Origin of the sequence: Haloferula chungangensis (assembly GCF_042664875.1) — a bacterium.
Taxonomy (GTDB): domain Bacteria; phylum Verrucomicrobiota; class Verrucomicrobiia; order Verrucomicrobiales; family Akkermansiaceae; genus Haloferula; species Haloferula chungangensis.
The window spans coordinates 1-57,671 of sequence record NZ_JBHTBS010000003.1 but is presented as its reverse complement, the minus strand read 5'-3'; the positions used below and the strand labels follow the sequence as shown (position 1 = coordinate 57,671).

Here is a 57,671-nt window from a genome sequence, read left to right as displayed (position 1 = left end):
GCGCAGGCTCCCGAGCATGTGATCGAGAACCTCAAGGCCGAGGCAAAGGCGGCGGCGAAGGGAAAGAAGAGCAAGGCCATGAAGAAGAAGCCGCCGGAGAAAGGCTTCGTCAACTGGGATGAGAATACCTATCGGAAGTTGATCGACTCTCCTTCGGAGAAGCTGGTTTCGAGTTTCACGATGCGCCACGGGATGCTGCTCAATGTCCTGAGCCGCACCGATGTGGATGGCTGTGCGGAGCTGCGGCGGATCATTTCCAGCAGTCATGAGACCCCGGTGAAGAAGGCGGAACTGCGTCGACGGGCCTTCGCCTTGTTCAAAGGCTTGGTGCAGGGAAAAGTGCTGAGCATTTTGCCAAAGGATCAGCGCTGCGGACCGGCGAAGGTGGTGCTGAATGTGGAACTTCAGGATGACTTCACGATGAACCAGGCGCTCGGACTTTATTTGATCGATGCGATTCCGCAGCTTGATCGGGAGTCGCCGGACTACGTGGTGAATGTGATATCTCTGGTTGAGGCGATTTTGGAGGATCCGGCGGCGGTGCTTCGCAAGCAGGTCGACAAGTTGAAGTCGGAACTGGTGGCGAAGCTGAAGGACCAGGGCGTGGAGTACGACGACCGGATGGAACAACTCGATGAGGTCGAGCACCCGAAGCCGGGGAAGGAGTTCATCTACGCGAGCTACAACGAATTCGTGCTCGATAAGCCCTGGGCGAAGGAGGCATCGGTGCGGCCGAAGTCGATTGCCCGGGAGATGTTTGAAAACTGGCAGTCGTTTGAGGATTATGTGAAAAGCTATGGTTTGGAGCGCAGTGAGGCGGTGCTGCTGCGCCACCTGTCCGAAGTCTATAAGGTGTTGAATCAGACGGTGCCTCCTTCGGCGAAAACCGAGGATCTGGAGGAGGCGGAAGCCTTCTTTGGAGATCTGCTGCGCGGGGTGGATTCAAGTTTGATCGACGAATGGGAAAAGCTGAAAAATCCGGATTTCGTTGCGGATGAGAAGCCGAATGAGCCGAAGAAGGCGGTTCCGTTTTCCCGGCGAAAAGCCGAGTTCGAGCGCGCGGTGCGGCATGCGGTGTTCGACTTCGTGAAAGAGCTCTCACGAGGCAATCTCACCGAAGCGCTGGCCCTCGTCGAAGGAGAGATGACTTTGGACGAACTGCGTGCGGCGATGGAATCCCATTCGATCGAGCATGGATTCATCCGGCTGGATCCCGAGGCCCGCAGCAAGAAGCACTACCGCTGCGAGGCGATCGAAGGAAGCCGGAACTTGAGGGTCGAACAGGTGCTGGTTGATAGCGAGGAACTGAACGACTGGAGCGCCATTTTTGAAGTCGATGTGACAAAGTCGGATGAGTCGAACGCGGTAGCGCTCGAGCTGATTCAGATAGAGGCGATTTAGAGAATCATCCTGGATCTTAACCCGATGTCGTGTGGCGGCGGATTAGGCGGGTGAGCCGCAGACGGTTGTGACGTTGAAGGAGGATGCAAGGGGCGTTGGAGGCAAGGGCGTAGATCCAAATGATGAGAGCCCATGGCCATGGGGTCCAGAGAGTGAATGAAAGAACGGCGAGTAACTGAGCCCAGTGAGCGACTTCGCTGCGACAGGTTTCGGCTTCGAAACGTCTCAGGAAATCCAGATCCTGGCTCTGGAGCTTCCGTTTTCCAAATCCTCCGAACCATGGGGCGGCATCCGGAAGATAGTGCTTCCACCGGCCGATGAAAAAGGATCGTTTGTAGATGGTGGAAGTCTCTCCGGGCAGTTTACGGAAAGCAGGTTGGTCGGCCTTGAAAAGCGATATCGGCATCTTCGTAAAGGCCCATGAGGATGCGAGATGGATCATCGGAATACCGATGATGTTGATCAGGAGAACCCAGGGGTCTGGAAGGTTAAGCCACATGGCGTCCTTTCCATTGGACCGGGTTGCCACCTCGCTTGCGAATCAGCGAAAGGGCGAAGAGCCCTTGGTAGAAGAACAGGGAGACGGGGAAAAGCAATGCGTTCCAGAACGTGAAACTGCCAAGCTTTCGAAATAGAATGGCGAGCGCGACCGCGACCCAGAGGTAGCTTCCCAGGATGAAGAGGCGCGCGCTATCGGCGGCGAAGGGGAGGGCCAGAAGCGTGATGCTGGTGAGCATCAAGCCACTGATCCACGCCGCTGCGAGCGTCATGGCGAAGACGGGGGTGCGATCGGCTCCGGAGCTGAATCCTTTGCTCCAACTTGCGCAGAGTTGACCGATTCCTTCCGGAAACATGCGCATCCTGAGACTGCCCTTTCCAATGAAACAGTGGCGAGGGACTTCGGCCTTTTCGAGTAATCCGGCAAGGTGGAGGTTCTCGAGGACCGCTCCTCTAACAGATGCGTGGCCTCCAACCATGTGGTAGATGGATTTTGGAATCCACATCATCTGACCAAACAGTCCGATGCCCGTGGCGCGGCTCCCCCTCAGGGTGAAGGCACCGATTCCTCCCACCATCAGGAGATTGAAGAAAACGGAGAGTTGTTCGTAGAACTTCTCAGTCCGGTGCCAGGGGCAGACTGAAATCACCACGTCAGGGAACGTTTCTGCATGGGCGCTGATGCGCGCCAGCGTCCCGGGATCAAGTTCAAGATCGGCATCCAGAAAAAGGAGTTGCTCGCCTCGCGCGGCGTCCGCTCCTTGTTGGCAGGCCCAAGGCTTTCCTTTCCATCCCGGAGGCAGCTCGCCACTGCGGAACACCCGACAGCCGTGGGCCTCGGCGATGGCTGCTGTCGCATCGTCGGATTGATCGTCGACGACGATGAGTTCAAGGGGATCGAACGATTGGGCTTTGAGGGTCGGAAGAAGCTTCGCGAGGTTCTTCTCTTCGTTGCGTGCGGGAATGATGATCGAGACTTGCGACTTGTTGGAGGTTCTGGTGGGAAGTTTGCGAAGACGCATGAAGAGAAGAAGCATCGCGACGGACGCGATGCCACAGCCAAGGACGGAGAGGACGATGAAGGTGGTGTTCAAGGTGGTGGTCCGGCTTGGGCAACGAGACGGTCGCAAACTTTCTGACCGCACAACACGGCCATCGGCATGCCGCCGCCGGGATTAACACTGCCGCCCGTGAAGAAGAGATTCCTGTATTTCTTGCTTTGCTTGGGCGCCTTGAAGGCGCGATTGAGTTTCCAATCACTGACGACACCATAAATCGAGCCCCCGTTGGAAAGATACATGCTCTCGATATCGAGTGGCGTCAAAGTGTCCTGCACGATGATATGCTTGCGAAGGTCGGTGAGTCCCATGTCCTCAAGTTTTGTTAGAACGCGGTCGCCGAAAGCCTCGTAGTCTGCCGGCGTCAGTGGGTTCTCAGGATCGACCGGTGGGATGTGGGGGAGGATCTTGATGTTGTCGCATCCTTCCGGTGCCTTGCTCGGATCCGTTCGGGTGGGAGCGACAAGGTAGATGGTCGGATCATTCGGGAGCTGGCCTTTCCTGAAGACGGTGTCGAAATGCTGGGATTGGTTTTTGGAGTAGAAGAAGTTGTGGTGGGCAAGCTGCGGATAAACGCGGTTGGTACCGAGATGCATGACCAGTCCGGAGCATGCCGGCTTGAAGCGCCTAAGTTTCCGAAGGAAGCGGGGGGATTCCTTGAGGAGTTGTTTGTAGGCGGGAATGACTTCCATGTTGCACACCACGAAATCCGATTTCATCTGGTTCCCGTCTGGAAGTTCGACGCCGGTCACGCATCTGCCATTTCTGGTGATCGACTTGACCTGAGTGTTGAGACGAACCGGGATGTCCAGATCATCAAGTAGCCGGTGAAGTCCGCGTGCCAGATTATACATGCCGTCCTTCACATACCAGAGACCGTGATCGAACTGGATCAAGGACATCATGTTCATGTATCCCGGGGCGTCGTGGGCTGATGATCCCACGTATTTGATGAAGTATTCGAAGATTCGCCTCAGGTGGTCGCTACGAAAATGTCTGGCGACGGATTCCGACATGGAGTGCTGCCAATCCATTCCCCGGCTGAGCCCGAAAAGTCCATAGTGGCGGATCATTTCCCAAGTCGTGTCGAGGCCCTTGGCAAAGTAACCGCTCTCCACCATCTGATACTGGCCCCGCCCATATCGGAGGAAGCCCTGGAGATCTTGCCAATGATCTTCAGGATTGCCGTCGAGTTTCGACAACTCGGCCTTCATGAGCTGGTCATCCTGATAGAGGTCGATCACCCGGCCATCTTCAAAAACATTTCTCCAATGAGGGCTGACTGCCTGGAGTTGAAGGTAGTCTTCCATCCTCTTTCCGGCACGCTTGAAGAGGTCTTCGAAAATCGATGGCAGGGTGAAAATCGACGGGCCGAGATCGAAGGTGAAGCCCTCGATCTCGCGAACATTGAGTTTGCCTCCGATCTGCGCATTCTTTTCGAGAATCTCGACGTCGAAACCTTCGGCTCGTAGCGAGATGGCGGCGGAAAGTCCGCCGAGGCCACTGCCGATGACGATCACTTTTTCCTTTCTGCTGCTCATGACAATTCTGGGTTTCGGAGATGCGAAGTCGCCGTCATGTGCAAGAGTTAGCGCGTGTCTGAAGTTTGCAACCGGGGAGATCAGTCCGATGACGCTTTTTCCGAAGAATCGGTGAATCAACTTGTCGCGGCGATGAGATCGGAAAGCCGCGCGCCCGATCTTGAGGAGAGGCTTGCGAGCTTGAGGAGGATTTTGAATCTGATCGAGGAGCGGGAGGATCGGATTCTCGATGCTTTGAAGGCTGATCTCGGCAAACCGCCGATGGAGGCGTGGCTGTCCGAGGTGCTTTTCGTCAAAATGGAGCTCAAGCTGATCATCAAAAAGCTCAGGCGCTGGACGAAGCCCCGCCGGGTCGGTAGTCCGTTCTATTTCTTCCCGGCGAAAAGCGAGGTCCGACGTGAGCCTTTTGGCACGGTGCTGGTCATGGCGCCGTGGAACTATCCGTTTCAGCTCGCGGTGAGCCCGGCGATCGCAGCAGTTGCGGCGGGCAACCGGGTGGTGATCAAGCCATCCGAAGCGGCCCTTGCGACCGCATCGGTGATGGGCGAGTTGATTGGTGACGCGGTCGATCCCAGATTGGTGAAAGTCATCAAGGGCAATGCGGCGGTCGGTGAGTGTTTGCTGAAGCAGGATTTTGACGGCTTCTTCTTTACCGGAGGAGAAAAGGTCGGCCGATTGGTCGCTCAAGCAGCGGCTAAGCGGATGGTCCCGTGCGTGCTGGAGCTCGGCGGAAAGTGTCCCGTGGTGATTCACGAAAGTGCCGATATCGACATCGCTGTGGAGCGGATCGTCTTTGGAAAATTCTTCAACGCCGGTCAGACCTGCATGGCTCCGGATTTCGCATTGGTGCCTGAGAAAAAAGTGGAGGAGTTCATGAGGAGTTTCCGCCTGGCACTGGAGAGAACCTACGCTGCAGAGGGCGCTGAGATGGCCCGCTGTGTGCATGAGGAGCAGCGCGAGCGGGTGCTATCGCTGGTTCCGGAAGGTGCTTGCCAGATGGGAAATGACGGCCCCCATCCCCTGCGGCTTGCACCCCGCTGGGCAGTGGTCGATTGGGAGGACCCGTGCATGAGGGAGGAAATTTTCGGCCCGTTTCTGCCTATCGTCACTTATGCCAGCGAGTACGAGTGCGTCGAGCATCTCGCCGCAAGGCCATCGCCCCTGGCGCTCTACGTCTTTTCTAAGAATCAGGAATTCATCAGCATGTTGAGCCAACGGGTTCGATCGGGCTCGCTGGGGGTCAATGATGTGATGAAGCAAGCGACGAACCTGAACCTGCCCTTCGGTGGCGTGGGGGGCAGTGGATTCGGACGATATCGGGGGAAGAGCGGTTTTGATACCTTCACCTATGAGCGTGCGGTGACCAAGCGGTACTTTGTTCCTGATCTCTTCGCACTTCAGCAGCCCTACGGGAAGACCCTCGAACGCCTTCGGCGGTGGATCGGCTGAAGCCTGGGTGTTAGAGAAACGAGCTGGTGAGATCCACGCGACCGTGATCGAGTCCGTAGCGCTCGCAGAGCAAATTCGAGGATATACGACCACTCTCGTAGATCGTTGGCAGGCCGCTGCCAGGGTGGGTTCCGCCTCCGACCAGATACAGGTTGTCATATCCCTTCATCCGGTTGTGTGGCCGGAGGTAGAGCATTTGATCAAGCGAGTGGGCGAGGTTGAAGGTCGCTCCCATGAAGACGTCCAGATCATCACGCCAACCTTCGGGAGTGATGATGCGTTCTTCGACGATGTGCTCACGCAAATCCTTCATCCCGGTGCGTTGCTCGATGCGAGCAAGCACCTTGTCCCGGTATGCCTGCCGGTAATCAGCCCAGTTGAAACCATGCCGGCAATTGATGGTCGGAACCAGAATGTAGAGCCCGGATTTGCCCGCCGGCGCAACGTGGGGATCGGTGACGCAGGAGTTCCTGACATAAATCGACATGTCTTCGGAAACCTGGCTTTCTCCCTGAATGTCCGCGACATTCGCGCGATAGTCGTCGGCGAAAATGATATGGTGGTGGGGTTCGTCCTCGTAGATTTTATCGAGACCGAGATAGAGCATGAATGTGGAGCACGAGTACTTTTTCTTCGCGAGCTTCTCCGCTGGCAGCGACCTTCCATTCATCAGGCTGCACATGGCTTTGGCGTAGTCGGCATTGATGATGGCGTCGTCGCATTGCAGCACCTCACCACCCTCAAGCTCGACGGCGGTCACTCGAGCTCCGTCGAAGCGAAGTTCCTTCACGCTGGCACCGAGTCGCAGGGATCCTCCATGTTCCTTGAAAACATCGGCCATGGCGTCGGAGATTTTTGAGAGCCCTCCTTGCACATGATAGATCCCATACTGGTATTCGATATAGGATAGGATGCTGAACAGTGCCGGACAATTCCACGGCGACATGCCGAGATACTTGGCTTGAAAGGTGAAGGCCAACTTTAGTCGATCGTCCGGAAAGTAGTCTTCCAGCACATCAACCACCGACTTGGCGGTGGCGACATAAGGCACGGCTTTGATAAGGCTGGTGTGCAAGTACGAGCCGAGTTGGTGATAGGGACGCTGGAGGCAGGGGAAAATCGCTCTTAGTTTCTCGGCATGATCCTTCATGAAGCGACGGTAGCCATCGCTACTCCCGGGAAATGCTGACTCGATGTTGGAGACCATTTTATCCAGCTTGGAACTGGTCTCCATCGAAAGATCGCCCCAGGTCAGGCGGGTCATTGGATCGAGCTTGACGAAATCGAGATAATCCTCGGCGCGCCGTCCGGCTTCCTGAAAGACCTCATCCAGGGTGAACTTCTGATGCAGAAACGTCGGGCCCGTGTCGAAGACGTAGTCTCCGACACGCAGTTCGGCGTTGCGGCCTCCGACGCGGTTTTGCTTTTCGACGATGGTGACATCGAAACCCCGCTTGGAGAGAATCATCCCTGCGGTCAGGCCCCCGGGACCGGCTCCGACGATCACCACACGTTTTCCACTATTACTGCACACAGCACGATAGTTAGCGCGGGTCTTCGATGGCGCTACCAGGAAATCGACGGATGGCAAATTCTCTGATGGGGCTCCAATGGGAGCCAAGGCGGCAGCTAGAGCATGCGTGACCAGATGACCTTGAGATAGCGGGACTCGGGGTAGTTCGAGAGCGTCGGGTGGTCGGGGCCGGCGCCGGTGCGGTCGAAGATCTGGAGGCGCTTCTGCTCCTTGTGGACCGCGGTGGTGACGAGCTTTTCAAACTCGAACTCGTTGACGAGCCCGGAGCAGGAGCAGGTGACGAAGAGCCCGCCGGGATCGACCAATTGCGCGGCGAGACGGTTGAGGTCGTTGTACTTACCGCGGCCTTTTTCGTCGTCGCGGCCGGTGACGAATTTCGGCGGGTCGGCGAGGACGACGTCCCATTTCCGACCGTTTTCCACCATCGTGCGTGCCCAGCTGAAGGCATCGGCGTGGGTGAACTTGATTTTGGCGTCGTTGATGTTGGCGTTGCGCTTGGCCATGGCGATGGCCTTTTCATCGAGGTCGACGGCGGTGATTTCTTCAGCGCCGGCTTTCGCAGCATAGACGCTGAAAGCACCGGAGTAGCAGCAGAGGTCAAGGACGCTTTTGCCTTCGACGAGTGAGGCGAAGCGGCGGCGGTTGTCGCGCTGGTCGCAGAAGAAGCCGGTCTTGTGGCCTTCGGCGAAATCGATTTCGAAGGTGATGCCGTGCTCCCGGACCTTGATTTTTCGCAAGGACTCAGTGGAGAGCGGGTGCGGGTCGGTGGGAATCCGCTCGACTCGCGAGAGCGCGGGATCGACGCGGACATGAGCGCGCGTGGTGCCGAAGGCTTCGTGGAGGGCGGGGATCCAGGTGTCGAGGCGTCGCCACGCGGCGAGGGTGGTGATTTCCAGAGAAAGGAGGTCACCGAACTTATCGGCTACCAGGCCGGGGAGTTGGTCGGCGTCGCCGTGGATCGAACGGTAGGTGTCGGTATCGCGGTCGAGGTGAAAGAGCTCGCGGCGCAAGTCGGCAGCCTTGCGGATGGCTGTTAGAAAGAAGTCTTCGTCGATGGGCTCCTCGCCATGTTTGACCACCCGCAGTGGCATGTTGGAGCTCGGATTGAAGAAACCCCAGCCAAAGGTGTTGCCTTCCTTGTCGAGGACTTCGACGAGATCGCCGGCTTTCGCATCCTGCGAGTACTGCCCGATCATCTTTGGCCAGATGGAGGGGTGAAAGGAGAAGGTCTTAATCGAGACGGTGGGCATGGCGGGCGTGTTGGGGAGTGGACTTTTGAGTGGAGATCAGATCAGATGATGGGGTGAGCCTTGAGAATGATGGGAGGAATGGGAATGATGATTTTGAGAGGATCGTGCCTCCTCGAGGGGATTACCAGACGCTGAAGTCGTTCCAGAAGGCGGAGTTGGTGTATGATCTGACCTTTCGTTTTGCGAAGAAGTATTTGCAGCGGGGGGACCGGACGATGGATCAGATGATCCAGGCGGCCAGGTCGGGGAAGAAGAACATTTTGGAGGGGAGCAAGGCGGGAACGGCGTCGAAGAAGATGGAGATCAAGCTGACAAGTGTGGCGCGGGCAAGTCTGGAGGAGGTGCTGGATGACTTTCGGGATTATCTGCGGGTGAGGGATCTGAAGATTTCGGAGAAGGACTCCAGGGAGGCCTTGTATGTGAGAAAGCTCGGTCGGAAGGAGCCGTTGGTGTTTGAGGATATCCGGGAGATTTTTGAGACGAGGCCTCCTGAAGTCATCGCGAATATGGCGATCTGTCTGATCCACCAGACGAACTACCTGATTGATCGGCAACTGGAGCGATTGGAGAAGGATTTTGTGCAGGAAGGCGGTCTGAGTGAGCGAATGACCCGCGCCCGACTGGAGTACCGGCGAAAGCGCAAGGAATGAGTCATTCTTCCCATCATTCCCATTCTTCCCATGGCTGTTAAATGGGAGGAATGGGAAGAATCGGAATTATGGCTTCAAAGCCTCTAGTTCTTCCCAGCGGGCGTAGACTGCGGTGACGGCATCCTTGGCGGTCTCCAACTCGGCGACGAGCGCGGGAACTTCGTCGAAGTGATTGGTCTGGAATTCCGGGTCGTTGAGTTTGGCTTCGAGGGCGGCGGCCTTTTCCTCGGTCTCAAGGATGCGCTCCTCGATGGTTTCGAGTTCCTTTTTCTCGGCCATGGTGAGCTTCCGAGGCTTGTCGCTTGGAGCCGGGGCGGCCTTTTTCCGAGCGGCAGCTTCCTTGGCGGCGGCAGCGGCTTGGATACGCTGCGAGTTCTCGCGCTGCTTGCGTTTCTCGAGATAGTAGGAGTAGTTGCCCGGGGTGATATGGACGCCGTCGTCCTCGAAGGCGATGATGCGATCACAGATCCGGTCGAGGAAATAACGATCGTGGGAAACGACGATCACGGAGCCGCCGAAGGCGGCGAGGGCTTCCTCGAGCATCCGCAGACTGGGGAGGTCGAGGTCGTTGGTCGGTTCGTCGAGGACCAACAGGTTGCCGCCGGTCTTGAGAACCTTGGCGAGCATCAGACGGGCGCGTTCGCCTCCGGATAGAAGATCGACGCGTTCGTTGATCCGGTCGTCGGAGAAAAGGAAGCGACGTAGGTAGTTGCGGGCACCGAGCCACTCGTCACCGAACTGGACCTTCTCGTTTCCGTCGGCAACCTCATCTAACAGCGAGCCGGAGCCATCGAGCACCATGCGGCCCTGGTCGATGTAGTTCACCTTGACCCGTTTGCCGATGACGGCCTTGCCTTCACTGGGATCGAGCTTATCGAGGCAGATCTTGAGCAGGGTGGTTTTTCCGACGCCATTTCGTCCGACGATGCCGGTGCATTCGCCGGGGCGGATGACAAGATCGAGGTGCTTGAACAGCCAGCGGGGCGAGCTTTCGCTGCCGACGTTCATGCCGACGTCTTCGAGTTCGATGACGGTGTTGCCGAGGTCGGGCGGGGGCGGGATGAGGATGTCGAGTTCGCGCTCTTCCGGCGGCGCCTCCATGCCCTCGATTTCGTAGAACTTGTCGAGGCGGGTGCGTGACTTGGTGGTGCGGGCTTTGACGCCGGCGCGGACCCATTCGAGTTCTTCGCGGAGGAACCGTTGGCGGCGTCGCTCGGTCTGCGAGGCGATCTGCTGGCGAATGGCTTTCGATTCGAGGAAGGCGGTGTAGTTGCCCGGGTGGGAGTAAGCCTTGCCGTTGTCGATTTCGATGATCCGAGTGGCAATGACATCGAGGAAGTAGCGGTCGTGGGTCACGAAGATCACCGCACCGCTGTAAGTTTCCAGAAAGGCCTCGAGCCAGCGGATCGACTCGGCGTCGAGATGGTTGGTTGGCTCGTCCAACAGAAGGAGGTCCGGCTGTGAAGCAAGCGACCGACAGAGGGCGACGCGGCGCTTTTCTCCGCCGGAAAGCGGGCCGGTGATGGCATCGAGGGGCGGGGTGCCGAGGGCGTTCGATAGCGAGGTGATGCGGGCGTCGAGGTTCCAGCCGTCGGCGTGCTCGATGAGTTCGTAGCAGTTGTGGAGCTCGATGTCCGAGCCGTCGCCGCTCTCGTAGCGGTGGATCGCTTCGACAACGTCGGAAGCCCCGGCGGCGATGTTCTCGTGGACGGTGAGATCAGGATCGAGTTCGAATTCCTGAGGGAGGTAGCCGACGCGGAGTTCGCGACGACGGGAAATTTCTCCGGAGTCCGCTTGGTTGGCCCCGGCGAGGATTTTGAAAAGCGAGGTCTTGCCACAGCCATTGCGGCCCACGAGTCCGACTTTTTCGCCCGCTTTGACGGCGAGCGTGACCCCGTCGAGCAGGGTTTGGAGACCGTAGGCGAGACAGATTTCGTTTGCGGAGAGGAGCGCGGACATGGACGGGCGGATCAGGGGGTATGGATCCGCGAAAGGCAAGGGGAAGCGGTAAAGAAGAGCTCCTGGCTGAACGGTCGGGTCAGTAGCGCATCAGCTGGCGGTCCGGCTGATTCCTGAGTTGGGTCATTTCCTCAGGGTCGATCTTCTGCTCTTGAAGAAACTTGGCCACCCCAGCTGGGTCCTTGGCTTCCCAGAATCCTTGAGTCGTTTGCCAAAGGAGGAATTCGCGATCCTGCGAAGGGGGGAGATGGTTGAGTAGCCAATTGGCGACTTCCGGCTCCTCGCCCAATTGCCTCGTTTGAGAAATGGCTGGGGCGTAGCGGGAGATTTCCGTCTCGTCCAGATTCAGCTCGGCCAAGGACTCTTGAAACTCATTCCAAGGGGTTTCCGGGCCTTTTAGTTTGAAGAAAAGAGGACCGATCAATCCATTTGCAATGGCCGGGTCTGACGGCGGATTCGCGCGGAAGGCATTCAAGGTTTGGGTGGAGTGATCCTTGGTCTTCGCATTTTGGATGAGGGTGCGCCAGGATTCGGTTTGATGAGCCTCTGGCAGTTTACCGATGGTTTCAGCGGCCAGCGCAAGGTCGCTATCAGCGATGGTATTGATGATTTCGGAAATGTTCCCGCCCCCTTCGAGAACCTGCCAGTCGTTGTCTGCGATTTGGGCAAGCCTGGCTGCGGCCAGTTGGGGGTTTTCCTGAGAAATCCGGAGGAGGGAGTAGGAGGCCATCGCACTCGGGGCCATCCACTCGCCGTAGAACTTGCCAATCTTGGAGTCAGACTCGACCAGATAATCCAATGCCAGCTCGGGGTTTCGATCCGCCATGGCGCAGAGGCAGAGGTTGATGGCTTCACAACGGTAGAGATCACCACCGAACGCCTTGCTGTCTGATTCGGCGACGAGCTTGATGAATTCGTGCTGTCCGGCGAGGTCGAGTTTCAACACTTCCTCGAAGCCCGGCTTGTTGTCGATGGCGGCGTAGGCGCCACTTGTGATCTGGGTGGGGATATCCTCGCGATTGATGAAGTAGTGGAGGACTTCGGACGCCGATTTTCGCTCGGCGCTCTTGCGGCGCTCCGGCCTGATGAGGCTGCGGGATTCTGGCGAGGATTTTGCATGCTTTGCTGCCAGTGCCGCCTCGTTTGCGGCTACCAGGCGTTCGAGATCGGCGACGCGGGACTGACGGGCTAGTCCGATGATCAGGGCGATTAGACCGATGGCGAGACAGGTAAGAATGGTTCTCATCGGGATTGCTTGCTCGTGATTTGATCGACCAAATCCTGGACCGGCTTGGGGTCGTCGGCGGCAGATGGCAGGAGTTCGAGTTGTGCGGATATTTGGGCAGATCTTTCGCTAGCGATGTTTTCCAGAAATCCGATGAGTATTTCGTCGGAAAAATCGATGGACCTACGGTTCTGAAGGATGGGGTAAATGATCTCGCTGCCGGAACGGTATCGACTGAGCTTCAGAGCCATGGAGGCACCGACGAGATAATCAGGGTTTTCGATTTCGCGGCTTTCAAGCCACTGGCGGTAGTGCAGGATTTTTTCTTCCGCGCTTCGTTCTCCGGAGCTGCGGATAGCCGACAGACCTGCTTTCGTGAGAACGAAGTATCGCTCTGACTCGGAGAGTTCCTGGCGGTCGAGAAAGTTGTCATAGTCACGGTAGACCGTGAAGCCCTTGCCGTCGGTTAGAATGGAGGGAGCTGCCGCGTTGCCGATGACTGAGAGCGCTCGATCTGGAGGGAGGAATTCTCGCGCGATTTGCAGGACACCTTCAGGCTGTTTGCGGAGATCAGGGGCCTTTGAACGACAGAGTTGATCAAGGAAACCTTGAATTGCTCCAAGATTCACGGTTCTGAGAATCTCCACCGCGGTGTCTGGGGCGGTGAAGACGAAGCCCCAGGCGAGTGACAAGCGCACGGGGTTTTCGAGCGTGTCGTCGTTCATGTTGGGATGCTTTGGCAGTCGACGAATGGCCTCAAGATTCTCCTCAAACCAAGCGTAGGCCGCACTTGGATTGCTATCTGAGAAATTTCTGATCTGGTTGGTGAGAACGCCGTCGCAGTCATAGTTTCCCGCGAACATCGCTTTTGGAACCCGATGGAGTAAGGCGTCGAGAGCCAGTTCACGATTCCTTTCTCCCAAGGTGTGGATGGACATGCGCAGGATCGTTTGTTGGAGCTCGAGGCTCAGGTTGATCGAGTGCGCGTTCTGAGGCAGTAGGATGAGTTCCTCGTCGCTGAGGCTTTCGAGGTGATCCACGGCAGCAAGGTAGCGGCGGACGTTGCTGTCATTGCTGCTGAGATCCTTCGCGAGTCTTTCGAGTTGTGATTTCTCTCCAGCCTCATTGATCGGACGAACTCGAGGGGAGGCTTGCCGGGTGTCGTAGCCAATGCCGCCGAGTTGCGATTCGAGGCGGTTGATTGAGAGTTGCTGTTTTGCCAGCGGAATGCCGCAAAGGAGAATTGTGGCTCCGACGGCGGCGATGGTGGTCTTTTTCACGGCGAGGATTTGGGTGGTGGTGCTGAAGGTCTGGACGCTGCCGAGGCTGGTGATCAGCGTGAGCGGCGCGGCCTTGGCCATTTCCGATGTCATGCCGAGGGCGAGGAGTCCGACGGAGAGGGTGACTCCTCGTTTGCCGAGAAGGGATTGGAGGCGTTCGAGGGCGCGCCGGGATTGCTTTTGGACAGCGGCGGCGGATTTGTTGAGGCGGCGCGCGATTTCGGGGAAAGTCAGGCCGTCGACGTAGTGGAGGAGGACGACGCGGCGGTCGGTCTCGGGCAAGGTGTTGATGGCGGCGTCGAGATGGGGCAGGGCTTCCTGCCAGGAGGCATCGCTTTCCGGCGAAGAGTGGTCCGTGGGTTCGAGCATGAGTGCCTCCTTTTTTCGATGATGGCGGGCCTCGGAGCGACCGAGGGATTTGGCTTCGAGCATGGTGGCGCGATGGAGCCAGGCGGAGAGCGGGATGCCGTCGCGGAGGATGGTGCCGGCTTTCTTGGCGAGAGCTGCGAGGACTCGTTGGGAAACATCCTCGGCGAGCGTCCGGTTGTTAGAGACGCGCAGCGCGGTATGGTAGATCAAGCCGGAGTAGCGCTCGGCGAGTTGACGGAATGCGCGTTGGTCGCCGGACTTCAAGTAGCCGCGGAGGAGTTGCTGATCGGTGCGCGAGTTTTCCATTGCCACCCCTATACTGCCGGACCGCCTGGGGTGCGGACAAGAAATGTCATGAAATGGTTGGTTCTCGCCCCCGGTTAGAGCGATGGGCTGAGGCGGCTTCGAGGAAGTTAGTGAAGAATGAGGGCAGGATGCCCACGCTCCCCTATGGGATGTAGCTGCCGAGGAGGCGAAGGGCGGCGCGGACGGAGTCGAGCGAGGCGGTTTCGCTGGCGGTGTGGTAGCCTGTGGTGGGGATCTGGAGGGTGGTGCCGCTGATGGCTCCACCGGTGGCGGCGACGAGACGGCCGAGCTCGGTGCGTCCGAGTGGGACGGGTTTGGAGAGGTCGATGTGCCGGGCTTCGAGCCACTCGTCCTTGTAGCTGTAGGAAATGCCGAGTCGCTCACAGATCCGGGTGATTTCGGCGGTGAAGGCGGGATCAAAGGGGGCGGTGGCGTCCTTTTTCCGCAGGACAAGCTGCTGCTCGGCGGCGGCTTCGGGTGAGGGGTAGGGGCTGGTGTCGAGGACCAGCAGGCGGCGAGTGGTGATGGATTCTCGCTGAAACCAGGAGAGTGCGTAGCGCCAGCTGCGTCCGGCTTCCTCCTGAGCGGTTAGAAGGGCAGTGCCTTGGAAGCCATTGCGGAAAAGGTGGACGATGAGGGCGACGCTGAGGACATTGTCGAGCTGGGCAGAGATGTGGGTTTCCGTGACCTGAAGGCGGTCGAGGAAGGAAACGGGAGCCCCGGGTTGGAGGAAGTCGAGGCCGTCGATCTCGAAGATGAGGTTGTGGCGCTTTTCGCAGTGGTAACCATTCGAGATCACGCCCTGGCCGAGGTAGGTGCCGGTGTAGGGGAGGTGAGCCTGGACGCGCTGGCCGGTGAAGCGATCGGCGATCGACGCCATCATTTGTTCGGAGACCGAGTCACCGGTGAGTTCGCCTCGGTTGCCGGCGATGAAGGCGGCGTATTGGAATTCGTTCGGGCCGGTACAGAGCAGTCCGTGGCGGTCGATGTGGGCGGAGAGAACAAGGCTTTCCGGTTCGCTGCCGCGCGCGACGAGCACGCCGTGGTGGCGTTCAACGTGGATGTCGATTTCTTCCAGTTCGCGGCGGAGGACCCGGAAAAACGAGTCCTCAGTGCCGACGACCGATGGCTCGCGGACGAGGTTTTGGAGAAGCTCGAGGAAATCGGAGAGGTCGGAACTGGCGGCAGTGCTCACGAGGTATCGTGAGCCATCAGCAGATTGGATGCCGTTGTTCGAAAATGGAAAAGGCCTCCGCGATCGCTCGCGGAGGCCATGGGGTCGGTAGCGCCTGCTCACTCGTCCACAGTCACATCCATACGGAAGAACTTCCGGGCAGTCGAGGTGATCGAGATGCGGTAGGCGTAGAACATTGCGTCGTTGACGATCCCGTTCACCGTCTGGTCGCCGAGCATGTCGAGCGTGCCTTCGGCGTTGACCATTCGGACATCGGAAGACTGGAAGTCATTGTCGTTGGCCACGAAGAGGAAGAAGTCACCGCTTTCCGCCGTCGAGAGATCCGGCACCAGCGCGAAGCCTTCCATCTTCTCGTTGAGGGTGTTGGAATCCGGATCGGTGGTGTCGACGTTGAGTCCGAACTTGGCAAGGTCGGAACTCGACTGAAGGTTGATGACGACCGTGCTGCGTGCCGGGACGATGGTTGAGTCGAGCACGGCGTTGGGGCTGACTTGATCGCCTTCCGCGTCGTAGAGTCCGAGGATGTTGGTGGCTTCCGAGAAGTCGACGAGGTCCACGGTTTTCATGACGATCGGATTGCCTGTCGACGTTCCGAGACCATTGCCATCGCGAGGCAGCATCAGGAGCTGCGAAGAGCTGATCGCGACGATTTCTGACTGCGCGGAGCTGCGGTCCAGGCCGGAGCCGTCACCATCGAAGTCGTAGCGCGGAAGCTGCACCACATGCTCGGCGATGAGCACTGGAGTTTCGCGATTGTCGCCGGCGATGTCGTAAACATAGAGGCGGGTATGGTAGCGACCCTGCTGGCCAGCTCCGGTGTCCTGCACGAGGGCGCTCTGCATCATCGCGATCAGGCGTTGGCCATCGGGCGTGACTGTCATGCCTTCAAGTCCTTGATTGTTGCGGCGTCCATTGGTCGGGGCTGCGAGGGAATCAAAGTCCAGAGTTCCGGCTGGCGTGTGGGGCTGGGCGCTTTCAGGAAGCTGGGTGATGCCGGTGATGGTCTTGGACGCATCAAAGTGGGCAATGTAGGTGCCGTATTCGTCGGAGACGTAGCCGGAGCCATCGGCGAAGAGATGAATGGCTTCTGCGTCAAAGCTCAGCAACTCCGTCTGCTCCCCCCCTGGGCCATTGGCGGCGGTGATGGTGCCGACGCTTTGGTCAAATACCGTGCTGGTGCCCGTCGGGTTCAACCCCGTCGTGAATTTCACCGTATCTCCATCGAGGTAGGTGAACTTCGTCGAGCCGCCGTAGCTCGCCAGGATCTGCCCCTGAGTCGTCGGGCTGCTGGCGGAGTAGGGAGTGAAGGTGAAGGGCAGCTCGTGGACACGTGCGGCGTAGTTTGAGAAGTAGGCCGAACCATTGACATCGGCATTGAAACCGCGATCGGGCAGAACGTGGAAGGTGCCGGCGAACTGACCGCCATCAAAGCTCCAGTCGCTGACGAAGAGTCCGGAGGCGGCGCCCATCGTTTCACCAAAGGCGTCGAGCTGATTACCCGAGACCCGGCCGACACCGACCAGACCGTGGTTGGTGATCGAGAGATCGCCAAGCGCTCCACCGTCGACGTGATCGGTGAATGGGGTGAGGTAGGTGAAGGGACCCGCAGGCGTTTCCATGGAGGTCTGGATCACGCGCAGCACCATCTTCAGTTCGCCGTCTTCGAGCGTCTCGCTGACCACTTCGTAGTCGATGCCCGGGGTGGCTTCGAGCCAGTTGTGGAGGTCGTGCGAGCACTCGAGCATGCCGCTCACATCGAGGGTGCCGGCCAGCACGGTGAAGCTCAGTAGCAGGTCTCCATTGTCCTGCGAGAGCTGTGGCAGATTGCCGAGATCATTCGGGTCATTCGGGTTCTGGTTGAAGAAGTATTCCACTTCGTCAAAGACGCCGTTGCCATCGCTATCGACACCGAAGCTTCCGGAGTAGCCGTTGCTGGCAAGCCAGGATGCGAAGACCATGAGCACGCCATCGGCACGGGAATCGAGCTGCTGGATGCGCCCGTCCTGTTCTTTCGGAGTCTCGGCCATGGCGTAGGCGGATTCCGCAGTGGCATGCTTTGCGAGGAGGAAATCGGAGAGCGCGGTCTGTTCGCCGATTCCGGTGTCGTTGTAGGTGCTGGGACCACCGATCGCGAAACTAGGGAAAGGGTAGCCATCGCCGCCGGTGGGGGAGCCCGGTGCGCTCGGATTGGCCATGAAGTTGAGGGTCACGACGCGGATTTCCCGATCAGGATCCCCGAGGATGGCACCATTCTGAACGATGGCATCCACGAGCGATCCCTCGTCATTGAAAATCGCCATGCTTTGCACTCGCGAACCGGGGGCAAGCGCGGGGTCGAAGCTGAAGCTCATCCCTCCGACCTGCGGGAACTGACCGGGCGTATTGCCCGGGCCACTGGCGGAAACACCGTGCTCGATGATCGCCTTGAGCCCCGAAGCGCTGAGCGTGAGGATCGTCAGCTGGTTGTTGAAACGCAGGGTGTTCTCGATGTCGAGCAGCGAGATCGCTCCGGCTGGCTTGGAGGCAAGCGGGTTGCCCTGAGGTGGCAGGAGCTCGCCGGTGAAGCCGTCGATGTCACCGATCGAGGCGCGAATGCCACCGCCATTCTTGATGGAAACGGCGACGCTGGGATCCAGCAGGCGGGTCGCGGCAAGGTTGGCATCAGCCGTGATGTTGCCCATGGTGACTTCTTCGGTGCGGACCAGGCCGCGACGACCTTCGAGGTAGACATCGGTGTAGCCGCGGATATCGCCGTCCTTGGCGATGATCACTCCGGTCACAGCGCGGGTGAGTTTCTCCACCTCGCTCGCCTTCCTGCTGGCACTGATGGCTTCTTCTAGTGTCGATGCTCCGGTCGTCGCGAGCACTCCGGTTTCATCTGAAGCGAAGACTCCGGAAACGCGGGGGTCGATGGACGAAGCCAGCAGGCGTCCTTCTTCATCGAAGTCGATGACCAGACGGCCGACATAGCTGTATTCGCCGTCGGTGCTGACGATGGCGACCGGTTCGTCGTCGAGGTTGGTGGTGAGGAAGGGGTAGCTGCCGGCGGCGGTATCTCCGGCGCGGAGGTGGTCGTTCGAATCGGCCAGCAAGGTGTCGGAGCCACCGGCGATGATCACATCGATCCCACGAAGCAAGCGGGCGAGTTCCTGTTCGAGGCTGATCTGCTGGAGGTGGCTGACGAGGACGATCTTGGTAACGTCATCCGCGTTGCCCATGATGTCGTCGTCGCCGTTGAGAAGGTCGTCGATGACCGGTTGGAGCACGGCGGCGAGGGCGGGCATGTCGTTGGTGGATCCGGCGGTGCCAACCGTTCCTGAGGGAGAGGAGATCGTGTTGAGCAGCTGAGTGGTCGCACCGATCACCCCGACGGTCTCCTGACCTACGGTGATCGTCGTAGCTGGGGCGATCTTCGGGATGTTGCCGTTGCCGCTGGCGCTTTCGGCGGGGCCGGAAGCGAAGGCGTCGTGAGGCAGAATCGAGGCGGTGAAAAGGTCGGCCAGCGAGGCGTCGGCAGTGAAGTCGAGGTTGGCCGAAAGATAGGGGAACTGAGCTCCAACCCAACGGTCGGATCCCGGTCCGTCGGGGCTGCGGAAGTCTTCTTCGATCACCACCTCGAGTCCCGTAGAGCTGTTGTCGAACTCGTGGTTGCCGATCGCCGAGGCGTCGAAGCCGAGGATGTTCATGATCGAGATGTCGACCCGGCCTTCACCTTCGCGCAGACCATCATAGCTGCTCACCTCGAAGAGGGTGTTGTAGATTTCATTGAACAGACCGGCGTCACGGAACGTGGCCTGGTCCCCGGAGGCGTTGTAGAAGGGGCCGGGAATGTAGTTGTCGCCGGCGGAGAGCAGGATGGAGCCAGCACTGTGGAAGCTGGAATCGTTCTCGAGCGCCTCGACGATGGCGGCGAATCCAGGAGCATTGTCGATGGCGTCGACGCCACCTTCGAGGTCAGAGGCGTGGAGAATCTGAATCCTGACCTTTTTCTCGGCAGTGCCGGGTGAACCGATTTCCTGATCGTCATTGATCGCGGCAAAGCCTCCATTGATGCCAATCGCGCTGGCGCTGGTGAGAGTCACCAGGTGTTCGGCGGCGCTGTTGTCAAAGCTTGTGAAGGGAGCACTGGATGCTGCGATGCCGAAGGCGACATTGGCGACTCGGACCTGGTTCGCATCGTAGAGGTTGACGGCGTCGCCACCGGTGCTGAGGCCAATCCCGCTGCCCTGGTAGGCACCGACCTGGAGATTGGCCGGGGGATTCGCTCCGAACCACAAGTCGAGGAAAGCAGCCTTGATGGCGACTGGATCCGCCGACTCGACAAAGATCACCGACTCGCCGGGAGCAATGGAGTCGATGCCGCTCAGCGGGACGGCTGCGGCGGGCGATTCTGAACCGTCATCGACCTTCCAGCCGATGAGGTTCACCGCGCGGGCTCCGATGTTGGTAACTTCGAACCAGTCGGCACCAAGCGGGCTATTGCCACTGCTCCATGGGGCGACTTCCGTGATGCGCAGGACGCCTGGCGCGGAAAATCCGGGTGAGCCGATTTCCGTGGCGCTGTTGGCTGCGGTGAAGGCTCCATGGATTCCATGCTCACTGAGCTCGGAAAGCGTCACACCATCGAGGGCAAGGGTATTGTCGAAGGTCCTGTAGGGAGAATCACCACCGGAAGCACCGAAGGAAACGCTGGCCTGAAGAGTGCCGCCGCTGTTGTAAAGGTTGACCGCGTCGCCGCCGGTGCTGAGGCCGATTCCGCTGCCGTTGTAGCTGCCGATCTGAAGGCCTGCAGGGGGGCTGGTGCCAAACCAGAGGTCGAGGAATGAGGCACTGATGGCAGGAAGATCGCTCGATTCGATGAAGATCACGGATTCACCGGGAGCGATGCTTGTGACACCATTCAGAGGATGGGAGCTGGCAAACGAAGCCGAACTGTCGTCGACCCTCCAGCCACTGATGTCGATGGTTTCCGAGCTGATGTTGGTGAGTTCGAACCAATCCGATCCCAGCGGGCTGTTGCCACTCGACCATGGGGCGAGCTCGGTGATGGCGATGACCGCTGCGGGTGGCGTTTCGACCTCCTGATCGAGCACCGTCAGGGTGAACTCCGCCGTCGCGTCCGGTGTCGCTCCCAAGCTGCTGTCATCAACACTGACGCTGATGCTGTAGGAAGTTTTGCTTTCGAAATCGAGAACCGTGCCGGCTTTGAGAAAAAGCGTGGTGCCATCGATCTCAAAGAACTCCGCATCGCTGCCACCGAGGGAAAGCTCGTTTATGCCAAGGCCATCATCGGTCACACTGATGTCGGCGAGTTTGACCGGCGACGCGGTGCTGGTATTTTCCTCCAAGGCTCCGACGGCATTGTCGAGCGCGATGGCGGTGGGTGCGGTGTTAGGCGTGGATGAAGGGCCGTAAACCCAGAGTTCAGGGTAATCAATGCCTCCACCGCCGTTCTCATTGACGATGTAGATGAAGCCGGCACCGTCCATGGTGATGCCCTCGTGCTGTTGGTCGGCAGCACTGAGGCTGCTTCCCGGATCCGCGACGATCTGAAGGGTGCTGGCAATGTTGCCATCGCGGTCGATGTTGACCACGCGAGCGTCTTCCTGACCGAGCACCAGCAGGTTCGCCTGCTGGGCTTCGCCGGCCATCGAGGGGAGATTGGAAAGGGCGAAGACATCCGCCACGTCGGTCATTCCGAGCAGGGTGGTGTCGAAAAGGTTGGTGGAATTGGTGGTGGTAGGCGAACCGTTGGATGCGGTGCCTGCGGCGAAGTCGACAAGGGTCTGGAACACGCCAATCGGGTTCTTCTCCTTGAGCACGATGAAGCCGGAACTGAGTGGATCGAATGACAGGCCTTCCGTGCCGGTGTTGTCATCAAAGGTTCCGAGATCGACGGTCTGGGCGTTTTCGCGAGTCAAAGTGCCGCCGGCCACGTAGGTGAACTTGACGATCTGGCGGTCGCGCTCTTCGGAGAAGACGAACTCACCATTGCCGATGTAAGTGATGCCTTCCGGATCGTAGAAGGTTGTGCCCTGGGGGGCGCCGGGCATGAGGGCGAGCGACATGGTGTCAATCAGCTCGCCGGTTTTTGAAACCTGGGTGATCGAACGTCCGCCGTCACAGGAAATGAACAAGGTGTCGGTGTCCCAGTTGTAGGCGACGCCGGAGGCTTCCTGGCAGAGCAGGTTGTGGGCTGGCGTGCCAGGAGGCAGGGCGGTGCGGGTAGGCTCCGGCAAGCTGTAGCGGCCGATGCGCACATAGGTCGAGAGATCCACCGCTACGATGCCATCCACCACTCTCACGGTCATCGTCTCGCTGTCCAGCGATCCGCCGGCATTGGTGACGCGCACCCAGAAGTTCGATGTTTCGCTGAGCGTGGGAGTAATGAAGGTGGAGGAGGTGGCGGAAGCGATCGGTGAAGAGGTGTCGCCGCTGTCGCCGGCATACCACTGGTAAGTCGGTGCGGGGAAGCCGCTGGCCGAAACACTGAGCGTCGCAACGCCGCCATCGGAAATGGTGGTGCCACTTGGTGCGGTGTCGAATGTCGGTGCGATGACGTCGTCATTGACGATCGTGACCACGCTTTGGAAGGCACCGATGATGGTGCTTCCGCTGCTATTCAGCACGCGGTCGAGGGTGACGATAACCGTTTCATCCGATTCGGAATCGGTATCGCCGTGGATGGTGATTTCTATCGGCAAGGTGGCAGCTCCGTCAGCGGGGAATGTTAGATTGCCGGCGGCGAGCGAGAAGTCGACGCCCGCGGTCGCGGTTCCACCGCTGACGTGGTAGTCGACGCTGAATGCGGTGGAGCTGTCACTGCGGCTCACTTCGAGCTGAAGCGTGCTGTCTCCGCTGTCGCCTTCCTCGACCGAGGCGCTGGCGACGATGTTGACGGTCGGCTGACCGATGGTCACGCCGGGTGAGGCGACATCCCCGAAGCCCGTGACCGAGCGTGTGCCGTAGTCAAAGCCATTGGCCGTGGTGTAGCGTGGGCTCGTTCCCCCGGATGTGGGCACCCAGACCATCGAGCGAATTTCCTCAAGGTCTTCGTCTGCGCCATCCGGGCTGGCGGAAAATCCTGCGTGTTCTCCCTTGGAGGCCGTGCCATCGGCACGGGTGAAGCCATCGGCGGCGTAGCTGAGGAAGAAGACTTCATTGCCACCGGCTTCGAACAGTCGGATGCCGTCATTTTTTCCAAGGCCAGGCGCATTGGGTGTGGTCGCGACTTTCACGCTTTGGGGGAGCCCCCAGAAGCTGCGGAACTCTCCGGCATCCGCTTGGGTGAAGATGATCGATTCACCGGCCGCCAGCACCGTGTCTGCCGGCACGGTGTCGAGAGCGGCAGAATAAACGCCGCCGCTGTCGCTCCAGGAGTAACCGGAGATGTCGGCAGGATTCTCGCCGATGTTGGTGAGTTCCCAGAAATCCTCCGGACTGCCGTCCTGGGACGACTGGATTTCGGTAAGCAGCAGCTGGTGGGGGAAGATGTCACCATCATCCTGAACCGTGATCTCGAAGCTGGCGAAGGTGGCATCCGCCGCGCTGGCGGTGATGTCAACGAGCTGGTCACCGTCAGGAAAGATATCATCAACGCCGTGAATCTCGAAGTTCGCCGATGAAGCTCCGGCCGGGATCGTCACGGTGGCGGCGACGCTGGCTTCCGTGGTGTCGCTTGAGTTGAGGGTGACCTCGAGAGGCTCACTGCTGGGGCCCGTGCGGCTCACCACACCGCTGATCGGACTGCCTGCGCTTTCCGAGACGGTCGCCGGTGTGACCTCGAGCGAAAGGGTGATGGAGGGCGGCGCGACGCCGAAGCCGCTGTAGCCGGGTGAACCGAGGTCCGACGCGGAGGCCGTGGCGCTGAAGGTGCCATGAGTGAGACCGTCGGCAAAGGTGTAGCGGGGCGACGATGCCCCGGATGAGGCCATCCAGACTGCGGACTGTGAACCGCTCGTGCCACCGGCGGAGAGGCCGGCATGGCCGCCCGTGGAGGCACTCCCATCGGCGCGGGTGAAGCCGTCGGCGGCGTAGGTGAAGAAGAAGATCTCGTTGTCCTCCGCGTCGAAGAGCGCGATGCCGTCGCCACTGCCAAGTCCAGGACCTCCCTGAATAATCTGCACGCTCGCCGGGATGCCCCACTGGCTGCGAAAGACGGCGGGATCGGCGGCGGTGAAGACAATCGATTCGCCCGAGGCAATCATCGTGCCGGAGGCAATGGTGACGCCGGACGCAGGCGTTCTGCTGTCGTCGTCCCACTTGTAATTGGACAAATCGAGACTCGAGTCACCGGTGTTGGTGAGTTCCCAGAAGTCGTCCAGACCATTGGATTGGATCTCAGTCAGCAGCAGCTGGCCATGCAGCGTCGCTGGAAGTGAGAGGAGCAGGAGGAAGCGCAGGTGGTTCATGGAAGTGATGATTGAAAGCGTGACGGCGGGCGTCGGCGCGAAGGAATCACTTCCGGGGAGTTGTTTGGAAACTACCTGATTGCGAACTTTACGTCACAATCGATGTGGCGTGCCTGTCACCTACTAGGAAAGTAGTAAGTGACGGAATTGTCGGTCGACAGAGTCAGGCGAGATCCGTCTTTGCCGCGGCACGTGCGGCATGGGTGGCGGTGGCGAAGCAGGCCTGAATGAGGTAGCCGCCGGTCGGGGCCTCCCAGTCAATCATTTCGCCGCAGGCGTAAACGCCGGGGAGCTTGCGGAGCTGCAGGTCATCGTCGAGTTCGCTCCAGGCGATGCCGCCGGCGGAGGAAATGGCTTCGTCGATCGGCCGCGGTCGGGTGAGGGGGATGGTGAGGGCCTTGACCGCCTGGCAGAGGGTCTCCGAGGAATCGAAGGGTCCGGCGAAATGATCTAACAAAAGTCGGACGTGTTCCGGAAGCTTGAGCCGGGTGGCGGCTTCGCTGAGGAAGTCCCGGCGGACGCTTTCCATCTTCCGAAGGAGCGATTCGAGGGGGACTTCGGGTTTAAGGTCGATCTCGATGACGGGCTGGGGCATCGCTCGAAGGATCGGTCCAAGCTGATAGATGGCTCCGGCTTCGAGGCCGTAGCGGGTGAGCATGAGTTCGCCGTGGACCACGATGGGGTCGGCAGAGACGGCGATGTTCTTGAGCGGTTGACCTTCAAGCCGGGGAATCAGTCCGCTCGGCCAGTCGGCCTCCCAGCCGCAGTTGGCGGGTTGGAAGGGGGTAATCTGGATGCCTTGCTTGTCGAGGATCGAGGTCCAGGTGCCGTCGGAGCCGGTCTTCTGCCAGGATGCGCCGCCGAGGGCGAGGATGGCGGCGTCGAAGGATTGCGGGGCGTGGTTGTTGAAGGACAGGGAAGGTCCGTGACTGATCGCCGTCAGCCGGTGATTGACGTGAAAAGTGACGTCTTGCTGGCGGAGGCGCTCGATCCAGCGGCGAAGGAGCGGGGCGGCTTTCATTTCCTTCGGGTAGACGCGGCCGGTGCGCTGCTCGAAGGTTTCGATGCCGAGTTGGGTGGCCCATTTTCTGAGCTCGTCCGGGGAAAAGGCGCGGATGATCCGTGCGAAGTGCTCGGCAGGCAATCCCGGCCCGGAATAGCGGGTGACGAAGGTTTCGAGGTCCTCGCCGTGGGTGATGTTCAGGCCGCCGTAGCCGGCGACGAGGAGCTTGCGGCCGACCGAGCGCTTGGCATCGTAGACCGAAACCCGGGCACCGGAGGCGGCGCAGGCTTCAGCGGCACGGAGTCCGGCGGGGCCGCCACCGACGACGGCAATGTGGGGTTTTTCGGGCACGCAGGGAGATTGAGGGAGGAAACGCCAGATCGCCAAGGACACAAAGTTTGCGAGGATTTGCCTCGGGAAAATTGGGCATGGAAGATTGCAAGGCGGGGGGGCGTTGACAGCTCGGTTCGGATGGCTATTTTCCCGGCTCCTATGAGCGAAACGACCTCTGAAAAGCATGTATTCCAAGCCGAGATCCAGCAGTTGCTCGATCTCGTGGTTCACTCCCTTTACACGGATCGTGAGATTTTCCTGCGGGAGTTGATTTCGAATGCCTCGGACTCGATGGAGAAGCTTCGGCACATCGAGTCGACCGAGAAGAATGTGCATGACCCGGAATTGCCCCTGCAGGTGGTGGTGACGGCGGACAAAGAAGCCGGCACGCTGACCATTCAGGATCACGGCATCGGCATGAATCGCGAAGAACTGGTCGAGAACCTCGGCACGATCGCGCACTCCGGCACCAAGGCTTTCCTCGAAGCGATGAAGGAAAGCGGCGGCACGCCATCGAGCATGATCGGTCAGTTCGGGGTGGGCTTCTACTCGGCCTTCATGGTCGCCGACGAAGTCGAGGTGCACACGCGCAGCTGGCGTCAGGAGGGCGAAGGCCTGGTCTGGAAGAGCGATGGCAAGACCGGCTATGAAATCGAGGATTCACCGGACGCGCAGCGCGGAGTGAAAATCGTGCTCAAACTCAAGGACGACCAGAAAGAGTACGCCGAAGATGCCCGCGTGAAGCATCTGATCGAGACCTACAGCAACTTCGTGGGATTCCCCGTGCTGGTCGATGGCACTCGGGTCAACGAGGTGGAAGCGCTGTGGCTGAAGAACAAGAGCGAGATCAGCGAGGAAGAATACGAAGAGTTCTACAAGTTCCAGGCAAAGGCCTATGACAAGCCGGCCTATCGCCTGCACTTCGCGGCAGATGCGCCGATCGCGATCAACGCCCTGGTCTTCGTGCCCTCGGAGAACCCGGAGCGAATGGGCCTCAACAAGATCGATCCGGCAGTGGCCCTCTACTGCAAGAAGGTGCTGATCGACTCCGAGCCGAAGGATCTGCTTCCGGATTGGATGCGCTTCCTCAAGGGAGTGATCGATAGCGCCGACCTGCCGCTCAACATTTCCCGTGAAAGCATGCAGGACAGCGCGCTGGTGCGGAAACTCGGCAGCGTGATCAGCAAGCGGGTGCTGAAGATGTTCGATAAGGAAGCGACGGGTGATCCGGAAAAATGGCAGGCTTTCTACAAGAAGTTCGACCGATTCTTCAAGGAAGGTGTCGCGACCGATTTCGCCAACAAGGAGGCTCTGGCGAAGTTGCTGCGCTTTGAAAGCTCGATGACCGATGCGGGCAAGCTGACGAGCTTCTCCGAGTATGTGACCCGGATGAACGACGGCCAGGAGACGATTTACTACATCGTCGGATCGAGTCGTGAGCAGCTTGAGGCGAGTCCTTATCTCGAGGCGTTCAAGAAGCGCGGCCTTGAAGTCGTGTTCTTCACGGATGCGGTCGACGAGTACGTCGTCGAGGCACTTGGTGAGTTCGATGGCAAGAAACTCCAGTCCATCTCCCAAGGAGGCGTCGATCTGGATGATGCCGAAGTCGAGGGTGAGGCGCTTTCCGAAGAGGAAACCGGCAAGTTGTGCGAATTCCTCAAGGAGGAATTCGGCGACCGCGTGACCAAGGTCGAAGCAGGCAAGCGTCTCGTCGATAGCCCGGTCATCGCGCTGGTGCCCCAGGATGGCATGACGGCCCAGATGCGCGCGATGATGAAGGCGATGGACGAGAACTTCAAAGACGAGGTGAAGGTCGAGTTGGAGATCAACCCGCGCCACCCGCTGGTGAAGAAGCTCGCTGAAACGAAGGACTCGAATCCTGATCTTGCGAAGCTGGTGGCGGGTCAGTTGCTCGACAATTCGCTGATCGCCGCGGGCTTGCTCGAAGATGCGCGGGATACCGTGCGTCGGATGAACGAGCTGATGGAGAAGGCCATGGGCTGAATGACCCGTCCTAACATTTAAATATTAACTGGAGAAATACGGGCGCTGCCCATGCTGAATGACGATTAAACTAGGTTTCGATGATGTCCGGATTGCCGGGTTGGTGCTGGCCAAGGTGGGGAATCCTTCAAGGGATGAGCCACTGGTAACGTCCAAGCAGGTACTCAAGGTGGAGGATGAAGATCAGGCGATGCTTTCGTCGATCTTCCTTCGCCCCTTCAAGAGCCTGGGGATGCAGGGACACCGCTTCCATCATCATACCTCGTTGGAGAGTCATGAACTGAACAAGTGTGCGGCAGCGATGCTCGCGGATGATGCGACCTTGCTCGAGCGCGGTTGCGAGATTGCGAAGCGGCTCTATTCGAAGTCGAGTCACCCGAACATCAAGTCGGGCGATCTGTGCATATCCCTGATCGAAGGCATCGACATCGAGGGTGAACCGAAGAAGGCGATCTGCATTCTTAAGTCGGAGAGCGTCACGCCTTTTCTGAGTATTTCGGCACGGGATGGCGACCTTCAGCTTTCCACCGAGCAGGGGATCAATCCGGAGAAGATCGACAAGGGATGTCTGATCCTCGATCACTTCTCGGGTAAGGGCTACTACGTGCTGACCTTCGATCGTGCCGGTGCCGAGTCGCGCTTCTGGGTCCGGGATTTCCTGAGCGTGGTGCCGATCGCGGACCCGAGCTTGATGACCAAGAAGGTCGCGGAAATGGCCATGGCGGCGGTGGGTGCGGATGCTCCTGCTGCGGATGATGACTCCCCGCCATGGGAAGTGAACAACGCCGCTCAGGAGGCTCTTTCCTACTTCGACGGAAAGAAAAAGTTCAGTCTTCAGGAGTTCGAGGAGCAGGCACTGCGGACGCCGGAGGCAAAAGCAAAATTTGCCGCGGAAAAGAGGCGACTGGAAGAGGAAGAGGGTGTGAAAGTGGACGACGCCTTCGACATCTCAAAGCGTGATGTGGTCAAGGCAAAAAAGGGCATGAAGTCGATGATGAAGCTCGATACCGGAGTGGAGATCAAGCTGAAGCCCAAGGTGGTCGATAAGCCGGACGCGGTGCTCGAAAAGGGCTTCGATGAAGCGAAGGGAATGAAGTTCATCAAGGTCTACTACAACAAGGACCTCTTGAGCTGAAGCATGGGCGATCTTTCACAGGCGGCGGAGCTGGAGGCTTACCTGCATGAGCAGATCCCGGTTTCGCGGCTGATGGGGATCGGCGTGGCTGAGTGCCTTGCGGGTCGCTTGGTACTGACGGCACCGCTTGAGGTGAACCATAACCATCTGGGCACGGCTTTCGGCGGAAGTCTTGCGACGGTGGCGACTCTTGCAGGCTACGGTGCGCTATGGATGGCGCTGGGGGATCGGGAGGCGCATGTGGTGGTGAAGAAGAGCGAAATCAATTACTTGCATCCGGTGCGAAAGGAGATTCGGGCGCTGTGTGAAATGCCGGTCACGAACAGGCTTGCTGGATTCCGTCGGACTTTTTCAAGTCGAGGGAAGGCACGGATGAAATTGTCGGTGATCATCCGTGAGGATGATCAGGACTGCGTGGTATTCAGCGGTGAATTCGTCGCGATCCGCTCGGTACCAGGAGGCGGAACTTTGGCATGATGGAGGCATTGCGGATACTCTATCAGGACGATTGCCTGGTCGCGATCGACAAGCCGGCGGGAATGATCGTGCATCCCGGGCGCGAGCCCGAGGGGCCGGAATGGATTGCCATGAAACGAGTGCGCGATCAGCTCGATCAGCGCGTCTATCCGATCCATCGCCTCGACCGTCCGACCTCGGGGGTGCTGCTTTTTGCGCTGGATAAGGCGACTTCGAGCCTGGCCCAGCAGTCTTTCGAACGGAGGGAGGTGAAGAAGGAGTATCTGGCGGTGGTGAGCGGTCGCACCGAGCAGGGATGGTGCTGTGACTCGCCATTGCGCAAGGACCCGGACGCACCTCTGCTGGATGCCCGGACTTGTTTTGAGAGAATCGCATTTCAGGGCGAGGGCGCGACGGCGGTATCCCTGTTAGGTGCGGTTCCCGAGACGGGACGATTCCATCAGATTCGGCGTCACCTGCTTGAGTGCGGGTTTCCAATCGTTGGCGACTATCGATACGCGGGGCGGGAGAGGAGTGACGAGTTAGGAGCGTATTTCGGCACGGGGGACCGGATGCTTCTGCAGGCGAGAGTGCTGACACTCCGCCACCCGCATACCGGTGAGGGATTGAGGATTGAAGCGCCAGTGGATGGAGAGATTTCGCGCTGCTTTCCTGAATGGGGCCGCGAGGGAAAGTCTGGTCATCCCTGAGGGATCGGGCATCGTTGGCGGGATGGCAAATGTAGTGGAATCCTATCAGGACCTCGTGACGTCACGCGGTGCAATGCGGGTGCATCAATTTTCTCCGGCAGGCGCTGGCGCTCACCCGGCGGTGATCTTCTATTCGGAGATTTTTCAAGTCACCGCTCCGATCCGCAGGATGGCGGCGACTCTGGCTGGCGAAGGGTATCTGGTCGTGGTGCCCGAGGTGTATCACGAGTTCGAAGCGCTGGGAACGGTGCTCGCTTACGATCAGGCGGGTTCGGATCGGGGGAATGAATTGAAGTACGCCAAGGAGCTTGCTTCCTACGATGAAGATGTGGAAGTGGTCGTCAGTCACCTGCAGAACGATGAAAGCTGCACCGGACGGATTGCCAGCTTTGGTGTCTGTCTGGGCGGGCACCTTGCGGTTCGAGCCGGCTACCACGAGGGCATCGATGCGGTGGTGGCGTTTTATCCCACGGATCTGCACTCGGCGACCCTCGGTGCTGGCAAGTCGGATGACACCCTGGCACGCATCGGAACGATCAAGACTCCGATGCTGTTTGCCTGGGGTCGTCAGGATCCACACATCCCCAAGGAAGGTCGCGCTGCCATCCATGCGGCCCTCGAGGCTGCCGAGCTGGAGTTCGAGTGGCACGAATTCAACGCCGCGCATGCCTTTCTGCGCGATGAAGGCCCGCGCTACAATCCTGCGATTGCGCGGGTCTGCATGAGCCTGATGCTGCGCTTCCTGTCGGAAAAACTGAACTGACGCTTATCGGGTGCGCTGATTCATCCGGACATGCGGGTCGACGGGCACCGCCTTGCCGACCTGGTCGACGGGGTGGGTGAAAAGGTAGCGCCACACCTCTTCGTAGAGGAACTTGCCTTGCTTGTCCTTGGGGCTGCGACTTCCCGGGATGACGGAGTTATGCGCATGGTCAGGGTTGCTGCCGACATCGGCGTCGCTGATCAGACGGCGGGAGTTTTGATAGGGCGGGACCGAGGTGTCGATGTTGAGGACAGGGCCGAACTTCTGGAGTCCGAGGAGCTGCCATGAACGTGAGTAGTGGTCCTCTTTCCAGCCCTGGTCGAGGACATGGCTGAAGCCAAGGTAGCGTTCGGGCGGAGTGGCGGATGGGAGTTGTTGCCACATGTCGTACTGATCGCGTGGGCCGGCAAACATCACGACACGGGCCACTTTCTTGTGCTTGGCGAAGCGGGCAGCGGTGGTGGATCCGTGCGAACTGCCGGCAATGATGACTTTGTCCCAGATCAGTTCTTTGCCGTTCGGGGCGATGAACTGGCCCCACTTTCCCTCGGGATTTTTCTTATCAAGCCAGAGGACGAATTGAAGGGCACGCTCCATCATACCATCGGGCTTGGGGATATCGATGGCCTTGCTGAAGTCCTCGCCGGTGGCGGCCTCGAGGCGGACTTTGGAGAGGAATAGGTCGTCGTCCGGCGGCGTTGACCCACCGTAGAGCGTCCCAAACCAAGCACGGGCATAGTGCACCTGAATACTATGGAGACCGTAGCTGGTGGTGCGCTCGAAGAGCGGCTGGCTGGGCGCCATGAGCCAGATGACGAGTTGGCCTTTCGAGGGGACACGGGTATCGACGCAGGCGGTCTGGATGTCCTGCGGCTTTTCTTTTGTGCCGAAAACATACCCAATCTCTGGATGCTCCCTGGCGCGGGAATCGACCTCGCTGGCACGCACCTCAAACGTGAGGAATTTCTCTTCGGCATGAGCTTGAAGACTGATCAAGCAGAGGAAGCAGCTGAGTCGGCGAAGTCGGTTCACGTGAGCGAGCCTAGGTGGCTGGGACGGCTTGTCGAAACCACAATGTGGAATGGGCGCTTGAGCTTGCGGCTCTGAGGGACTACCCCAAACCCATGAGTGATCGCGCCTGCCCCTTGTGTGAAATGAACGAAGTGTTGACCCTCGAGGAGCACTACGAGTGTGTGACCTGCGGGCATGAGTGGCCGCTCGAGGACGAGGGGCTGGTGGTGAAGGATGCCTTTGGTAACCTGCTGGCGGACGGAGATGTGGTCGCCATGATCAAAGACCTGAAGCTCAAGGGATCCTCCGATGTGCTCAAGGTGGGCACCAAATCAAAGCCGATCCGGCTGGTGGAAGGAGATCACGAGATCTCCTGCAAGATGGATGGCATGTCGATCGCCCTGAAGGCGATGTATGTGAAGAAGGTGAGTTGAATCGGCGCCAAGCTTGTCTTCTGCTACTCAGACCAGGCCCTGGCGACGAGGCTTTCCTTGTCGACGAACTCCAGGGTGGAGATGTGGGTGGCTTCCAGAATGACGGGAGGGGCCTGGCCGGCTTCGAAGGCCTCCTGCCAGCGAGCGGCGCAGAGGCACCAGCGATCACCCGCCTTCAGTCCTGAAAACCCGTACTCCGGGCGAGGCGTGGAAAGGTCGTTGCCGACCGCCTTGCTGAAGTTCAGGAAGTCGTCGGTCATGACGGCGCAGACGGTGTGCACGCCCTGATCGTTCGGGCCGAGTCGGCAATAACCATCCCGCATGAATCCCGTCAGGGGATCCATGCTGCACGGCATCAGCGGGCCGTTGAGGATGTTGGACTGCTCGCGGATGGCGGTGAAATCGGGTTAGACGGATGCCGTTTGAGGTTCCTCGGTGTAGCCGTTTTCTTCGGCGTACTTGCGGACGTCGGCGGTGATCTTCATGGAGCAGAAGGTCGGGCCGCACATCGAGCAGAAGTGGGCGGTCTTGGCGCCTTCGGCTGGGAGCGTTTCGTCATGGAAATCGATCGCGCGGGCGGGATCGAGGCCGAGGGCGAACTGGTCGCGCCAGCGGAACTCAAAGCGGGCTTTCGAAATGGCGTTGTCTCGCTCCTGGGCGGCGGGATGACCCTTGGCAAGATCGGCGGCGTGGGCAGCGATCTTGTAGGTGATGACTCCTTCGCGGACGTCGTCTCTGTTAGGCAGGCCGAGGTGCTCCTTGGGCGTGACGTAGCAGAGCATCGCGCAGCCATACCAACCGATGTTGGCGGCGCCGATGCCGGAGGTGATGTGATCGTAGCCGGGCGCGATGTCGGTTGTTAGAGGGCCGAGGGTGTAGAAGGGAGCTTCGTGGCACCACTCGATCTGCTTCTGCATGTTCTCCTGAATGAGGTGCAGCGGAACGTGACCGGGGCCTTCGTTCATGACCTGACAGCCCTTTTCCCAGGCGCGAAGCGTGAGCTCGCCCTGGACTTCGAGCTCGGCAAGTTGGGCGTAGTCATTGGCATCGGCGATCGAGCCGGGACGCAGGCCGTCGCCGATCGAGAAGCTCACGTCGTAGGCGGCGCAGATGTCGCAAATTTCATCCCAGTGGGTGTAGAGGAAGTTCTCCTCGTTGTGGTGAAGGGCCCACTTGGCCATGATCGATCCGCCGCGTGAAACGATGCCGGTCATGCGTTTGGCGGTGTGGGGCACGAAGCGCTTGAGCACCCCGGCGTGGATGGTGAAGTAGTCGACCCCTTGCTCGGCTTGCTCGATGAGGGTGTCGCGGAAGAGTTCCCAGGTGAGGTCTTCGATCTTGCCGTTCACTTTTTCGAGCGCCTGATAGATCGGCACGGTGCCGATTGGGACGGGTGAGTTGCGGAGAATCCATTCGCGGGTGGCGTGGATGTTTTTGCCGGTGGAAAGATCCATCACGGTGTCGGCGCCCCACTTCGTCGACCAGCGCATCTTCTCGACTTCCTCATCGATGGTTGAGGCAACGGCCGAGTTGCCGATGTTGGCATTGATTTTCACGAGGAAATTGCGGCCGATGATCATCGGTTCGTTTTCCGGGTGATTGATGTTGGCCGGGATGATGGCGCGGCCGCGGGCGACTTCGGAGCGCACGAATTCCGCGGTGATGAGCTTGGGAACCTGCGCTCCATAGCTTTGGCCCGGATGTTGGTGGTTCATCGCGTTGCGCGAAACCTGCTTCATCGGATCGATCTCCGAAGGACGCGGCATCTCGTAGCCCTCAGGGGTTGTATTGGAGTTCGATGATTGCCGTTCGAGGAGCTGCTCGGCCTGCTTCTGGAACTCGTCTTCGGGGAGATTCCGGGCGATGAGCTCGCTGAGCTGCTGGCGGAGGGTTGATTTGGCGGCCGGCTCGGAAGGCACGTACTGATCGCTGATGGTCTTGAACTCTTCGAGGCGGCCCATGTTTTCACGGATGGCGATGTATTCCATCTCGGGAGTGATGATGCCCTGGTCGGCATACCACTTCTGCGTGACTGGGTGGCCGGCGGAGGCACGCAGCGGTTTGCGCTTCAGGCCGGGGTACTCCTTGAGCTTGTTCTTGGCGGCCTTGCTCTCGTTGTATTTTTCGGCGTGGGTGTCGCTGAGGTAGCCGTTGTCGGATGGCTTCACCTCGCGACCCTGGTATTCTTCGACGTCGCCGCGGGCGAGGATCCACTCGCGACGAAGTTCGGGAAGACCCTTGGTGACGTCGCCTTCAAATGATGGATCGCCCCATGGTCCTGAGCAGTCGTAGACACGGATCGGTGGGTTCTTCTCGATGCGGCCGTTCGGATGTTCGGTATCGGAAAGCCGGATTTCGCGCATCGGGACCGAGACGCTCGGATGGATCTGACCCTTGATGTAGACTCGGGTCGAGTTCGGGAAAATGGTGGGGTCCTTTTCGAGCGCGGCGAGTTCCGCGCTGTTGTCGATGTCCTCGATAAAGTTGCCGGTGTAGTCGCTACGGCGTTTGGAGTTTTCCGGAAGGGCGTCGGATTCGTTTGGCGAGATCATCTTTTTGGGAAGTTGATTGGGATAATGCGAGATTGAGATAACTGGGTATGAAAAAAGCCACACCTGAGAGGGTGCGGCCGGAGAGAAGAAGAATCGGGGGTCGACTTCCTACGGCGGTGCGAGCCGCGTCAGGTTCGGAGGGTCTTTTCCACGCGGCGGAAAATCTCGGCTCCTCGGTCGTGGAGCACCCCTGTCGTTTGGCTGATAAAGTAGCGGCTTGGGCGGAGCCGTCAAGGAGTAGGCTTGAGCTTGTCAAAATAGGCCTTTTTCAGAGCGGCGGCTTCTCGTTTGGCCCTGGCGGCCTCGGGGAGCTGCTGGTCTGCCAGTCTCCGGACCTCGAGGAGATCCGTTTCCAGCTTGGATAGTGATTCTCTTTGCTCGGCGATCTCGCTGTCCAGGTGGGCGAGGGTCGTCTCCAGGTCCTCGGTGCTGGAGGCTTTTGCGGTCTCCAGATCTTTGGCGACTTTCGCCCGATTGCCGCGCATTTGGCGGAGTTGGGAACGAGCATTCTCGACAGATCTCGCCAAGTCGCTGAATTCCGTGGCGAGATCCTCTGAAGCGATCGCGAGTTCTGTGGCTTGAGCGGCGGTGGCCATGGCGCGGGCATTCAGACGGGCAGCCTCCCAGTGGGTTTGCTGCCGCTTGAGCGACTTGGCGGATTCCTCGGACTTCTTGAGTTCAGCCTCCAGCTTGGCAAGCTGATCCTCGGCGGGCTTGAGTTGCTCACGCACTTTGGCGAGCCGCTGGTCGGCCTCCGAACTTTCCTTGCGGGCATGTTCCAGGCTTGCTTTGGCATCTGCGACGCGGGTGGGGTCGGGGGGCTGAATGCCCTTGGCCTCGGCGAGAACCTTCTCGGCTGATTTGCTTGCCCGTCTGGCGTTATTGGCGGCCTCTTCGGCCTTGGCAATCTGCTGCTTTCTGGCGTCGCGTTCGGTCTTCGCCTGATCGCGCTTCTGGCTCTTCTCCGAAACCACGCGCGGAAGCTCGGCGCTGAGTTTCTGAATGAAGGCCAGGCGGGATTCGATGCTCGGGGGGTTGGCGTTCATCTGGCCCAGCTTGTCGCCTTTCTGGGTGTCGTAGACCGCGATGTGTCCGTTGTAATCTCCGATGAAAAGCCGGGTTCCCTCGGCGTTGAGCGAAATGGCCGTTGGGATGTCGGGGAGGTTTTTGATTTCGCGAAGTTGGCCGAAGTCCGGTTTCCACACTTTCGCGATCTTGTTCCGCCCGGCGGTGGCGAATGATCCATTGCGAGCCCACGAGAAGGCCAGGACGCCACCCGGATGGGCGTCGATCTTCTTGATTTCCTTGCCGTTATTCATTTCCCAGAAACGCACGCTGCCGTCCTCGGAAGCACTGGCGAGGATGTTCGAATCGGGGCGGAACTGCGCGGCCGTGATGCCGGCTTGATGTCCTCTCAGGGTGTGGAACTCATTGCCGCTGCCCGATTCCCAAACCCACACGCCCCCATTGCGATCGCCTGTGGCGAGAAGGATGCCGTCGGGCGAGTAGTCCAAGGCGGTGATCCAGTCGGTGTGCTTCTTGATCGATGCAATCTGGGAGCCGTCCTCGGTCTTCCACACCTTGATAAGGCGCGAGGGGGATCCGGTGGCGACCTTGTCGAGATTCGGGTGAAGGTCGGTGGCGATGACGGTATCGAACTCCTTGCCGGCGGTGAGGATGCGCTCACCGTTGGTCACATCGAAGGTCACCGTCTTGCCGGACTTTCCAGGGATGCCGCCCCCCACGATGAGGTAGCGGGCAGTGGGCGTGAAGGCGAGCGAGACGGGGTCGCCTTCAGGAAAAGGAAGCACGCCGACGAGTTCGAGGGATTCGGTATGAAAGAGCAGCACCTGACGCTGCCCGGTCACCGCGAGCAGGGGCGCCCATGGCGAGGCGACCATCGCGTGGATGGCGGACGCGCGGGGGGCGACGACGCAGGGTTCGAGCAGGACGTGCTCGGGCATGGGGGGCGGCCCGTCGGGTTTCGCGGCGGGGTCGGATTGGAGCGAGGCATCAAACTTCGGCTTCGACGGTTTCCTAGCCGATGAGGACTTGTTTTCTAACAGCCCGCCTTCGATCCAGCCTTTGATGGTCTCGATCTGTGCCGAGGAAAGCGGCTCACCTTCCGGTGGCATCTTCGGTTCGGAGCTTTGTTTGATGACGGCGAGAAGCGACGACGAAAGGTCGCCGGGTTCGACGATTTTCCCTCCGGAGCTGCCTTGCAGGGTGGCACTGAAACTTGAGAGATCGAGACCGCCTTTGGTCTTGTCGGGATTGTGGCAGTTCAGGCAGACCTGCTCGAACACCGGAAGCACATCATCGTCATAGGTGACTTTCGCGGCGGCCAGCGAAGGCAGCAGGGCGGCAATCAGGGTGACGGTCTTCAAGGCAGGTTCCACAGCTAAGAAACGATACGCTTTTCCTTCGGAATTCTTGCGTAAAAGAAAGAACCACACGGGGGGAGTGGCGGGTTCTTGAAGAGCAAGCGGGTGACCGACCCCTCCCGAGGGATTCTTAGTGGTTGAAGAGGAACTCCTTGGAGTTCAGGAGCGCCCAGAAGACGTCGTCGAGGAGCTCGCGGGTTTCCTTGGGGTTCTTTGTCTCAGCGAGATGGGGAGCAATCTTTTCCTTCTCCTCCGGCGTCGGCACGCGTCCCAGGGTTCGCAGGTAGAGGTTTTCGACGATCGATTCCGGCGGAACCTTCTTCTCGATCATCGATGAGATGACCTTGCTAGATTTGATCCGGTTGTGGGTTGATTCACCATTCAAGAGATGCAGCGCCTGAGAAAGATTCGGCTCCATCTTGACTTCGCACGAGCAGACCGTGGCCCGGCTGGCGCGACCGAAGGTCGTGAGGAAGTATGTCGAGGTATTGCCATCGGCAATCTGAACCGCCCGGGCACCCGAGGGAAGGCCCTTGAACTTGCTGGGGGTCTCCGTGACGGCGGAGATCGAATCAAGCAGCACTTCGGCACGCAGCCGCCTGATCATGGCGTGGGAGAAATTGGTTTCATCCGTGGCGTTCGTTTCATTGGTCCTGCTGGCGAGCTGGTAGGTGCGCGACGTGCAGATCTGTCTCACGATACTACGAATATCGTAGTTGGATTGGATGAACTTGTCCGCCAGGGCGTCGAGCAGAGCGGGATTCGAGGCAGGATTCGATATCCGGATGTCGTCGACCGGATCGGTGATGCCGACACCGAAGAAGTGGGCCCAGGTGATGTTGGCGACATTGCGAGCGAACCATGGATTGTCGGGTGAGGCCAGCCAGTCAGCGACCGCTTCACGGCGCGATTTCTTGCCAAAGTTCTCGGGCGTTTCGGTACCGAGGAAGCGTGGCTTCACATTCTGATTGGTGACGGGATGCTTCACCTCGCCGCCGCCATCGAAGATGATGCGTTCCCGCGGGTCTTCGGCGGGCTTGCGTTTGACCTGGGCGAAGAAAGACGCGAAGCCGTAGTAGTCGTCCATGGTCCAGCGATCGAAAGGGTGATTGTGGCACTGGGCGCACTGGATCCGGGTGCCCATGAAGACCTGGGCGACGTTCTCCGAAAGCTTGAGCACGTCCTGTTCGATCTGGAAGAAATTGGTGGCGGGGCTGGAGAAGGTTCCCCCTTCAGAAGCGAGGAGTTCGCGAATGATTTCGTTGAATGGCACCCCTCCGGCAATGCGCTCACGGAGCCAGCCGTAGTAGCCGAGCGCGGCCTTGTAGGATACCTGCTGGCCTCCCTGATTAAAGGTGCGAATCTGCAGGAGCTCGGCCCATTTCATCACCCATAGCTCGGTGAACTCCTTGCGATCGATGAGCTCATCGACGAGTGCGGCGCGCTTCGTGGCATCCTCCGCTTCGAGGAAGCGGGCACGTTCTTCGGTGCTCGGCACCCGACCAATCAGATCGAGGTAGGCACGGCGGATGAAGACCTCATCACTGCAGAGTTCGGAGGGAATGATGCGCAGCTTGTGGAGCTTGTCGTAGACGTGCCGGTCGAGTTCGTTGAAGACGGGGAGTTCGGGCCGGGTGTAAGGCAGGTCGTCGGGAATGACAATGGTCTGAACGCCCTCGGTAAAGGTGTGGAAACGTCCTAACAGAAAGGCTTCACCGCGGTTCTTCGATCGGGTCAGGCCGCTGTTGGCTTCAATGCTCGCCGAGTTGTCATTGGACGAGGAGAACGAGGTCAGGAGGGTGACATCGCGATCACTCCCATCCGAGTAGCTGGCGCGGACGGTGAGGGGGATCTCGATGTCGGCTCCCTTCATGAGCAACTCCGGCGGCTCGATGCTGATGCTCGTCGGTTGGGGGATGCCTTCTTTGTCGTACTCCGCTCCATTGGCGATCCACTCGCGGAGGATGCGGTAGTTTTCGCTCTCTTTGCCAAACAGCTTGCCGCCGGTATGGGGGACCTCGCCGGTGGACTTGGTGAGCATGAGCGAGGAGTCCGGAAGGGCGAGATTGATGCGCCGTCCGGGGCTTTCACGGGTGAGCCGAAAGTGGTCACCCTTGGGATCGAATCCATAAAGGGTGAGATGGAAGCCGTCCTGTCCACGGGCGGAACCGTGACAGGAGCCGGTATTGCAACCGGCGGACGTGAGGATCGGCATCACGTCGAGTTGGAAGGACACCGGCCGCGGGGTGGAGGCATTCTTCACTTCGAGCGGAATCTCGGTATCGAGTCCCCGGTAGTGAATCCTGAGCGTGGTTTTGCCATCCTTCAATGGCCGCAGCGTCGTGTCGGACAGACGCGCGAGGGATGGATCTGTTAGAGACAGTTTCGACTGTCGGGTGATGTCCTGCGTGGAGGCATCCTTGAACTGGGCAATCACGATCACGCGATGGAAATCGGCTTCGGATTCGAGCGTGATCTCTGAGGGGTAGGCGGCAATGGATTCGATCTCCGGGTCGGCGGGGGCGTCCCAATCAGGCAGGGCGGTTTTAGGGCGCGGCGACATGCTGATGCCGTCGGGCCAGGGAGCACCTTCGTTGATCCATGCCTTGAGGGTCGCGATCTCCTCGGCGTCGAGGGGCTTGCCCTTTGGCGGCATGATGTCGTCGTGGTCTTCCTCGAGGGTGATGCGCTCGATGAGCAGGGAGCCATCGGCGTTTCCCGGGTCGATCACGGGTCCTGAATCACCGCCCCTGAGGAAGTCTTCTCGGCTGGTCATCAGGAGATCGCCCTTGGTCTTTTCCGGGTGGTGGCAGGAAAGGCACTTGGTTTCCAGGACTCGCCGCGCCGCCCGGAAGGAGACGTCCGACTCTGCTTGCGCGGGAAGCGGGAAGGCGAGAAGAAGGGCGCTCAGAGTGGATGGTAGGGACGACTGCATTTCAACGATTCGTTTCTTACGCGGAATGAACTCGGGTCATTTCACGATTCTTTAAAGGAGCGCGGGATCCGTGCGTGCAATGCCATGGCGGTTGGTTATGGCTTTGGCCATGAGCGAAAGCATCGAACTTCCCGGAAGAACGCCGCACACACCGATCGCGGTGAACATCGAGATGTGGTTTGAAGGAGAGTTCGGTGAGCGGATCGAGCAGGCGGCCAGGCTCGGCTTTCCCGCCATCGAACTCTGGACCTGGAGGGACAAGGATTTGAAAACAGGTGGCGATCTGCTGAGGCGTCACGGGATGACCGCGACCCAGTTCACTGCCTGGGGCTTTGGCAAGGAGATCAACGACCCGACGTTTCCTGTCGAGCGCTTCGTGGCCGAAATCGAGGCGGCCTGTGAGGCGACCTCGCTTCTTCCCGGCTGCGATCGCTTTTGCGTGGTCGCCGGCGATGACATCGATGGACTGAGCAAAGCGCAGATGCATGCGGCCGTGATCGAGAAGCTCAAGGCGGCAGTGCCGGTTCTGGAGAAGTTCCGACGGACGGTGATTCTCGAGCCGATGAATCCTTACAATCACCCGGCCCATTGCCTTTACGGAAGTGAGGACGGCATCGCGATCTGCAAGGCGGTGGGATCCGAGTGGGTGAAGCTCAACTGGGACCTCTTCCACATGCAGCGCTTCGAAGGCAATCTCCTCGATAACCTCGAAAAAGGGCGCGAGTGGATCGGCTACGTGCAATTTGCCGATTCGCCGGGCCGGCATGAACCGGGCACCGGCGAAGTCAACTACTCGGAAGTCTTCCGCAGGGTTCGTGATATGGGTTACACCCTGCCGCTCGGGGCGGAGTGCCTTCCAGAAGACGGCGACGCCGTGCGAGCGGCGGAGCGCCTGTTCGAAGTGGATAGCAACTCAGCTTGAGGCGCGGGTCAGGACTTTTTCTCCTCGGTCTCGGGTGCCGGCTTGTCGGCTTTCTCCTCCTCGAATGGCACGAATTTCAACGCGATGCCGTTGATGCAGTAGCGTTTGTCGGTGGGGGTGTCGAAGCCTTCGCCGGTGAAGACGTGTCCCAGGTGGCCATCACACACGGCACAGAGAACTTCGGTGCGCGGCACGCCGATGTGGTAGTCGACGCTGGTCTTGACGTTCTTGGCATTCGCCGGATCGTAAAACGACGGCCAACCGCAATGGGAGTCGAACTTCTCCTTGGATGAGAAGAGCTCGGCATCGCAACCGGCGCAGTAGTAGGTGCCGCCGCCCTGTTTTTTAAACTGCTGATAGACCGGGCCGTTGGCAGGCTCGGTGCCAGCCTGGCGAAGGATGCGGTACTGCTCGGGCGTGAGCTCTTTCTTCCACTCGGCGTCGGTTTTCTTCACCACGGCGGGCGGAGTTTCAGGTTTCTTGTCGTCGGTTTCCATAGCGGTTTGATCGGCACAAGCGCTGAGAGAGAGGGCGAGCATCAGGGGCCAGAGTCGTTTCATTGAGGACAAGATAGTCATAGTCCTGTGAGGCGCAAGGGCCGGTGTGATTCCGGGAATCGGCTTGGCAAGCTGGCGCAATGCTGCGAAGTCGATGCATGTCAGACTCGATCAAGCAGCTTACTGGTAGGATTCGGAGTTTTGCAGCGGCTCGGGATTGGGAACAGTTCCACAATCCAAAGGACATGGCCGTGGCAATTGCGGCGGAAGCGGGCGAGTTGATGCAGCACTTTGTCTGGCAGCAGCCGGATCAGGTCGAGACGCGCGCTGCCGATCACCGCGAAGAGATTGCTTCGGAGATCGCCGATGTGGGGATCCTCCTTTTTGAAATGGCGGACCTGCTGGGAATGAACCTGGGCGAGGTGATGGAAGCAAAAATTGCACGCAACGAGGAGCGCTATCCGGTTTCCAAGGCAAAGGGAAACAACCTGAAATACAACGAGCTCTGAGCGGAATGTCGGTCCGGGCGCCGAGGGTACAGAAAGACGCGAGTTGGATTCCCCCCGGATTCACAACTCGCGACTTTTCTGAGTGCTGCTGGTGGTATCAGCGCCAATTGAATTGACCCTCCCCCCGGAGTGCAATTCGGTGTCAGGCGTTGGCCTCTCCCAGCAAGCATCGCGCCGAAGCGCGTCGGAAAAGTGATCTCGTGTTACAGAAATGCAAAGTGTAAACTTGCTTAAACCACATTTTTTTCCGCCAAAAAGGAGATCTGATGGGCTGTGTGATGCCGGTCTGTCTGGCGACCCCGGAATTGGCCGCGATGCTCACTTTCTGGTCCTCACAAATGATCCTGACAAATGATCTGGCCGGGGATAGACGGCTGAGCGTCTTGTTGCTAGACCATCGCTCGTGGACGACGAGCCGGATTGGGTCAGGGAGTTGCAGAAACAGATCACCGACCGGGAAGATCCGTGGGTGATCTTGGAGGGTCGGCAGGCCGTGGAGGCTGCCGTCGCAGGCTGGTGGGACCTTGCCGGCATCCTGGCCGGAGAAAACTGCGACTGGGAGCCACCCGTTTGGAGCGGACTTGAATTGCACCGCCGGCCGATTGCCGAGCTGGACCGCCTGGTCGGGCCGGAAAATCACGAGGGCGTGCTGGGGCTCACCAAGCTGCCCGATGAGACGGCGGATGTGGCGGGCCTGATGAAGGAAATGGATGAGGACGCCTTGGTCGTGGTTTGCCCGCGGCTCCACAGCGAAGAGCAGGTGGGATCGATCCTCAAGAACGCGGCGGCTCTCGGAGCTCAGGCGGTGATCTTTGGAAGGGAAGGGGTGTCTCCCTTTGAGCGCGGAGCTGTTAGAGCCTCGGCGGGGGCGGTTTTCCGCCTGCCGGTACGGGTCGCGGATGGAGGTCAGATCCTCCGCTGCCTGAAGACGGCCGGCTTCACCATGATCGGTGGGGCGGCGGGCGAGGGAAGCGTCTCGCTCGAGTCGCTGGAGATCGAACCCGGACGCCTGGCGATCGTTCTCGGAGCCGAAGTGGAAGGGCTGGGTCGCTTCTGGAACCTGGCTTGCGATTCCCTGGCGCATGTGCCGGTTGAAACCGGTTCAGCCGTGCTGGATCCAGCCGCGACTTCCGCGGTCTTCATGTGGGAGCTGGCGCGCCGACGCAAGGAGCAGGCCGAAAGCGATGGCTGACGACCTGCCGGAAAAGCGGCGGGCCTCAGCAAAGCGGGCTCGGGTAGGCCCCATTCTCGATGAGCGCCGCGATCGATTCAACGACGTGCGGTTTGTCGTCGGGATAAGTGACGCCAAACCATGAGGCCGAGGTTTCGAGCACTTCGCAATCGGCGAGGCCCTTGCGGATCAGATCATCAACCACGGTGGGAATGTAGCATTCGGACTTCAGTTCGCTGCCCTTCTCCTTGAGGAACGTGGTGAAGTGATCTTCGAGTTGCGCGAAGTAGCTCTCGGTAAAACCCCAGAAGTTCATCGAAACCGGGCTGTCGGCACTGATCTCAATGATGCTCCCGTCGATGCGGGATCCACGCGGAACGCCATCGTCACCGCGTGCGATGTCGACGATTTCCTCGACGTCGGTGAGCAGATTCGAGTCGTCGGTTTGGCAAATGCCGCGATTGACGGAACCGTGATCGGAAAGGGTGTTGCGGAGTGGGTAGCCGACCATGGCGTAGTGGTCCTTGCCATCGCTGCGGTTGTTAGCAGCGAACCACTCGACGATGACACGGTAGGCATCGGCCCCGTAGAAGTCGTCGGCATTGATCACCGCGAAGGGACCGTCGACCACATGGCGTGCCGCGCGGACGGCGTGAGAGGTGCCCCACGGTTTCACGCGATCTGCAGGAACCGAGAAGCCTTCCGGGAGGTCGTCGAGCTTTTGAAAGGCGTAATCGACCTCGATCCGATCCGCAAAACGAGCCCCGACGCCTTCCTTGAAAGCCTCGGCGAAATCCTCACGGAGGACGAAAACGACCTTTCCAAAACCGGCGCGAATGGCGTCGAACACGGAGTAATCGAGAACGGTTTCTCCATTGGGTCCCATCGGGTCCATCTGCTTCAGGCCGCCGTATCGGGAGCCCATGCCTGCTGCGAGAACGATCAGAGTCGGTTTCATAAGAGTGCAGGGCTGTTTAGGCGGACGCCCGCTGGGTGTCGAGCGATTGGAGCCCGATCCGCCCGATAAGCCATGCCCTGCCGGGATGCGTTGAGCGTCTAATCCGAAAAGGTGAGGTCGATCGAAACGCTTTCGCCGCTTCGCTGTGCGTTCCCTCGCCCAAATGTCGGGATGGCGGAGATCCGGTAGGTGCCGGGCTGGGGGATCCACGGGCGGCAGTCCGCGGGGCGTTGGCTTTCCGAATGGTCTCCTGCCAGGAAAAAGGGTGGGTAATGCTGAGGCACGAACTTGGCGATGCCGACGTCCTTGCCATCGAGACGGATGGCGGCGAACCGCACGTTGAAGGGCGTTTCACCAGCGAGCTCGGCACGAAGACTGATCCGCTTTGTGGGTAGTGAAGACAGTGAGATGATTTGTCCGCTGTGGATGAGCTCGTCGCTGATCGGTTCATCGGTGTCGGCGTTCATCAAGGTGAATCCAGTGATGGTGCCTGGCGGTTTGGGAATCATCGGACCCGAGATCGAGGGGCGTGATGGATCGGCTTCGGCATACTCGCCGGTGCCGACACTGATCGTTCTGGGCTCGTTCTTCGGGGCAAAGCGGACTTCTCCCTCGGTGACTTCCAATCGGGTCCGTGTCGCGCTGGTCGAGAAGGATAGCCTGGTGCCGACGACGATGGCCTGGGCGTGCTCGGAGTTGAGCGTCATTGGATACCTGCTCCCTTGAGCTGCCACATCAGCCTGCAGTCCGCCGCTCGTGACATCGAGGACCTTTGACTGGTCGCTGAGGGAAAGTTCGGGAAGGGAAACGGAGCTCAAGGGCTCGATGATGACCTGAGTGCCGTCGGGGTAATCAAGAGTCGCCGTGGAGTCGCTGCCAGTTTTGATCCGCGAGCCGCCATGAAGCTTTCCTGGTGAAAGGTTTACCGACCCGGTGGTGGCGCTGAGCGTCGGAGTCCTGCGGTCCGCAATTTTCTGAAAATGCATCACCCCGAGACACACGGCTGCAAGGGTGAGGACCGCGGCGATGGCGAAAATCGGCGTCAGTGAGGGCCGGGCGGAGGGCAGGCTAACAGGTGCCGGGCGATGAACGGATCTTGCCTTGCCGGGCTCGTTGCGGACCGCTTCGAGAACTTTTTCCAAGACGTCGGGTGGCGTTTCCCGACCGACGAGTTCACGCAGCAGCATGTCGACGAGGCGATCGCGATGGTCGTCGGAATTCATAGGGAAGATGCGAGGCGCCGTTGAATGCAGCTGCCGAGGCCGTGACGAATGCGTCGGAGTGCCATTTTTACGCTATCGGGCGAGATGCCGAATTCCGAAGCGAGCTGATCGCGGGATTGGCGGGCGTGGTAGAAGGAGTCGACCATCGCACGTTGGCGTTCTGGAAGTCCACGCAGGCACTGTTCGAGCGCCTCCATGCAGGCGAAGCCCTGATCGTGGGGGATGAATTCGTTTTGCCAGAAATTCTCGGCATGCTCAGCGGTTTCGCTGTTGAAAGCGATCGGCGATCGGGTGTTGCGGCGACAATGGTCGATGAACAGATTGTGACCAATCCGGCGCAGCCAGCTGAGCCGAACCACCGGGTTGGTGAGATCGGGAGTGGCGGATGCCTTGAAAGCGCGGATGTAGACCTCCTGAACCAAGTCTTCAGCCGCGCTGTGGTTCGCCCCCAGGTACTTCAGGTAGCGGAAAAGTTCCGTTTGGTGAGCTTCTACAAGTTCGGTGAGCTGGTCGGTAGTCATAATGGCCGTGCCTTCAAGGTAGAGACGACGGTCGAGCAGAAAAGGGTACAGTGGGTTTGAGGGAATCTCAGGCGGCGGGAATGTGGGATTTTTCCCGGTGCTGACGGTGGATTGGACGGAGATCGGAAGGAATCGGGCAAAGTGAGCGACCGAAACACGCAAACCCCTTGCGGGAAAAGGGCTGGCAACCTTAGCTTTCCCGCGTGGGGGTAACGAACGATCAGACATCCGGCTCGGAACGGGAGCAGGCTCGGCGGGTGTTTCTGGCAATGCTCAAGGCACGGCAGCTCGAGACCAAGCTTTCCAGTCTTTATAAGGCGGGGAAAATCGTCGGCGGCGTCTATCTGGGCAAGGGCCAGGAGGCCGTGAGTGGCTCTCTCGGCTGCTCATTGATCCAGGGCCGCGACGTGTTTGCGCCGCTGATCCGAGATCAGGCGGGGCGCACGGGGTTTGGCGAGGATGTCATGGACTGTGCCCGCACGTATCTCGGCTCGAAGCTTGGTCCGATGCGCGGTCGCGACGGCAATATCCACCGTGGCCGGCCGAAAGAAGGCATGCTGGCAATGATTTCCCACCTCGGAGCCCAGGTTCCCATGGTTACGGGGGTGCTGCTCTCGCGGCGCTTGAAAGGCGAGCTGGCTGGAACCGTCGGAGCGACCTGTGTGGGCGATGGCGCAACCTCGACAGGGGCCTTTCATGAAGGTCTGAATGCGGCGGCGGTCGAGAAACTTCCACTGGTCGTGGTGGTGGCGAACAATCAGTTCGCCTACTCGACACCGAATGATCGGCAGTTCGCCTGTGAAGACCTGCTCGACCGGGCAAAGGGCTACGGCGTCGGCGCCCACTCGGTGGACGGCACGGATTTTCTCGATTGCGTGCGTGGCATCGGCGCCGCCGTGCAACAGGCGAGAGAAGGGCAGGGACCCCAGATGGTGGTGGCGAGATTGCTGCGCCTGAGCGGTCACGGTGAGCATGACGATGGAAGCTACGTTCCGGATACCTTGCGGGCAGGACATGTGGGACGTGATTGCATGGACGTCGCCAGGGAACAGCTGGTGGCGGCAGGCTACGCCAGCGCCGAGGAAATCGCGGCCTGGCGCGATGAAGTGGCTGACGAAATTCAGCGGGTTCTGGCCGTCGCTCAGCAGGACCCGGTGCCCGACCCATGGCACGAAGAATGGGAAGCCTTTTCACAGAACCTTTCAACGACGAGCGAAGCATGAGCATTACCTACGTCGACGCGATTCGCGAAGCTCAGGAAAAACTGCTGAAGGACGACCCACGGGTGTTTCTTTACGGTCAGGACATCGCCAATTTCGGCGGTGCCTTCAAGGCGACCAAAGGTCTGGCGGAAGCGTATCCCGGCCGGGTTCTGGATTCCCCGATCAGTGAGGATGCGATGGTTGGCATGGCCATCGGCGCGGCTGTCGATGGCATGAGGCCGATCATCGAAATGCAGTTCGCGGATTTCTCGTCGGTGGCCTTCAATCAGATCGTCAACCAGGCGGGAACCCACTACTACCGAACCGGAGTGCCGGTGCCGATCACGGTGCGGCTTCCTTCCGGTGGCACGCCCGGATCCGGTCCGTTCCACAGTCAAAGCATGGAAGCGATCTATGCCCACTATCCCGGCATCGTGGTGGTCACTCCCGCCACGGTCTCGGATGCCTACCACATGCTGATTCAGGCGGTAGAGCTCGATGATCCGGTGGTCTACTGCGAGCACAAGTTCCTGTACCGCTGGCTGAAGGCAAACTCGATCAATGGCGACGGTCTTCCTCTCGGACGCGCCCGGATTACCCGTCCGGGAAAGCACGCCACGATCGTGGCCTACAGTGCGATGGTCCATGAAGCGGTCCGCGCGGCGGATCGATTGAAGGTCGAGAGCGGTTGGGATATCGAGGTCGTCGACCTGCGCACCGTCAAGCCGCTCGATATGGACACGGTTCTAGCGAGCGTGGCACGCACCGGTCGCTTGCTGGCGCTCGGCGAAGCATTTCCCTGGGGCGGGGTCACTGCGGAGGTGGTTTCCCGGGTGGTTACCGAAGGCTTCCATCTGCTGGATGCTCCGCCGAAGCGGCTGAACTCCCGCGATACGCCGGTGCCCTATCACCCGAACCTCTGGGCTGCTCATCGCCCTACGCCCGAAACAATCTGCCTGGCGATGAGAGAGCTGTTATCCTTCTGAGTATGTCGAACCCGCTTCCAACCAAGCTACGGGCGACATCTTGCCCAACTCCTGAAATCACCTGTCTCGCCCTGCGCGAGCTACTATCTTTCTAGTATGCCAACCGTTCCGATTCTCATGCCCCAGCTCGGCGAGTCGATCGCCGAGGCGACGATTATTCGCATCGACATCACAGAAGGTGGCAGCGTCGCCGCCGATCAGGAGGTGATCGAGGTGGAAACCCAGAAGGCGACGATGGGAGTAACGACGCTCTGCTCCGGAGTCGTGAGGGAAATCACGGCGAAGGAAGGCGAGACCTATCCCGTTGGGACCACCCTCGGACTCCTCGAAGTCACGGATGAAGAAGTCGCGAAGACAGGAGTGGAAACGCTGGAGTCCGCAGCCGAAAAGCGGGTGGCGGCAGCAGCGGCCCCCGAGCAGGAGGAAAAGAACCTTCACTTCGCCGTCGATGACGAGACGTATGAAGAGCAGCAGCCGGTAGTCGAGCCGAGCGTGCGCGGACTTCCCGTGCCCGCCGGGGTCAAGGGTGCGCACTACATCTCGCCTCGGATGCGCGCACGGATGGATGAGCTGGGTCTTCGCGAAGCGGACATTTCCGCAGTCGTCGGAACCGGTGCTGCCGGCCGGGTGACGGTCGAGGATCTCGAAAAATTCCTGGATTACATCGAAACATGGCCCAGCAGCCACGCGTCACCGATGCGCCTGGCAGTGGCGGATGCGATGCGCCGCAGCTGGACCCGTCCGCTTGCGACGGTGGGTCGCCCGGTGCGCCTCGACCGGACTCTGGACCACCGCGGCAAGCAGGATCCGAAACCGGGGCTGACGCTCTACGTCCTCCGCGCCTTTGCGATCGCACTGGCAGAGGATCCGGCGAGCGCGGGATTCCTGATAGGCGAGAAGATCGTGCATCCGCGCGCCTTCGATATCGGCGTGGCGGTGCAGGTGGAAGACGGCGTGGTGGTGCCCGTTCTGCGGAATGTGGATACCATGACGCTGGCACAGCTGACGGATGAATATGCCGCGATGGTCGATCGGGCGAGACGCCGCCGTCTGACTGAAAACGATACCAAGGGAGGCATCGCGACGGTGACGAACTTCGGAACCTTCGGCCTAACATCCGGCACTCCGATTCCGCTTCCGAATGAAACCCTGATTCTCGGTCTGGCCGCTGGTGTGACCCGTCCGACCTGGAGCAAGCAGGTCGAGGCCTTCGTCCCGATCACGGAAGCGGATCTGGTGGTCACCTTCGATCACCGCGTGGTCGACGGAGGAGGCGCGGGAATGCTTCTTGCTCGGATCAGCGAACTTCTCCAAACGCCGGAGAATCTCTAGGACCCGAGCGGAGGGGCCAAGGGCTGCGCTGGGGATAACTCTCCCGTCATACGCCCAATCCTCCAGGTTGTATGACAAATCACAGGGACTCAAGGAGTTCTGCGAATCTTTGTTGGAGATACTTTGCAATGGCTGGGCGCGGCCGACATTGTCCTGCGTAGATGGGCGGGAATTCCATAGCCACCAATGACAGCGGGCGAGGCGAGTTGTTTTCACAGTTGCTGATTACGAACCGCCATCGGATCTACGGCTTCATTTATTCGCTTCTGCACAATCACACCTCCTCCGAGGATTTGATGCAGGAGGTATCGATGGTGCTTTGGCGCAAGTTCGACCAATTCGAAGAAGGCACGGACTTTGCCGCCTGGGCAATGAGCGTCGCGCGGTTCTGCGCGCTGAACTGGCGACGAAAACAAATGCGGCTTCCACTATCTCTGGAAGACGAGGATCTCATGAAATTGGCGGATGAGTCGGTCTCGCTCGGCTGCGAAATGGAAGACCGTCGCGATGACCTGCAGCACTGTCTGGCGAAACTCCCTTCCCGCTGCCAAGAGGTCCTCTGGGCACGCTATCAAAAAGAGAGCCCCGTGAAATCCATCGCCAAGGAACAGAGAATGAGCGTGCGATCCGTCTACCTCCTCCTGGAGAAGGCGCACGGGCTGCTGCTCGACTGCATCCACCGGCGGATGGGCCGAAGCCCGGAGACCCCGTAACTACGATTCATGATGCAGAAATTTTCCAATCGTGAAGTCGATCGTCTGGCGGAACGTTTGCGCTCGGATTCCCTCGAGGAACCCGATGCCGGCCGGCTGCGCGAGATCATCAGGCATCACCCCGCCGGCCGGCGCCGCTTGGTCGAACAATTGTATCTGGCCGCTGATCTCAAGGAGGCGATCAGCAATCGCACGATCGAAAGGTCCACGAGTCGATCGGGGAATGTCATCCGTCGGTGGGTTCCCGTGCTGGCCGGAGGGCTTGCGGCGGCCGCCGCCATCGCCCTGATGCTGGCCAAACCCTGGGAGCCCGAAAAGTCACAGCCGATGACCCAGGCGAAGGAGGCGGCGAGCGCTCTGGACTCCGAGGGTATTGCGGTGATTTCCCGATCAAGTCATGCCGTCTGGGGTGAACAAACGAGTCTGCCCTTGGACCGCTTGGGCGATGGTTCACCCATCGGCGAGGGAACGATCGAATTGTTGGAAGGGGTGGCTCAGATTGATTTCTACTCGGGAGTCACCGTGATTCTCCGCGCGCCGGCGAAGTTCCATCTGATAAGCCCGGAATTGTGCCGTCTCGATTACGGCAATCTGTGGGCAAATGTGCCGCCACCTGCCCGCGGATTCCGGGTCGATAGCACCGCCTTCAAGGTGGTGGACCTCGGGACGGAGTTCGGCATCAAGCTCGAGAAAAACGGACAGGGTGAAGTCCACGTCCTCGAAGGTGAGGTGAGGGTCCAGTCGATCCTCGAAAAAGGACAGCCTGAACGAATTCTCAAATCAGGGAATGCCGTGAGCTATGGTGCGGATCATCGCTCAAAGGCCATCGCTGCCCGCCCGAGGGAGTTTCAGGCATCGGTGCAGTTGAGCGAAGGTGCGCAGGCCCGCTTCGAGGAATGGGCCGCCTATCAGGCCACCTTGTCTCAGGATCCGGACATGCTCATCGCCTACACCTTGCCGCGCGTTTCCTCATGGGAACGTCAGGTCCGAAATCATGCCGAGGCGGGCCCGCCGCACACGGATGGAGCAATCGTCGGATGCAAATGGGTCGATGGACGTTGGCCGGGGAAGGGGGCCTTGAGCTTTAACAATTCATCCCATCGCGTGAGGTTGGACCTGCCGGGTTTATACAAGGACCTGTCCCTCGCTTGCTGGGTGCGTCTTGACGATATCGGTTCCGCCGAGGTGTCCCTGATCCATCCGGAAACGAGGCAGGACAATCACATTCATTGGACGCTGATCAATGTTAATGAAAAGGTAATGCATCTCCACTTTGCCGAATCAGCCCCCCTGAATGGACGCTCGGACCGCCAGTACTATCACTGTCCCGTCAATCTCTATCAGTTCATCAAATTGGGTGAATGGGTGCATCTCGGTGTCGTCTACGACAGCAAAGCCCGGCAGGTAATCCACTACGTGAATGGCGAAGTGATTGGGACGGTGGCCATCGAAGAACCTCGGGAGCTGGGCGTCGGGATTGCGGATATCGGCAACTGGCCGTATCACGAATGGGCGGCCGGGACGAAGTGGGAAGTCCGAAACCTCGATGGCTTGATGGATGAGTTCCTGATCGCGAAACGTGCCTGGACTCCAGCCGAGATGCGCGAACTCTGGCTGGCCGGGCGTCCCTGAGTTCGATTCTGCCTTGTCCACGGAACAAGCCTGCCGCCATTCATCCATCCCACACGCGGAAGCGCCGAGCGGTATCGACTCCTTGCGAGATGGGTGGCTTCCGTGGGGGCGGAAGCGATCGAGTCGGTCGTGAAACAAATGCCTTCAGTCGGCGAAGCTGATCTTGAGCGCGCTGGCGTGGGCCGTGGGCGCTTCCGTCGGAAGCTCCACCTTCAGGCCTTCGGTCGTCTGCTCGAACCCCAGCTCCGCACCTCCGAGAATGCTGACCGCCGCTACCTTGCGAGATTCAAATTCGTTGCCGAGTTTGAGTGACTTGATGACGACCGAAGTCCGCGGCCATTCCATAAGGAAGGCGTAGAGGGCTCCATCGCGCGTGGTGAAGCGAATGTCTTCGGGAGTGTAGCCCTTCTGTTTGTGCTCCTGATGGGCGCCTTCGGCGTTGCCTGTCGGGCCTTCGCCGAAGGACTTCCATGGGCGGGAGGAATAAATGCCTTCCCCGTTCACTTTCAGCCAGGCTCCGATTTCCCGGAGAATCCTCTGCTCTTCCTCAGGTATGCTGCCGTCGGGCTTGGGACCGATGTTGAGAAGTAGCACACCATTCTTGGAAACGATGTCGATCAGATCGTCGACGATCACATTGACCGGCTTGTACTGATGGTTGGTCACATACCCCCAACTACTATAGCTCACGGAGGTGTCGGTTTGCCAAAGTTCCGGACGAATGCCGGCAAGCTTGCCGCGTTCGATGTCGAGCATGGCTTCTCCATCCTGGTAGGCATTCCACTTGTAGTTGATGGTCACCTCCTGACCTCGCTCGGCAGCCTTGTTGTAGCAGTAAGCGGCGAACTTTTGATTCAGGGCGTAGTGATCGTTGCTGGCGGTGGTGCCGTTCTTGTCACGACCAATTCCAAAGTCGAACCAGATCACATCGGGTTCATAGCGGTCGATGAGGTCCGCCGTCCGGGCAAGCCAGTCGTCCCGGAATGCCTGGTCGGAAACCCAGGTGTGTCGGTGCTCGCCGTGTCCGCTGAAGACGTTCTCCTCCGGGTTGGGAAAAAGATAGGGCTGGGCCGGACTGTAGAGATCGTCCCACTGCGGGTCGGTGTTGTCGGCGCCCTCGATACGGAAAAAGTAAGCCCAGTTGAAGGCACGGTGACTCGAGACACAGAACTTCAAATCCTCGGCCTTGATCGCCTTGGAGAGTTCACCAATCACATCGCGCATCGGACCAATCTCGGTCGTGTCCCAGCGGGTGAAGGGATTGTCATACATCGAGTAGCCGTCGTGATGCTCGGCGACCGGCATGACATATCTGGCTCCCGATTCCTTGAAAAGCCTGGCCCAGGCGGTGGCATCGAATTTCTCCGCTTTGAATTGCGGGATGAAGTCCTTGTAGCCGAACTTGGAAACAGGGCCGAAGGTCTCCTCGTGATGCTTGAACTCCGCGGTGCTCGGATCATACATCTTGCGTGGATACCATTCGCTGCCAAAGGCGGGCACGGAATAGACACCCCAGTGGATGAAAATGCCGAACTTGGCATCCGCATACCATTCCGGGATGCCGATCTTTTTGAGCGACTCCGTTTCGGGCTTGAATGGGCCCCTGGCGATCACTTCGTCAACCTCCTTCAGCTTGTCCGCGACCATCTTGTCATGGACATCAGATGGGACAGGTTCCGGAAACTTGGCCTCTCCCATGAGTGGAAGAGGGAGGGCGAGGAGGAGGTTGCGAAGTGTGTGTATCATGGGTTTTTAGGAAATCAATCAGACGGCATCCGGATGAGGGATGTCGCTGAGCGTGCGATGACGAAGCATCGAACGAACGCCGAAGATGGCGATGAAGACGAAGCAGATCGCTGGCAGCACAAACGAGAAACGGATGCCATGGCTGTCAATCAGTCCACCCTGGAGCTTGGTCAGCACGGCGCCACCGACGATCGACATGATCAGGAAGGCGGAGCCGACTTTGGACTCCTCCTCCTTCATGCCACCCAGAGCAATGCCGTAAATGGTGGGGAACATCAGCGACATGCAGGCCGAAATCATGACCAGCGAGAGCAGGCCGGTATTGCCTGCCAGCTCGGTTCCAATGAGGTTGTGGAGGAATGAGGGAAGACCAATGGTGAAGGTCTCACCCTTCAGGGTGATCGCACCCACGGTGAAGGCGATCGCACCAAGCGCAAAGGCAGCAAGCAGACCGCCCGGGCTGATCACGCGGAGAAGCAGGGTGCAGATCCAGCGGCTGCACAGGAAGATGATCATCGCCACGATGTTCCATGCCTGAGCCTGACCCAGCGAGATGCCGACCTGCTCCATTCCATAGTGCACAATGAAGGTCCAGCACATGATCTGAGCCCCGACATAGAAGGCCTGCGCGAGCACGCCCTCACGGAAGGATGGCTTGGAAAAAATACGCGCGCATACCTGACCGAATGGCGCATCCGCCGCGGTCTCTTGAGAGGCGGGCATCTTCGTTTTGGCAAAGATGAACAGGAACACGGTCACCACGCATGCGACGATGATATACGGCTTCTTCACCGAGTTCAGATCCGCACTCTGCAGCTTCTTGAACTCCTCGGGATCATTGGCTCTGAGGCCTTTGAGGGCATCCGGCACGGCTCCATCCAAAGCACCCACCGTGTTCTTGAAATCAGGAAGCTCGTCGTAAACGTTGACAATCGATCCATCCTTGAGCTCCGCCTTCCTGGTCTCGCCATCGAGGAGTTTGGCTCCTTCCGGCAGGGCGCTGGTTTCCCCTTCGCCCATGATGATGAGGTTCTTTACGACTTCAGGATTCTCCTGGCCGAGCTCGGTGCGGAACTTGCCGGTCATGAGCTGCGGTGCCAGGACCAGGGTGGCGACAAGCATGCCGACGACCGAACCGATCGGGTTGAAAGCCTGGGCAAGGTTCAGGCGCTGGGTGGCCGTTTCAGGCGGCCCCATCGAAAGGATGTACGGGTTGCAGGCCGTTTCAAGAAAGGCAAGTCCGTAGGTAAGGATGTAAGAGCCTAACAGGAAGATCCCGAAGGTGGCCGTGGCGGCAGCGGGAACCGCCAGAAGTGCTCCCAGGGCGTAAAGCGCGAAGCCTACCATGATGGCAGCCTTGTAGGAGAATTTCCGAATGAAAAGCGCGGCCGGAATGGCCATGCAGAAGTAGCCGGTGTAGAACGCGAACTGAAGCCACGATGCCTGGGAAGTCGTGATGATGAAGACGTTCTCGTAAACTTTGACCAATGGATTGGTGAAGTCGTTGGCGAACCCCCAAAGGGAGAAACAACAGGTGGTGAGAATGAAGGGCAGCAGATACTGCGGCGGGACAATTCTTGGTTTCGATTCGGAGCTCACGGTTACGTTTGATTGCTGGGTTAGTTGATCGCCTCGCCTTTGGCGGGCCGCCCGGAAGCTAACGGTCTGGGTATGTGTCGACAATCAGGGAATGTGCACGTGTCATGCATATTTCTTGGGATTGCCTGGAATTTTCGAGCCCGGCCGTCGAGGACGCGGAAGCTGCAGTCCGGAGTAATCGACCGGAGTTCATGAGACCCGTAGCGATGCCTTTACCAGCCGACCCGCGAATCGGGCACCCCGAATCAGCACGAGGAGACGACGCGCTTTCCTCACGGAGGTGTCCCGCGGGCGACAGATGCCCCCCAATCCCAGTGCCGCCTGAAGCCAACCGGGTGGGGGAGCGGGGCGGAAGGAGGCATCATGCCTCACAACCTCCGCTATTCGGATAGATGCTCGGCAAACTCCTCAGGAAACGCCTTCAAGGGACGAATCCTGAGGTTGCGGTAGAAAACCTCGGCAGCTTCGGATTGCAACTGGATCTTCCCCATGGTCAGAGGCTTGCCGTCGATCATCGCGTCGCTCAGAGCCATGTTGACGGTTCCGTTGACAACAAAAATCGCGTCGTCACCGACCGTGTAGATCTCGATGGTGTTCCACTCGCCGTTCGGCTTGTCGGCGTCGGTCCGGGCATTGGTGTAGGCGCTGGTGCGCTGAGCCTCAGCCTCGGGATCATACATCAGGCGCTTGTCAGGCTCGGGTGAAGGCCCGACACGGATCATCGCGCTCGGCCCCGACAGACCGATGAAGTCGCCACAATCGTGCTCCTGGATCTGACACTCAAGGGAGGCCATCCAGACATTCCAGAACTTTCCATGAGGACCGGTGGCATGGATGAGAACCCCGGAGTCACGACGATCCGTGAGTCTCGGTTCCCACTTCTTCTCGCCCCACTTCATCTCGAGGCTGAGATGGTAGTCACCGAATTCCTCCTTGGTGCTCAGGCCTGCATAGATCTGCCCGCTGACATGCAGCACCGTCTGCCCGTCCTCCTGAATCGTGGTGAAAACCTTGAGCGGGTCCTGGTTCAGACCCAGCGGGGTTCCCTTGGTGCCATTCTCACTGGTGGAGACAGGACCACCGGGAATGACCACGGTTTTGTGGGGGACCCCCATGTGGACCTCCCATTGACTCAGGGAATCATCGAGCAGATCTTTCCAGCCCTCCTCAGCGGCAGGAGCGAGCATGGTGGCAGAAAGGAGTAGAGCGAGCGAACGGATGGGTTTCATGGTTGAATGGACCCAACGCGATCAGGACGAGGCAGCTTTCACCAGGAGACCTCTTTTTCGGGCCAAACCAAGCATGTGACTGAAAAGAAGGCCCGAAGCGCCGAGGTAAAACCCATTCAGACCCGTGGCGAGAAGCAGGTGACCGGCATCCATGCCCTTCCCCGCAAGAATACTGCGCATGCCCTCGAAAATATGGGCCGGAGGCATGGCCAGTGCGATCCACTGCATCCATTTTGGCAGCACTTCCACGCCGTAAAAAACACAGGCAAAAGGCTGGATCATGAAAGGCACGGCCCACGCAAGCGACTCGGCCGCGTGACCATAGCGAAGGATCATCGAGATCGAAATAATTCCCAGCGCCCATCCGAACATCATCAGATTCCCGTAAAAGGCAATCAGGGTCCACTCAAACTGAAACAGATTGAAGGAGTAGGCCATCATCGCGATGATGGCCAGAACGACGGCTGTCACTAACACCCGCAAGACTCCCACCGAAAACGTTGCCGCAAGATACTCGGTCATGCGGATCGGAGCGGCGAAAATATTGAGCAGGTTGCGCGTCCAGACATCTTCCAAAAAGGAGATCGCCACCCCTTGCTGCGACCGGAACAACGCATCCCAGAGAATGATCGCTCCAATCAGGAAAGTAATGAACTGCGGGAAGCCACCACCCTCGACCTGCCCGCCGACTTGCTGCTGTAGGAAAACGGTCACGAAGCCCCACACAAGCAATTGAACCACAGGCCAGAAAAACAACTCAAAGCCACGCACCGGATTGCGGGTGAAAAGCAGAACCTGGCGCGTGACGAGCGCGCGGATAGTGGAGGGTCGGAGCATGGCCGGAGGGAAGACAACAGGGGCCAGGCAGCTTGGCAACGATGGAGTCACCATCCCGAATCAAAGCCCCGGGAATCTTCCCGCTTTTCTACCGTCCTTCCGAATCAGTAGCGAGTTCTTCGGTCGGACAAGATGGCCATGGAAACATCGACTCAGCAGGAGTTGCCTGTATTCCTCCATCGCCCATCAAGGCACTGATACACCCGGCCGTTGCGACAAACCTTATACCATTCGGGAAAGGATTCACCGTTCCAGGTGCACGACGATTTCAGGGACTCCTCATCAATGGGAGATGTCTCTTTCTGGGGATCAGGCTCATCCACGCGTTTGATGTCTTCTTTCATTCTATCTTCGCTCATCGTTTTAGGGGGCGCTCCTGCTTGTTGGACAGTCTGCATCCCTTGCGCCACACGGATGCAGGCCGGCATGGCCGACTCAATGATGATTTCAAGATATGAGCCATAGACTGTCAGAAGCGGGAAGGGAAGCTCTCTTTTGAAGAAGTCCGACAAGGCAGCCAGGCAAAGGGAGAATACCGGTTTCATCTCAGTTTATTCAAACCATGATGAATAGGATCCTCCGTCGCCAAGGCTATGGCGGGACAGGTGGGTAGGATTCTTGAGGCTCTCCTGAGATTTTAGTGGGTAAGCGGGCATTGATTTTTGAGCGTGAGATTACCCGCGATCCAGTAGGCGATGGCACGAAAATTCTCGAAACGACGGTATCCTCTAGCTCGTCTTTTGGCTAA

The 57,671-nt window shown here is 59.3% G+C and carries 42 protein-coding genes and 1 riboswitch (1 of these 43 running past the window's edge); of the genes, 17 read left to right on the top strand and 25 right to left on the bottom strand.

The genetic code is table 11. The features are described 5' to 3' along the window. On the top strand, positions 1–1,401 hold the 3' portion of the coding sequence (locus ACFQY0_RS06840) for a DEAD/DEAH box helicase (protein ID WP_379710676.1). The gene continues 1,119 nt to the left of window position 1, outside the view; only the last 1,401 of its 2,520 coding nucleotides appear in the window; the start codon falls outside the window, past its left edge; it ends in the stop codon at positions 1,399–1,401. A gap of 16 nt (positions 1,402–1,417) precedes the next feature. On the opposite strand, the gene ACFQY0_RS06835 is transcribed toward ACFQY0_RS06840, so the two are convergent. The 3 genes from ACFQY0_RS06835 to ACFQY0_RS06825 are packed head-to-tail and all read right to left on the bottom strand — an operon-like array spanning position 1,418 to position 4,498. Beyond that, positions 1,418–1,900, bottom strand: coding sequence for a glycosyl-4,4'-diaponeurosporenoate acyltransferase CrtO family protein (locus tag ACFQY0_RS06835; protein WP_379710674.1), 483 nt, complete (start codon positions 1,898–1,900; stop codon positions 1,418–1,420). Next, complete coding sequence (locus ACFQY0_RS06830; RefSeq protein WP_379710672.1) at positions 1,890–2,993, bottom strand: glycosyltransferase family 2 protein; 1,104 nt, start codon at positions 2,991–2,993, stop codon at positions 1,890–1,892. The genes ACFQY0_RS06835 and ACFQY0_RS06830 overlap by 11 nt, the downstream gene beginning before the upstream one ends. Next, complete coding sequence (locus ACFQY0_RS06825) at positions 2,990–4,498, bottom strand: phytoene desaturase family protein (protein ID WP_379710670.1); 1,509 nt, start codon at positions 4,496–4,498, stop codon at positions 2,990–2,992. Before ACFQY0_RS06825 ends, ACFQY0_RS06830 begins: the two co-directional genes overlap by 4 nt. Before the next feature lie 54 nt (positions 4,499–4,552). Between ACFQY0_RS06825 and ACFQY0_RS06820 the strand changes: the two genes are divergently transcribed. Beyond that, positions 4,553–5,947, top strand: a complete 1,395-nt coding sequence (locus ACFQY0_RS06820) for an aldehyde dehydrogenase family protein (protein ID WP_379710668.1) — start codon at positions 4,553–4,555, stop codon at positions 5,945–5,947. A 10-nt stretch (positions 5,948–5,957) separates the two neighbouring features. Here the strand turns inward: ACFQY0_RS06820 and ACFQY0_RS06815 are convergent, their stop codons facing one another. After that, positions 5,958–7,568 carry a phytoene desaturase family protein gene (locus ACFQY0_RS06815; RefSeq protein WP_379710666.1) on the bottom strand — a complete coding sequence of 537 codons (1,611 nt, stop codon included), beginning with the start codon at positions 7,566–7,568 and terminating at the stop codon, positions 5,958–5,960. A gap of 8 nt (positions 7,569–7,576) precedes the next feature. Beyond that, the gene (locus tag ACFQY0_RS06810; protein ID WP_379710664.1) at positions 7,577–8,731 is read right to left on the bottom strand and encodes a class I SAM-dependent rRNA methyltransferase; all 1,155 of its coding nucleotides are present in this window, start codon (positions 8,729–8,731) and stop codon (positions 7,577–7,579) included. Positions 8,732–8,835: 104 nt separating this feature from the next. Here ACFQY0_RS06810 and ACFQY0_RS06805 point away from each other — a divergent pair, with 104 nt between their 5' ends. Next, positions 8,836–9,381: a four helix bundle suffix domain-containing protein gene (locus ACFQY0_RS06805; RefSeq protein WP_379710662.1), complete on the top strand. Its 546-nt coding sequence runs from the start codon at positions 8,836–8,838 to the stop codon at positions 9,379–9,381. A 66-nt stretch (positions 9,382–9,447) separates the two neighbouring features. Here the strand turns inward: ACFQY0_RS06805 and ACFQY0_RS06800 are convergent, their stop codons facing one another. From ACFQY0_RS06800 to ACFQY0_RS06775, 6 genes are all read right to left on the bottom strand, one after another. Then, the gene (locus ACFQY0_RS06800) at positions 9,448–11,340 is read right to left on the bottom strand and encodes an ABC-F family ATP-binding cassette domain-containing protein (protein WP_379710660.1); all 1,893 of its coding nucleotides are present in this window, start codon (positions 11,338–11,340) and stop codon (positions 9,448–9,450) included. A 79-nt stretch (positions 11,341–11,419) separates the two neighbouring features. After that, positions 11,420–12,586, bottom strand: coding sequence for a hypothetical protein (locus tag ACFQY0_RS06795; protein ID WP_379710659.1), 1,167 nt, complete (start codon positions 12,584–12,586; stop codon positions 11,420–11,422). Then, positions 12,583–14,520 carry an RNA polymerase sigma factor gene (locus ACFQY0_RS06790; RefSeq protein ID WP_379710657.1) on the bottom strand — a complete coding sequence of 646 codons (1,938 nt, stop codon included), beginning with the start codon at positions 14,518–14,520 and terminating at the stop codon, positions 12,583–12,585. Before ACFQY0_RS06790 ends, ACFQY0_RS06795 begins: the two co-directional genes overlap by 4 nt. 142 nt (positions 14,521–14,662) lie before the next feature. Further along, positions 14,663–15,715 (bottom strand): peptidase M42, encoded by a 1,053-nt coding sequence (locus ACFQY0_RS06785; RefSeq protein WP_379710655.1) that lies wholly within the window; start codon positions 15,713–15,715, stop codon positions 14,663–14,665. A gap of 98 nt (positions 15,716–15,813) precedes the next feature. Next, positions 15,814–24,126 (bottom strand): lamin tail domain-containing protein, encoded by an 8,313-nt coding sequence (locus tag ACFQY0_RS06780; RefSeq protein ID WP_379710653.1) that lies wholly within the window; start codon positions 24,124–24,126, stop codon positions 15,814–15,816. A 163-nt stretch (positions 24,127–24,289) separates the two neighbouring features. Beyond that, a complete protein-coding gene (locus ACFQY0_RS06775) occupies positions 24,290–25,480 on the bottom strand; it encodes a BaiN/RdsA family NAD(P)/FAD-dependent oxidoreductase (RefSeq protein ID WP_379710651.1) in 1,191 nt (396 codons plus the stop codon). Between the two features lie 141 nt (positions 25,481–25,621). Between ACFQY0_RS06775 and htpG the strand changes: the two genes are divergently transcribed. From htpG to ACFQY0_RS06750, 5 genes are read left to right on the top strand one after another with little or no spacing between them, the layout of a single operon-like run. Then, positions 25,622–27,466, top strand: a complete 1,845-nt coding sequence (htpG, locus tag ACFQY0_RS06770) for a molecular chaperone HtpG (protein WP_379710649.1) — start codon at positions 25,622–25,624, stop codon at positions 27,464–27,466. A 58-nt stretch (positions 27,467–27,524) separates the two neighbouring features. Further along, the gene (locus ACFQY0_RS06765; RefSeq protein ID WP_379710647.1) at positions 27,525–28,601 is read left to right on the top strand and encodes a nucleoid-associated protein; all 1,077 of its coding nucleotides are present in this window, start codon (positions 27,525–27,527) and stop codon (positions 28,599–28,601) included. Positions 28,602–28,604: 3 nt separating this feature from the next. Continuing rightward, positions 28,605–29,078 (top strand): YiiD C-terminal domain-containing protein, encoded by a 474-nt coding sequence (locus ACFQY0_RS06760; protein WP_379710645.1) that lies wholly within the window; start codon positions 28,605–28,607, stop codon positions 29,076–29,078. Next, the gene (locus ACFQY0_RS06755) at positions 29,075–29,767 is read left to right on the top strand and encodes an RluA family pseudouridine synthase (RefSeq protein ID WP_379710643.1); all 693 of its coding nucleotides are present in this window, start codon (positions 29,075–29,077) and stop codon (positions 29,765–29,767) included. The genes ACFQY0_RS06760 and ACFQY0_RS06755 overlap by 4 nt, the downstream gene beginning before the upstream one ends. Before the next feature lie 22 nt (positions 29,768–29,789). Next, positions 29,790–30,530 carry a dienelactone hydrolase family protein gene (locus tag ACFQY0_RS06750; RefSeq protein ID WP_379710641.1) on the top strand — a complete coding sequence of 247 codons (741 nt, stop codon included), beginning with the start codon at positions 29,790–29,792 and terminating at the stop codon, positions 30,528–30,530. A gap of 3 nt (positions 30,531–30,533) precedes the next feature. Here ACFQY0_RS06750 and ACFQY0_RS06745 read toward each other — a convergent pair whose 3' ends face one another. Next, complete coding sequence (locus tag ACFQY0_RS06745; RefSeq protein WP_379710639.1) at positions 30,534–31,562, bottom strand: BPSS1187 family protein; 1,029 nt, start codon at positions 31,560–31,562, stop codon at positions 30,534–30,536. Positions 31,563–31,654: 92 nt separating this feature from the next. Here ACFQY0_RS06745 and ACFQY0_RS06740 point away from each other — a divergent pair, with 92 nt between their 5' ends. Continuing rightward, positions 31,655–31,975, top strand: coding sequence for a zinc ribbon domain-containing protein YjdM (locus ACFQY0_RS06740; protein WP_379710637.1), 321 nt, complete (start codon positions 31,655–31,657; stop codon positions 31,973–31,975). Positions 31,976–31,998: 23 nt separating this feature from the next. Here ACFQY0_RS06740 and ACFQY0_RS06735 read toward each other — a convergent pair whose 3' ends face one another. The 4 genes from ACFQY0_RS06735 to ACFQY0_RS06720 form a co-directional block, all read right to left on the bottom strand. After that, a complete protein-coding gene (locus tag ACFQY0_RS06735) occupies positions 31,999–32,367 on the bottom strand; it encodes a DUF2237 family protein (RefSeq protein WP_379711488.1) in 369 nt (122 codons plus the stop codon). A 15-nt stretch (positions 32,368–32,382) separates the two neighbouring features. Further along, complete coding sequence (gene thiC / locus ACFQY0_RS06730) at positions 32,383–34,527, bottom strand: phosphomethylpyrimidine synthase ThiC (RefSeq protein ID WP_379710635.1); 2,145 nt, start codon at positions 34,525–34,527, stop codon at positions 32,383–32,385. A gap of 88 nt (positions 34,528–34,615) precedes the next feature. Next, positions 34,616–34,729: riboswitch (TPP riboswitch) on the bottom strand. Positions 34,730–34,757: 28 nt separating this feature from the next. Continuing rightward, a complete protein-coding gene (locus tag ACFQY0_RS06725; RefSeq protein WP_379710633.1) occupies positions 34,758–36,914 on the bottom strand; it encodes a WD40 domain-containing protein in 2,157 nt (718 codons plus the stop codon). 127 nt (positions 36,915–37,041) lie between these two features. Then, positions 37,042–39,846, bottom strand: coding sequence for a PSD1 and planctomycete cytochrome C domain-containing protein (locus ACFQY0_RS06720; protein WP_379710631.1), 2,805 nt, complete (start codon positions 39,844–39,846; stop codon positions 37,042–37,044). Between the two features lie 109 nt (positions 39,847–39,955). Between ACFQY0_RS06720 and ACFQY0_RS06715 the strand changes: the two genes are divergently transcribed. Beyond that, positions 39,956–40,768, top strand: coding sequence for a TIM barrel protein (locus tag ACFQY0_RS06715; RefSeq protein ID WP_379710629.1), 813 nt, complete (start codon positions 39,956–39,958; stop codon positions 40,766–40,768). An 8-nt stretch (positions 40,769–40,776) separates the two neighbouring features. Here ACFQY0_RS06715 and msrB read toward each other — a convergent pair whose 3' ends face one another. Continuing rightward, complete coding sequence (gene msrB, locus ACFQY0_RS06710) at positions 40,777–41,328, bottom strand: peptide-methionine (R)-S-oxide reductase MsrB (RefSeq protein WP_379710627.1); 552 nt, start codon at positions 41,326–41,328, stop codon at positions 40,777–40,779. A 95-nt stretch (positions 41,329–41,423) separates the two neighbouring features. On the opposite strand from msrB, the gene ACFQY0_RS06705 reads away from it, so the two are divergent. Both ACFQY0_RS06705 and ACFQY0_RS06700 read left to right on the top strand, forming a co-directional pair. After that, positions 41,424–41,774: a nucleotide pyrophosphohydrolase gene (locus tag ACFQY0_RS06705; RefSeq protein ID WP_379710625.1), complete on the top strand. Its 351-nt coding sequence runs from the start codon at positions 41,424–41,426 to the stop codon at positions 41,772–41,774. Between the two features lie 403 nt (positions 41,775–42,177). Further along, positions 42,178–42,966 (top strand): TrmH family RNA methyltransferase, encoded by a 789-nt coding sequence (locus ACFQY0_RS06700; RefSeq protein ID WP_379710623.1) that lies wholly within the window; start codon positions 42,178–42,180, stop codon positions 42,964–42,966. Between the two features lie 25 nt (positions 42,967–42,991). On the opposite strand, the gene ACFQY0_RS06695 is transcribed toward ACFQY0_RS06700, so the two are convergent. The 3 genes from ACFQY0_RS06695 to ACFQY0_RS06685 form a co-directional block, all read right to left on the bottom strand. Further along, positions 42,992–43,903, bottom strand: a complete 912-nt coding sequence (locus tag ACFQY0_RS06695) for a nucleotidyltransferase family protein (protein WP_379710621.1) — start codon at positions 43,901–43,903, stop codon at positions 42,992–42,994. Between the two features lie 98 nt (positions 43,904–44,001). Next, complete coding sequence (locus ACFQY0_RS06690; protein ID WP_379710619.1) at positions 44,002–45,126, bottom strand: FecR domain-containing protein; 1,125 nt, start codon at positions 45,124–45,126, stop codon at positions 44,002–44,004. Then, complete coding sequence (locus ACFQY0_RS06685; protein ID WP_379710617.1) at positions 45,123–45,647, bottom strand: RNA polymerase sigma factor; 525 nt, start codon at positions 45,645–45,647, stop codon at positions 45,123–45,125. Before ACFQY0_RS06685 ends, ACFQY0_RS06690 begins: the two co-directional genes overlap by 4 nt. 203 nt (positions 45,648–45,850) lie before the next feature. Here ACFQY0_RS06685 and ACFQY0_RS06680 point away from each other — a divergent pair, with 203 nt between their 5' ends. The 5 genes from ACFQY0_RS06680 (at position 45,851) to ACFQY0_RS06660 (ending at position 51,512) form a co-directional block, all read left to right on the top strand. Continuing rightward, positions 45,851–46,870, top strand: a complete 1,020-nt coding sequence (locus tag ACFQY0_RS06680) for a thiamine pyrophosphate-dependent dehydrogenase E1 component subunit alpha (RefSeq protein WP_379710615.1) — start codon at positions 45,851–45,853, stop codon at positions 46,868–46,870. Beyond that, positions 46,867–47,835, top strand: a complete 969-nt coding sequence (locus ACFQY0_RS06675; RefSeq protein WP_379710613.1) for an alpha-ketoacid dehydrogenase subunit beta — start codon at positions 46,867–46,869, stop codon at positions 47,833–47,835. Before ACFQY0_RS06680 ends, ACFQY0_RS06675 begins: the two co-directional genes overlap by 4 nt. A gap of 96 nt (positions 47,836–47,931) precedes the next feature. After that, positions 47,932–49,167 (top strand): dihydrolipoamide acetyltransferase family protein, encoded by a 1,236-nt coding sequence (locus ACFQY0_RS06670; RefSeq protein WP_379710611.1) that lies wholly within the window; start codon positions 47,932–47,934, stop codon positions 49,165–49,167. Positions 49,168–49,328: 161 nt separating this feature from the next. After that, positions 49,329–49,880, top strand: coding sequence for a sigma-70 family RNA polymerase sigma factor (locus ACFQY0_RS06665; RefSeq protein WP_379710609.1), 552 nt, complete (start codon positions 49,329–49,331; stop codon positions 49,878–49,880). Positions 49,881–49,889: 9 nt separating this feature from the next. Further along, positions 49,890–51,512 carry a LamG-like jellyroll fold domain-containing protein gene (locus ACFQY0_RS06660; RefSeq protein WP_379710607.1) on the top strand — a complete coding sequence of 541 codons (1,623 nt, stop codon included), beginning with the start codon at positions 49,890–49,892 and terminating at the stop codon, positions 51,510–51,512. Between the two features lie 144 nt (positions 51,513–51,656). Here the strand turns inward: ACFQY0_RS06660 and ACFQY0_RS06655 are convergent, their stop codons facing one another. From ACFQY0_RS06655 to ACFQY0_RS06635, 5 genes are all read right to left on the bottom strand, one after another. Then, a complete protein-coding gene (locus tag ACFQY0_RS06655; protein ID WP_379710605.1) occupies positions 51,657–53,258 on the bottom strand; it encodes an alpha-L-fucosidase in 1,602 nt (533 codons plus the stop codon). Between the two features lie 18 nt (positions 53,259–53,276). Continuing rightward, entirely contained in the window at positions 53,277–54,857 is a 1,581-nt protein-coding gene (locus ACFQY0_RS06650; protein WP_379710603.1) for an MFS transporter, read from the bottom strand. 380 nt (positions 54,858–55,237) lie between these two features. Then, on the bottom strand, positions 55,238–56,086 hold the full coding sequence (locus ACFQY0_RS06645) for a 3-keto-disaccharide hydrolase (RefSeq protein ID WP_379710601.1): 849 nt from the start codon (positions 56,084–56,086) through the stop codon (positions 55,238–55,240). Between the two features lie 21 nt (positions 56,087–56,107). After that, the gene (locus ACFQY0_RS06640) at positions 56,108–56,923 is read right to left on the bottom strand and encodes an ABC transporter permease (protein WP_379710599.1); all 816 of its coding nucleotides are present in this window, start codon (positions 56,921–56,923) and stop codon (positions 56,108–56,110) included. 152 nt (positions 56,924–57,075) lie between these two features. Continuing rightward, positions 57,076–57,468 (bottom strand): hypothetical protein, encoded by a 393-nt coding sequence (locus tag ACFQY0_RS06635; protein ID WP_379710597.1) that lies wholly within the window; start codon positions 57,466–57,468, stop codon positions 57,076–57,078. Positions 57,469–57,671: the final 203 nt, after the last annotated feature.

Bases quoted from the DNA above. Each gene is read 5' to 3' on its own strand.
- ACFQY0_RS06835 (WP_379710674.1), bottom strand. From the start codon at position 1,900: ATGTGGCTTAACCTTCCAGACCCCTGGGTTCTCCTGATCAACATCATC.
- ACFQY0_RS06825 (WP_379710670.1), bottom strand. From the start codon at position 4,498: ATGAGCAGCAGAAAGGAAAAAGTGATCGTCATCGGCAGTGGCCTCGGC.
- ACFQY0_RS06810 (WP_379710664.1), bottom strand. From the start codon at position 8,731: ATGCCCACCGTCTCGATTAAGACCTTCTCCTTTCACCCCTCCATCTGG.
- ACFQY0_RS06800 (WP_379710660.1), bottom strand. From the start codon at position 11,340: ATGTCCGCGCTCCTCTCCGCAAACGAAATCTGTCTCGCCTACGGTCTC.
- ACFQY0_RS06795 (WP_379710659.1), bottom strand. From the start codon at position 12,586: ATGAGAACCATTCTTACCTGTCTCGCCATCGGTCTAATCGCCCTGATC.
- ACFQY0_RS06790 (WP_379710657.1), bottom strand. From the start codon at position 14,520: ATGGAAAACTCGCGCACCGATCAGCAACTCCTCCGCGGCTACTTGAAG.
- ACFQY0_RS06780 (WP_379710653.1), bottom strand. From the start codon at position 24,126: ATGAACCACCTGCGCTTCCTCCTGCTCCTCTCACTTCCAGCGACGCTG.
- htpG (WP_379710649.1), top strand. From the start codon at position 25,622: ATGAGCGAAACGACCTCTGAAAAGCATGTATTCCAAGCCGAGATCCAG.
- ACFQY0_RS06765 (WP_379710647.1), top strand. From the start codon at position 27,525: ATGACGATTAAACTAGGTTTCGATGATGTCCGGATTGCCGGGTTGGTG.
- ACFQY0_RS06760 (WP_379710645.1), top strand. From the start codon at position 28,605: ATGGGCGATCTTTCACAGGCGGCGGAGCTGGAGGCTTACCTGCATGAG.
- ACFQY0_RS06755 (WP_379710643.1), top strand. From the start codon at position 29,075: ATGATGGAGGCATTGCGGATACTCTATCAGGACGATTGCCTGGTCGCG.
- ACFQY0_RS06750 (WP_379710641.1), top strand. From the start codon at position 29,790: ATGGCAAATGTAGTGGAATCCTATCAGGACCTCGTGACGTCACGCGGT.
- ACFQY0_RS06740 (WP_379710637.1), top strand. From the start codon at position 31,655: ATGAGTGATCGCGCCTGCCCCTTGTGTGAAATGAACGAAGTGTTGACC.
- thiC (WP_379710635.1), bottom strand. From the start codon at position 34,527: ATGATCTCGCCAAACGAATCCGACGCCCTTCCGGAAAACTCCAAACGC.
- ACFQY0_RS06720 (WP_379710631.1), bottom strand. From the start codon at position 39,846: ATGCAGTCGTCCCTACCATCCACTCTGAGCGCCCTTCTTCTCGCCTTC.
- ACFQY0_RS06715 (WP_379710629.1), top strand. From the start codon at position 39,956: ATGAGCGAAAGCATCGAACTTCCCGGAAGAACGCCGCACACACCGATC.
- msrB (WP_379710627.1), bottom strand. From the start codon at position 41,328: ATGAAACGACTCTGGCCCCTGATGCTCGCCCTCTCTCTCAGCGCTTGT.
- ACFQY0_RS06705 (WP_379710625.1), top strand. From the start codon at position 41,424: ATGTCAGACTCGATCAAGCAGCTTACTGGTAGGATTCGGAGTTTTGCA.
- ACFQY0_RS06695 (WP_379710621.1), bottom strand. From the start codon at position 43,903: ATGAAACCGACTCTGATCGTTCTCGCAGCAGGCATGGGCTCCCGATAC.
- ACFQY0_RS06690 (WP_379710619.1), bottom strand. From the start codon at position 45,126: ATGAATTCCGACGACCATCGCGATCGCCTCGTCGACATGCTGCTGCGT.
- ACFQY0_RS06685 (WP_379710617.1), bottom strand. From the start codon at position 45,647: ATGACTACCGACCAGCTCACCGAACTTGTAGAAGCTCACCAAACGGAA.
- ACFQY0_RS06675 (WP_379710613.1), top strand. From the start codon at position 46,867: ATGAGCATTACCTACGTCGACGCGATTCGCGAAGCTCAGGAAAAACTG.
- ACFQY0_RS06670 (WP_379710611.1), top strand. From the start codon at position 47,932: ATGCCAACCGTTCCGATTCTCATGCCCCAGCTCGGCGAGTCGATCGCC.
- ACFQY0_RS06665 (WP_379710609.1), top strand. From the start codon at position 49,329: ATGGGCGGGAATTCCATAGCCACCAATGACAGCGGGCGAGGCGAGTTG.
- ACFQY0_RS06660 (WP_379710607.1), top strand. From the start codon at position 49,890: ATGATGCAGAAATTTTCCAATCGTGAAGTCGATCGTCTGGCGGAACGT.
- ACFQY0_RS06655 (WP_379710605.1), bottom strand. From the start codon at position 53,258: ATGATACACACACTTCGCAACCTCCTCCTCGCCCTCCCTCTTCCACTC.
- ACFQY0_RS06645 (WP_379710601.1), bottom strand. From the start codon at position 56,086: ATGAAACCCATCCGTTCGCTCGCTCTACTCCTTTCTGCCACCATGCTC.
- ACFQY0_RS06640 (WP_379710599.1), bottom strand. From the start codon at position 56,923: ATGCTCCGACCCTCCACTATCCGCGCGCTCGTCACGCGCCAGGTTCTG.
- ACFQY0_RS06635 (WP_379710597.1), bottom strand. From the start codon at position 57,468: ATGAAACCGGTATTCTCCCTTTGCCTGGCTGCCTTGTCGGACTTCTTC.